The 57,671-nt window shown below is 49.5% G+C and carries 48 protein-coding genes (1 of these 48 cut by a window edge); 41 read left to right on the plus strand and 7 right to left on the minus strand.

Going from position 1 to position 57,671, the window contains the following annotated elements; all coding sequences use genetic code 11:
- Nucleotides 1-47: 47 nt before the first annotated feature.
- Entirely contained in the window at nucleotides 48-3,320 is a 3,273-nt protein-coding gene (locus HMPREF0980_RS09765) for a DUF5107 domain-containing protein (protein ID WP_049728875.1), read from the minus strand.
- A gap of 203 nt (nucleotides 3,321-3,523) precedes the next feature.
- Here HMPREF0980_RS09765 and HMPREF0980_RS09770 point away from each other — a divergent pair, with 203 nt between their 5' ends.
- From HMPREF0980_RS09770 to HMPREF0980_RS09840, 15 genes are all read left to right on the plus strand, one after another.
- Nucleotides 3,524-4,411: an AraC family transcriptional regulator gene (locus HMPREF0980_RS09770; protein ID WP_049728876.1), complete on the plus strand. Its 888-nt coding sequence runs from the start codon at nucleotides 3,524-3,526 to the stop codon at nucleotides 4,409-4,411.
- A gap of 20 nt (nucleotides 4,412-4,431) precedes the next feature.
- Nucleotides 4,432-5,106, plus strand: a complete 675-nt coding sequence (locus HMPREF0980_RS09775; RefSeq protein WP_049728877.1) for a response regulator transcription factor — start codon at nucleotides 4,432-4,434, stop codon at nucleotides 5,104-5,106.
- A complete protein-coding gene (locus tag HMPREF0980_RS09780) occupies nucleotides 5,103-6,377 on the plus strand; it encodes a sensor histidine kinase (protein WP_198146224.1) in 1,275 nt (424 codons plus the stop codon). The genes HMPREF0980_RS09775 and HMPREF0980_RS09780 overlap by 4 nt, the downstream gene beginning before the upstream one ends.
- A gap of 144 nt (nucleotides 6,378-6,521) precedes the next feature.
- Complete coding sequence (locus tag HMPREF0980_RS09785; protein ID WP_049728879.1) at nucleotides 6,522-7,277, plus strand: ABC transporter ATP-binding protein; 756 nt, start codon at nucleotides 6,522-6,524, stop codon at nucleotides 7,275-7,277.
- 2 nt (nucleotides 7,278-7,279) lie between these two features.
- On the plus strand, nucleotides 7,280-9,661 hold the full coding sequence (locus HMPREF0980_RS09790; RefSeq protein ID WP_049728880.1) for an ABC transporter permease: 2,382 nt from the start codon (nucleotides 7,280-7,282) through the stop codon (nucleotides 9,659-9,661).
- A 157-nt stretch (nucleotides 9,662-9,818) separates the two neighbouring features.
- Complete coding sequence (locus HMPREF0980_RS09795; protein WP_049728881.1) at nucleotides 9,819-10,883, plus strand: zinc-dependent alcohol dehydrogenase family protein; 1,065 nt, start codon at nucleotides 9,819-9,821, stop codon at nucleotides 10,881-10,883.
- Nucleotides 10,859-11,971, plus strand: coding sequence for a M24 family metallopeptidase (locus tag HMPREF0980_RS09800; protein ID WP_242847375.1), 1,113 nt, complete (start codon nucleotides 10,859-10,861; stop codon nucleotides 11,969-11,971). Before HMPREF0980_RS09795 ends, HMPREF0980_RS09800 begins: the two co-directional genes overlap by 25 nt.
- A gap of 181 nt (nucleotides 11,972-12,152) precedes the next feature.
- Complete coding sequence (locus HMPREF0980_RS09805) at nucleotides 12,153-13,328, plus strand: ROK family transcriptional regulator (protein ID WP_242847376.1); 1,176 nt, start codon at nucleotides 12,153-12,155, stop codon at nucleotides 13,326-13,328.
- 23 nt (nucleotides 13,329-13,351) lie between these two features.
- On the plus strand, nucleotides 13,352-14,401 hold the full coding sequence (locus HMPREF0980_RS09810) for an NAD(P)-dependent alcohol dehydrogenase (protein ID WP_049728883.1): 1,050 nt from the start codon (nucleotides 13,352-13,354) through the stop codon (nucleotides 14,399-14,401).
- Nucleotides 14,402-14,721: 320 nt separating this feature from the next.
- The gene (locus tag HMPREF0980_RS09815) at nucleotides 14,722-15,498 is read left to right on the plus strand and encodes an SDR family oxidoreductase (protein WP_049728884.1); all 777 of its coding nucleotides are present in this window, start codon (nucleotides 14,722-14,724) and stop codon (nucleotides 15,496-15,498) included.
- 69 nt (nucleotides 15,499-15,567) lie between these two features.
- Nucleotides 15,568-16,590: a sugar ABC transporter substrate-binding protein gene (locus tag HMPREF0980_RS09820; RefSeq protein ID WP_049728885.1), complete on the plus strand. Its 1,023-nt coding sequence runs from the start codon at nucleotides 15,568-15,570 to the stop codon at nucleotides 16,588-16,590.
- A gap of 86 nt (nucleotides 16,591-16,676) precedes the next feature.
- Nucleotides 16,677-18,194, plus strand: coding sequence for a sugar ABC transporter ATP-binding protein (locus HMPREF0980_RS09825; protein WP_049728886.1), 1,518 nt, complete (start codon nucleotides 16,677-16,679; stop codon nucleotides 18,192-18,194).
- On the plus strand, nucleotides 18,191-19,138 hold the full coding sequence (locus HMPREF0980_RS09830; protein ID WP_049728887.1) for an ABC transporter permease: 948 nt from the start codon (nucleotides 18,191-18,193) through the stop codon (nucleotides 19,136-19,138). The genes HMPREF0980_RS09825 and HMPREF0980_RS09830 overlap by 4 nt, the downstream gene beginning before the upstream one ends.
- A gap of 180 nt (nucleotides 19,139-19,318) precedes the next feature.
- Nucleotides 19,319-20,419 (plus strand): ROK family protein, encoded by a 1,101-nt coding sequence (locus HMPREF0980_RS09835; protein ID WP_049728888.1) that lies wholly within the window; start codon nucleotides 19,319-19,321, stop codon nucleotides 20,417-20,419.
- Between the two features lie 28 nt (nucleotides 20,420-20,447).
- Nucleotides 20,448-21,467: a zinc-dependent alcohol dehydrogenase family protein gene (locus tag HMPREF0980_RS09840; RefSeq protein ID WP_049728889.1), complete on the plus strand. Its 1,020-nt coding sequence runs from the start codon at nucleotides 20,448-20,450 to the stop codon at nucleotides 21,465-21,467.
- Nucleotides 21,468-21,738: 271 nt separating this feature from the next.
- Here the strand turns inward: HMPREF0980_RS09840 and fic are convergent, their stop codons facing one another.
- Nucleotides 21,739-22,350 carry a protein adenylyltransferase Fic gene (gene fic / locus HMPREF0980_RS09845; RefSeq protein ID WP_049728890.1) on the minus strand — a complete coding sequence of 204 codons (612 nt, stop codon included), beginning with the start codon at nucleotides 22,348-22,350 and terminating at the stop codon, nucleotides 21,739-21,741.
- Nucleotides 22,351-22,557: 207 nt separating this feature from the next.
- Between fic and xylB (HMPREF0980_RS09850) the strand changes: the two genes are divergently transcribed.
- Genes xylB (HMPREF0980_RS09850) through HMPREF0980_RS09865 form a run of 4 tightly spaced genes read left to right on the plus strand, consistent with a single transcriptional unit; the run spans nucleotide 22,558 to nucleotide 28,443 of the window.
- Nucleotides 22,558-24,042: a xylulokinase gene (gene xylB / locus HMPREF0980_RS09850; protein WP_049728891.1), complete on the plus strand. Its 1,485-nt coding sequence runs from the start codon at nucleotides 22,558-22,560 to the stop codon at nucleotides 24,040-24,042.
- Between the two features lie 24 nt (nucleotides 24,043-24,066).
- Nucleotides 24,067-24,933, plus strand: coding sequence for a glycyl-radical enzyme activating protein (locus tag HMPREF0980_RS09855; RefSeq protein ID WP_049728892.1), 867 nt, complete (start codon nucleotides 24,067-24,069; stop codon nucleotides 24,931-24,933).
- 57 nt (nucleotides 24,934-24,990) lie between these two features.
- Nucleotides 24,991-27,375: a pyruvate formate lyase family protein gene (locus tag HMPREF0980_RS09860; protein WP_049728893.1), complete on the plus strand. Its 2,385-nt coding sequence runs from the start codon at nucleotides 24,991-24,993 to the stop codon at nucleotides 27,373-27,375.
- 12 nt (nucleotides 27,376-27,387) lie between these two features.
- Nucleotides 27,388-28,443 (plus strand): GntR family transcriptional regulator, encoded by a 1,056-nt coding sequence (locus tag HMPREF0980_RS09865; RefSeq protein WP_049728894.1) that lies wholly within the window; start codon nucleotides 27,388-27,390, stop codon nucleotides 28,441-28,443.
- Between the two features lie 69 nt (nucleotides 28,444-28,512).
- On the opposite strand, the gene HMPREF0980_RS09870 is transcribed toward HMPREF0980_RS09865, so the two are convergent.
- The 3 genes from HMPREF0980_RS09870 to HMPREF0980_RS09880 form a co-directional block, all read right to left on the minus strand.
- Nucleotides 28,513-28,872, minus strand: coding sequence for a hypothetical protein (locus tag HMPREF0980_RS09870; protein WP_049728895.1), 360 nt, complete (start codon nucleotides 28,870-28,872; stop codon nucleotides 28,513-28,515).
- 80 nt (nucleotides 28,873-28,952) lie between these two features.
- The gene (locus HMPREF0980_RS09875; protein WP_049728896.1) at nucleotides 28,953-29,630 is read right to left on the minus strand and encodes a fructose-6-phosphate aldolase; all 678 of its coding nucleotides are present in this window, start codon (nucleotides 29,628-29,630) and stop codon (nucleotides 28,953-28,955) included.
- A 53-nt stretch (nucleotides 29,631-29,683) separates the two neighbouring features.
- A complete protein-coding gene (locus tag HMPREF0980_RS09880; protein WP_049728897.1) occupies nucleotides 29,684-30,430 on the minus strand; it encodes a DeoR/GlpR family DNA-binding transcription regulator in 747 nt (248 codons plus the stop codon).
- Between the two features lie 192 nt (nucleotides 30,431-30,622).
- Here HMPREF0980_RS09880 and HMPREF0980_RS09885 point away from each other — a divergent pair, with 192 nt between their 5' ends.
- The 19 genes from HMPREF0980_RS09885 (at nucleotide 30,623) to HMPREF0980_RS09975 (ending at nucleotide 52,119) form a co-directional block, all read left to right on the plus strand.
- Nucleotides 30,623-32,170 carry a xylulokinase gene (locus tag HMPREF0980_RS09885; RefSeq protein WP_242847377.1) on the plus strand — a complete coding sequence of 516 codons (1,548 nt, stop codon included), beginning with the start codon at nucleotides 30,623-30,625 and terminating at the stop codon, nucleotides 32,168-32,170.
- Nucleotides 32,171-32,199: 29 nt separating this feature from the next.
- Complete coding sequence (locus HMPREF0980_RS09890) at nucleotides 32,200-33,612, plus strand: rhamnulokinase (protein WP_049728898.1); 1,413 nt, start codon at nucleotides 32,200-32,202, stop codon at nucleotides 33,610-33,612.
- Between the two features lie 49 nt (nucleotides 33,613-33,661).
- Complete coding sequence (locus HMPREF0980_RS09895) at nucleotides 33,662-34,546, plus strand: D-psicose 3-epimerase (RefSeq protein WP_049728899.1); 885 nt, start codon at nucleotides 33,662-33,664, stop codon at nucleotides 34,544-34,546.
- A gap of 140 nt (nucleotides 34,547-34,686) precedes the next feature.
- Nucleotides 34,687-35,700: an aldo/keto reductase gene (locus HMPREF0980_RS09900; RefSeq protein WP_330375890.1), complete on the plus strand. Its 1,014-nt coding sequence runs from the start codon at nucleotides 34,687-34,689 to the stop codon at nucleotides 35,698-35,700.
- A 53-nt stretch (nucleotides 35,701-35,753) separates the two neighbouring features.
- Complete coding sequence (locus HMPREF0980_RS09905) at nucleotides 35,754-37,295, plus strand: FGGY-family carbohydrate kinase (protein ID WP_049728901.1); 1,542 nt, start codon at nucleotides 35,754-35,756, stop codon at nucleotides 37,293-37,295.
- A gap of 208 nt (nucleotides 37,296-37,503) precedes the next feature.
- Complete coding sequence (locus tag HMPREF0980_RS09910) at nucleotides 37,504-38,190, plus strand: class II aldolase/adducin family protein (protein WP_049728902.1); 687 nt, start codon at nucleotides 37,504-37,506, stop codon at nucleotides 38,188-38,190.
- Nucleotides 38,191-38,214: 24 nt separating this feature from the next.
- Entirely contained in the window at nucleotides 38,215-39,012 is a 798-nt protein-coding gene (locus HMPREF0980_RS09915; RefSeq protein WP_049728903.1) for a DeoR/GlpR family DNA-binding transcription regulator, read from the plus strand.
- Nucleotides 39,012-39,863 carry a class II fructose-bisphosphate aldolase gene (locus HMPREF0980_RS09920; protein ID WP_049728904.1) on the plus strand — a complete coding sequence of 284 codons (852 nt, stop codon included), beginning with the start codon at nucleotides 39,012-39,014 and terminating at the stop codon, nucleotides 39,861-39,863. The genes HMPREF0980_RS09915 and HMPREF0980_RS09920 overlap by 1 nt, the downstream gene beginning before the upstream one ends.
- A 23-nt stretch (nucleotides 39,864-39,886) precedes the next feature.
- Nucleotides 39,887-41,401: a xylulokinase gene (gene xylB / locus HMPREF0980_RS09925; protein WP_049728905.1), complete on the plus strand. Its 1,515-nt coding sequence runs from the start codon at nucleotides 39,887-39,889 to the stop codon at nucleotides 41,399-41,401.
- Between the two features lie 2 nt (nucleotides 41,402-41,403).
- Nucleotides 41,404-42,453 (plus strand): galactitol-1-phosphate 5-dehydrogenase, encoded by a 1,050-nt coding sequence (locus tag HMPREF0980_RS09930; RefSeq protein WP_049728906.1) that lies wholly within the window; start codon nucleotides 41,404-41,406, stop codon nucleotides 42,451-42,453.
- Nucleotides 42,454-42,462: 9 nt separating this feature from the next.
- The gene (gene pfkB / locus HMPREF0980_RS09935; RefSeq protein ID WP_049728907.1) at nucleotides 42,463-43,392 is read left to right on the plus strand and encodes a 1-phosphofructokinase; all 930 of its coding nucleotides are present in this window, start codon (nucleotides 42,463-42,465) and stop codon (nucleotides 43,390-43,392) included.
- 467 nt (nucleotides 43,393-43,859) lie between these two features.
- Nucleotides 43,860-44,735: a MurR/RpiR family transcriptional regulator gene (locus tag HMPREF0980_RS09940; RefSeq protein ID WP_049728908.1), complete on the plus strand. Its 876-nt coding sequence runs from the start codon at nucleotides 43,860-43,862 to the stop codon at nucleotides 44,733-44,735.
- A 100-nt stretch (nucleotides 44,736-44,835) separates the two neighbouring features.
- Nucleotides 44,836-45,834, plus strand: coding sequence for a sugar ABC transporter substrate-binding protein (locus tag HMPREF0980_RS09945; RefSeq protein ID WP_049728909.1), 999 nt, complete (start codon nucleotides 44,836-44,838; stop codon nucleotides 45,832-45,834).
- 104 nt (nucleotides 45,835-45,938) lie between these two features.
- On the plus strand, nucleotides 45,939-47,447 hold the full coding sequence (locus tag HMPREF0980_RS09950) for a sugar ABC transporter ATP-binding protein (protein WP_442855432.1): 1,509 nt from the start codon (nucleotides 45,939-45,941) through the stop codon (nucleotides 47,445-47,447).
- Nucleotides 47,431-48,405, plus strand: coding sequence for an ABC transporter permease (locus HMPREF0980_RS09955; RefSeq protein ID WP_049728911.1), 975 nt, complete (start codon nucleotides 47,431-47,433; stop codon nucleotides 48,403-48,405). The genes HMPREF0980_RS09950 and HMPREF0980_RS09955 overlap by 17 nt, the downstream gene beginning before the upstream one ends.
- Nucleotides 48,406-48,442: 37 nt before the next feature.
- The gene (locus tag HMPREF0980_RS09960; RefSeq protein WP_049728912.1) at nucleotides 48,443-49,318 is read left to right on the plus strand and encodes a class II fructose-bisphosphate aldolase; all 876 of its coding nucleotides are present in this window, start codon (nucleotides 48,443-48,445) and stop codon (nucleotides 49,316-49,318) included.
- An 11-nt stretch (nucleotides 49,319-49,329) separates the two neighbouring features.
- A complete protein-coding gene (locus tag HMPREF0980_RS09965; protein ID WP_049728913.1) occupies nucleotides 49,330-50,841 on the plus strand; it encodes an FGGY-family carbohydrate kinase in 1,512 nt (503 codons plus the stop codon).
- A 169-nt stretch (nucleotides 50,842-51,010) separates the two neighbouring features.
- Nucleotides 51,011-51,772 (plus strand): N-acetylmuramoyl-L-alanine amidase, encoded by a 762-nt coding sequence (locus HMPREF0980_RS09970; protein ID WP_049728914.1) that lies wholly within the window; start codon nucleotides 51,011-51,013, stop codon nucleotides 51,770-51,772.
- Between the two features lie 104 nt (nucleotides 51,773-51,876).
- Nucleotides 51,877-52,119, plus strand: coding sequence for a hypothetical protein (locus tag HMPREF0980_RS09975; protein ID WP_049728915.1), 243 nt, complete (start codon nucleotides 51,877-51,879; stop codon nucleotides 52,117-52,119).
- Nucleotides 52,120-52,198: 79 nt separating this feature from the next.
- Here the strand turns inward: HMPREF0980_RS09975 and HMPREF0980_RS09980 are convergent, their stop codons facing one another.
- Nucleotides 52,199-54,202, minus strand: coding sequence for a DUF5107 domain-containing protein (locus tag HMPREF0980_RS09980; protein ID WP_049728916.1), 2,004 nt, complete (start codon nucleotides 54,200-54,202; stop codon nucleotides 52,199-52,201).
- Nucleotides 54,203-54,387: 185 nt separating this feature from the next.
- Here HMPREF0980_RS09980 and HMPREF0980_RS09985 point away from each other — a divergent pair, with 185 nt between their 5' ends.
- Nucleotides 54,388-55,089, plus strand: a complete 702-nt coding sequence (locus HMPREF0980_RS09985; protein WP_049728917.1) for an RNA polymerase sigma factor region1.1 domain-containing protein — start codon at nucleotides 54,388-54,390, stop codon at nucleotides 55,087-55,089.
- Between the two features lie 36 nt (nucleotides 55,090-55,125).
- On the opposite strand, the gene HMPREF0980_RS09990 is transcribed toward HMPREF0980_RS09985, so the two are convergent.
- Nucleotides 55,126-56,412, minus strand: a complete 1,287-nt coding sequence (locus HMPREF0980_RS09990; protein ID WP_049728918.1) for an HlyC/CorC family transporter — start codon at nucleotides 56,410-56,412, stop codon at nucleotides 55,126-55,128.
- A 193-nt stretch (nucleotides 56,413-56,605) separates the two neighbouring features.
- Between HMPREF0980_RS09990 and murB the strand changes: the two genes are divergently transcribed.
- Nucleotides 56,606-57,517 (plus strand): UDP-N-acetylmuramate dehydrogenase, encoded by a 912-nt coding sequence (murB, locus tag HMPREF0980_RS09995; protein WP_049728919.1) that lies wholly within the window; start codon nucleotides 56,606-56,608, stop codon nucleotides 57,515-57,517.
- 1 nt (nucleotide 57,518) lies between these two features.
- Nucleotides 57,519-57,671: the 5' end (the start) of an RNase adapter RapZ gene (gene rapZ / locus HMPREF0980_RS10000; RefSeq protein WP_049728920.1), read on the plus strand. It continues 729 nt past the right edge of the window; the window shows 153 of its 882 coding nt (coding positions 1-153); it begins with the start codon at nucleotides 57,519-57,521; the stop codon falls past the right edge of the window.

The raw sequence follows: 57,671 nt of genomic DNA on the forward strand, positions 1-57,671 counted from the left end.
TTTGAAAAAAACCCCGTCCCCAATTCGTTTTTGGGTGTCCCCTGTCTTTATTCCGCCATAGTCAGATGGCATACGGCTCCTTGATAATCTGGTTTCACAGCCAGTATTTCGTGAAGAATTTCTGCTGCTCTTTCTTTTTCTCCCAGGCCGATTTTCCCAAGTGCCATGAGATACTGGCAGTATATATCATTGCGTTCTTTGATATTTTCCGGGAACACTTCTATTTCTGGAAGCGATACGGCGAAATAATCATAAGTAACATGGTCGAAAATATGCTTTTCACCGAATGCCAGGAGCTGATGATAGCATTTCCTGGCGGCGGCCCTGTTTCCTAGTTCTTCATTTGCCAGGCCCTGATAGAGGATCGTGTCGGAGGGCTGGTCGTTATAGTACAGGACGCTGGAAGGCTCCTCAAGGCCTGTGGCCGCTTTCTCAAAATATGACCGGGCGGTCTTGCCGTCATTCTTTGCTTTATATGCTTTTCCGAGATAGTAATCCGCTATGTTATCCTGGACGTTCGGAAGCTTTCCTTCTCCTAAGTTCTCAGGATACGCTTTCGTCGCCTCGAGCAGGCGGATTGCCTCATCATAGGAAGCATCCGCCAGAAGCTTAAGTGCCTTCTGTGTCAGTGCGTAGCGGTACTGGGCGCTGACCTTGCCTTCGCCGCCTTCCCACGGATGGAACCGGTGTCCGTTCAGGCAGTCCAGTGCCAGATCGTACTGGCCCGTATTATTTAACAGTGTAATGTATTCCACATAGAGCGCGTCACGGTATTCCACAAGCTCAAGATGGGCGCAAAGGAGCGTAAGCCTGTCTTCGGCGGATACACCGGCTCTTGCACGGAGCTGGTCATATTCCAGAAGGAAGCGGGAGCTGGAAGCATCAAGTGAAAATGCTTTCGCCATACATTCCAGCGCTTTCGGAATATCTTTCTGCTTGTTGTAATATGCAATTGCAAGGTTCCGCCAGTTCATGCCGAAGCAGGGCGCCTTATCGGCAGCGGTTTCCCAATGGAAGACTGCCTTCTCATACTGCTTCTTGTCATACAGGAGACATCCAAGGTAATAGTGGGCAAAAGGTGCGTCATCAAGCAGCCGGACAGCACTTTCCAGAATAAGCACTTCCTCAGGGCGGTTCGGGAAGCAGTAGCTGGAATCGGCAGCTTCGCCGAGCTGATGCATCCTTGCGGCCTCGCCCCTCTCCCCCTTGAGCTCATAGATGTACCCTTTATAATAATGGAGCAACGGAGAGCTGTCGGCACAGGAGGCCAGTATGGCCAGCGCATCCTCATAGAGACCGGCTTTCATATAATCAAGTGCCAGTTCCAGATAGTTATGAGCAGGCTCTCGCATCTTGGACTTCCATTCCGCAAAGTCATTGCATTGCATTGCACTCTCGTACAGGGTTCCCATGTCCAGCGGGTCGATAGACCGGCTCTCGGCAATGAGAGCTTCATTGTCTGCAGAGAGCATACGAAGAATCGCAGCCTTCAGTGTACGGGCTTTCATATTGTGCCAGCCGCGGATGAGAGAATTATCTATAAATGCAAGCGCCTGACGGTAATCGCCCTGGCGGCAGGAGAGACAGGCCAGCCAGTAGTAACCGGCTCCCTGTGTCTCATAGCTCCATGTAGATTTATAGAAAGCATCATAAGCCGCCTGTATATCACCGGTCATGACGAGCGCCAGACCAAGGTTGAAATAGCTCTCGCCATAGTACGGATTCGGGTTCTTCCACGTCTGCTTCTCAATCGCCTTCTTAAAATGACCGATACTCGCCGTAAAGTTCCCGCGCCTGTACTGGAGAAGCCCATATCCATTGTTCAGACGAATATCAGACGGATCACGTCTTAGTCCCTCTACATAGTAAGCTTCCGGGTCAAGCGTGGCATGGCGGTACTGTTCGAGATGAAGTGCGCCCAGATATAGCTCCTCTGTGGTCTTAAGCTCTTCAGGAGGAAGAAGAGGCTCCGCCGGCTCCGGCGTCGGTTCCAGTTCCTGCGCTTCGTGCGTATAGGAGACAAGCCCATAGCCTTCTGCGTCGGATAGTGTGACCGTTACCCCATCGAGGCTTTTGAGAGCGGTGTCAAAGGCGGCGTCATAATACTGTGCCGGGGTGAGATCCGACCGGTCGGTGAAGAGTGTCTCGTCTCCTTTCTTTACAGAGACTAAGGCGTTCTCAAACGTTCCGGAAGTGTATGCTTTCAGCAGACACTTGCCGTCGGCAAGATCGATGCTGACCGCCGCATCTTTTGTGGCATTCTTAACGCGCCCCACATGCTTGTAAGGCATAAAATACTGGGTAAATGTCTTCTCTTCATATGGCTTCAGCCATGTAAAATCAGGCTGGTTGTCTGCGTAGACACCTGTCATCAATTCTATATAAGGTCCGTCTGTCTCTGTCAGGCTGCGGTCCCAGGCCTGGCCAAAGTCGCTGTTGCCCCATGTCCACTGCTTCTTGCCCGGGGATATGTGATGGTCGGCTACGTGAAGCAGTCCGGCATCCACCTGTTCGTCGAAGTTTCCGATAAAATCATAGTCAGAATGTGCCGCCATATAAGAAGTGGGGACCTTTATATTGCGGTAGCATGAGATATCGATTCCCTCGGAATAGTCGTATTTATAGTATTCACCTGTCGCGACAGGAAAGGTTGACACCGCACGCTTGCCATGGTCCATGACAGCATGGACATCCGGCGGAAATACAGAGTATGTATAGTCATTTACAGGTACAGCGGGATTGGCCCACCAGAGAAAGGTCTGAGGCATATCTGTCCGGTTGTACAGGCGTCCCTTGATCTCAATATAAGCCTTGCCGGGACGGAGCGTAAAAGCGGCCATTCCCTTTGTCCCGTACATTTTGTCGATCTCACTTACATATACCGTAGCAGAACCGTCGGTATGTTCTTCCCAGTGGCAGTCTGTAGGAGAATAGGTGGTAGGGCGGTGGTGCTGCGGCCAGTTGAACTCGATGCCTCCTGATATCCATGGTCCGGTAAGACCCACAAGAGCTGGTTTGATCACATGGTTATAATAAACGAAGTCATAGTTGTTCGTCTTGTCCAGAGCGCGCTGGATACGGCCTCCAAGCTCGGGGAGTACCATGACGAGCAGATAGTCATTTTCCAGATAGACAGCGCGGTATGACACATCCTCTTTTTCATCAGATATCTTTTCCGTCACCGGGAGCGGATAGACCTTTCCCGTACTTCCCTGGTAGGCGCGGTTCTCAATAAATAATGGACTTTTCTCCGCCGGGGATACTTTGTAGGTGGGAATTGTTACCGTCTCTTCCCACACGTGGACCTTGTCAAACTTCATTTTATATTCTCCTTTCATATATATGAGTAGATGAGCCGCGGGCGGCATGTTCCTGATGTCTCTCTGCATCCAGAGTATCATAGCGTGCCGTGTGTTAAAATGGCATAAATGATAAAAAGATGGACAATATTGTGCAAAGAGAATATAATGAGGCCAGAGAACACATCAAAAGCTGCGTGTAAAGAAGGGGGCTGCAGTACAGGATGAATGATATATCAGGTAAAGCAGATGGATTTAAAGATGAAAAATATATCATAATTCCAACCGAATCTTTTGCGGACTATGCGGAGCATCCGCTCGTGCGCACGATATATCCGACAGATGTTGGATTCTTTCCAAGGGCGCGTGCCCACTACCGGGAACGCGAGGAAGGGGCGGACCAGTATATCCTGATCTATTGTACAGAAGGAAAAGGGAGGATAGAGGTAGAAGACGAGGTGTACCACATCGGCCATTCGGATGCGTTCTGCATCCCAAAGGGCAGACGGCACAGATATTATGCGGATCAGGGAGATCCGTGGAGCATACTGTGGGCCCATTTCAAGGGGGAAGACACGGGATATTATCCGCTGGAGGAATGCCGAACCGTACATATGAATTCCAGACAGAGCGACAACCGCATGATGGTTCTGTTCAGGCTGCTGTTCCGTGTACTGGAGCGCAATTATACGATTGGCAACTTTATCTATATCTCACAAGTGCTCTCCCTCATATTGTCCGAGATATATTTCAGGGAAAAGACGGATGAGAGTACGGTGCAGGACCGGCACGTGACGATGGTAATCCGATTCATGTACCAGAATCTGAGGAGGAGCCTGACGCTGGAAGAGATATCTGAAGAAGTCCAGTTGTCCAAAAGTTATCTGAATACGATATTCAAGACGCAGACAGGACGTTCGCCGGTGGAATTCTTCATCCATCTGAAGATGCAGGAGGCGTGTAAGCTGCTGAAGGCAACAGACATGTATATCTACGAGGTGAGTTCAGAACTCGGATATGAAGACCAGTATTATTTTTCCAGGATATTTAAAAAAGTGGTGGGAATGTCGCCCAGAGATTATAAAAATGGAGATTACTTCTATTGTGAATAGTGCCGGAAAGGAAAAGCAACATGCATTATAATTGTTTGATTGTAGATGATGAGACAGAACTGGCTCAGATGACATGTGAATATTTTAAAATGTTTGATGTCACATGTACATATGTGGAAAACGCTGCCCAGTGCCACAGGTTCCTGAAGGAGCATGAAGCAGATATGCTGCTTATGGACATTAACCTGGAAGATGAGAGCGGGTTCGAAATATGTAAAAAAATCCGCCAGAGTTCTGACATCCCTATCTTGTTCATAAGTGCCAGGCAAAGTGATGATGATGTACTCATCGCACTTAATATCGGGGGAGATGATTATATCAAGAAGCCGTATTCGCTGAGTATCCTTCTGGCAAAGGTGAAGGTGACGCTTAAGCGCATGGCTAAGGAACGTGCGGGCAGCAGGGAGGGATACGGGGACGTATCGATTGATGAGGCCACGATGCGCGTCTATAAAGGCGGAAAGGAAATCCAGCTGAAAGCCAAAGAGTTCAGGCTGTTTCAATATCTGTTCCGCAACCGAAATAAAATCGTAACGAAAGAGGAATTATTTGAGGAAGTGTGGGGAGATTCTTATTTCAGCGACGGAACCTTGAATGTCCATATAAGGAAGCTGAGAGAGAAGATTGAGGAGAATCCGAATGAGCCTCAGATGATAAAGACGATATGGGGAACGGGGTATATGCTGGAATTATGAAACTTCGATATATAACGATAGTATTCACCGCTGCCATACTGCTCGTGCTGGCAGCGAACTTAAAAGAGACAGAGGCTCCAAAGTACCAGGCCGCGGACACCGTCTCCCTGAACATGGAATATGCGCGTATCGCAGAAGGTCTTGCGCAGGGAAAAAAGCGGGAGGATATAGAAAAAGACTCCGGCTGCCAGATACTGCTCGCATCGGATGCAGACTATGAGAGCCGGGTCATGGAGGCAGTGAAAAAAGGAGATACTCTGCTGGATTATAACGCAGATGGGGAAGAAGCAGGATATCCTGCAGGAAAAATCGTCTTTCCGGGTGCCCGTGAGCGGCTGGGAGAACTGGAAAAAGATGTACAGAGCCGTATGACCGCCATGTGCCTTCTCGTGCTGCTGATAGGATATGGACTGATCGCGCTCATTTATGTTTATTTCATCCGGCCATTTGGAAGGCTGAAACAGTTTGCCGCCGATGTAGCAAAAGGGAATCTGGATGCACCGCTTCGGATGACGAAGGGAAATTATTTTGGCATCTTTACGGAAAGCTTCGACTTGATGCGCGAGGAGCTGAAGAAAGCGAAAGAAAAAGAATATCTGGCCAATATGAGCAAAAAGGAGCTTGCCGCAGGACTGTCGCACGATATGAAGACACCTGTGGCGGTCATCAAAGCGACAAGCGAGCTTATGAAAGCAAAAGCAGAACAAAGCGGGGGACTGAATCTGGCGGAAGTACAGGAGAAGGCCGGCGTCATAGGGCAGAAGGCAGATATGCTGGGGCAGCTTACGGACAATATGTTCCATGCAACACTGGAAGAGCTGGAAAGCCTGGCGGTGAATCCGCTTGAAGTGCCTTCCACCGTCATATCCCACGTACTGGATAAGCTGCGTGTACATGAGGACGTCCGTATCCATTCTGAAGTGCCGGAATGCCTTGTCCATATGGATGTGCTGCGCTTTGAACAGGTGCTGGACAATATCCTGAACAATTCGGATAAATATGCCGGCACAGGAATCGATATCACGTTCAGAGAACAGCCGGAAGGGATTGTCGTCATGCTGAGGGATTACGGGGAAGGCGTGCCGGAAGATGAGCTTCCGCTCGTGAAGGAGAAGTATTACCGGGGCAGCAATGCAAAAGGAAAGGAAGGCGCGGGACTCGGGCTTTATCTGGCCGGATACTTTATGAAACATATGAAAGGGGACTTTGACTGCTATAACGACGGAGGATTTGTCGTGAATCTGTTCTTGAGGAAAGCAGGGCTGATGTAAGAAGAAAATGTATGAGAAAGTTTAAGAATCAGTTAAGAAACAGGCAGGAATCAGATTAAGACTTGCGAAGCCGCATAAGGTACAATAAAGCCGTGGAAGAAAAACCGCGGCTTTTTTATGTCCGCCAGAGAAAGGATTATAACTATGGGAGTAATATTAAAAGCGAAAGACCTGTGCAAGACATTTTCTAATGAAAGTGTCCAACAGCACGTATTGAAGAATCTTAACATTGAGATAGACGAGGGAGAATTTGCCGTCATCATGGGCAGTTCAGGATCCGGGAAAAGTACACTGCTCTATACGCTGTCCGGGATGGAGCGTCCCACACTCGGAAACATAGCAATCAGAGGAGAAGAGATATCAGGATACTCAAATGACAGGCTGGCAGTGTTCCGGAGGAAGAACTGCGGCTTTGTCTTCCAGCAGAATTATCTCAATGACACGATGACGGCACTGGATAACATCATGGTGAGCGGGCTGCTCCTCAGCAGGGAAAAAAAGAAGATAGCAGAAAAGACAGCCGGGCTGTTTGAAAAAGTCGGGCTTTCCCGGGATACGCTTCACAAGTATCCCGCACAGCTGTCAGGCGGGGAGGCGCAGAGAGTGGCATTCGTAAGAGGAATCATCAACACTCCGTCGGTCCTGTTTGCAGACGAACCGACAGGGGCGCTGAATTCTAAGAGCGCCTCTCAGGTGCTCGACATTTTTACAGAACTGAATACGCAGGGACAGACCATACTCATGGTGACCCATGATATGAAAGCGGCGATAAGAGGCAGCAGAATCCTGTATCTCCAGGACGGGGTCATCCTCGATGAACTGAGACTTGGGGCGTACAGCCCGGATGATGATAAGAGGCCGGAGCAGCTCCGTGGATTCCTGAGAGAGATGGGGTGGTAGTAATGGGACTTTTGCTGATTGCCAGAGATAACATCAGGAGAAAGAAAGGCAACACGTTCCTGTTCTTTCTGCTTGTGGCGCTATCCGTACTGCTGCTCTATGTCGGAATATCCGTGGTCACCAATATCGACAATGTCATAGACAGCAGGAATGCACATGTTAATGGCGCAGACTATCTTCTGTTCACCGGCAGCAGCCACACGCAGGAGATAGCAGAGATATTAAAGGAGCAGAAAGAAACCGCGTATATGGAGCGGGAGAAGGCGCTCTACGCTACTGGCGCCAAATTTTATAAGGAGGGAGAGAAAGCAGCGGACGCAGATCAGCTGGAATTTTTCTTCTTTGAAAAAGACGCCGCGCGTAAACTGTCCGTCATACAGATTATAGATGAGGGCAAAGAATGGAACGATAACTCCGTCTTGCTCCCATATTATATGAAGACCGGTATGGGTTATGAGACAGGGGATGTGCTCTGTGTGGACTATAAGAATCAGGTATATCAATTCCAGGTGTATGGGTTTACAGAAGATGTTATGTTTGCCACCCCAAATAACCTGCCGGCAGTAAAATGCTTTATATCTGCCGATGCATTTGCCGCATATTCAGACGCGTGGGATAAGGATATGGCGTACCGTGTCAAACTGGATAAGGGATATGACACGGCAGAATTCTCAGATAAGATGCAGGATGTGCTGAGCGCCGATATAGCAGATTACCAGCAGGTACTCAACTGGACGCTGGACTATAGCACGATGCGGACAGGAACCGGCGTCGCCGCAAATATATTTATGGGGATACTGACTGCATTTGCAGTGCTGCTCGTACTTATATCGCTCGTAATCGTAAGGTTTAATATCCGTAATGCAATCGAAATGAATATAAGGAATATCGGGATGCTGAAAGCGTGCGGGTACACGGGAAGCCAGCTCAGAAGGGCCTCCATGCTGGAATATCTCCTGACAGGTCTGCTTGGCATAGGCGCAGGGCTGGCTATTGCGCAATCCGCTTCCGGAATCGTCGGAAATATCATATCTGCTTCCCTTGGACTTCAGTGGGATATGGGAGCAGATATACGGAGCGCCGCCATCAGTACTGCGGCCGTAATGGTACTGATTCTTGCGGCGGTATATATAAGCTGCCGGAAATATAAGAAGATTACCCCGCTGGACGCCATGAGAAATGGAATGCACAGCCATAATTTTAAGAGGAACCACGTACCGCTTTCCACGACGCATCTGCCTCTTCATGCTGCGGTCGGGATGAAGCATGTGCTGCTGGACAGAAGGCGGACACTTGCATTTGGCGGCATTGTCGCACTGCTTTCCTTCTGCGCCCAGATGTCTTTTGGCATCTACGACAATTACGCCGTACAGGACAGGAAACTGATAGAAGTGACCGGATTTGAGACTCCCGATATTACAACGGCCGTAAAAGAGGCAGATCCTAAGAAGGCGGAAGTATTACAGGCAGAGCTGGAAGATAAACTGTACGCTGTAGATGGAATCTCTCATATCGTCGCGTACACTGCAGACGATGTGACCTGTACTTACAAAGGCGGCAAAGAAGGTGTCAACTGTGACGCTTATGACGACACGGAACATCTGCGTATCGACAATGTGGTAGAAGGCAGAAGGCCTAAGCTGGACAATGAAGTGATGCTCTCCACCGTGATTGCCGACAGGCTCGGAGCCGGTACGGGAGACGTCGTATACCTTAAGCTGGGGGGCAGCAGGCAGGATTACCTCGTCACGGGGCTGAGCCAGGGCATGAACCATCTCGGGAAAAAAGCGATGGTCACGAAGGAGGGATTTGCACGGATCAAACCAGATATCGTTCCGGAGCTGTATATCTATCTCGACGAAGATAAGGATGTACCGTCCATGGTAAATGAAATCAAAGGAATTGTAAAAGGAAAAGATGTGACAGTCACGAATTTCCTGGATTATATATCAGTTTCGCTCGGCTCTATAAAATCAGTCATGAAGGTACTCTGTATCGTTATGTTTGGCGCGGTCAACCTTGTCATTGCACTCATACTCATACTGCTCGTCAAGACGCAGATCGTGCGAGAACAGCGGCAGCTGGGCATATATAAGGCGCTCGGTTGTACGACGAGGCAGCTCATACTGCAGACGACCATGAGTTATATTCCGGTTGTGCTGTCTGGCGCACTGTTTGGAAGCGCTGCGGCCTGGTTCGGAACAGAACCGTCGCTCATTCTCTGTTTTTCAGCTTTTGGTATCAAAAAGTGCGGGCTTGATATGAACATTGGCGCAATGGCCGCAATCGTGGCCGCAATTGTTCTGTGGGCATGGCTGGCAGCAGTGGTCTGGTCCATGAGAATCAGAAAAATAGAACCTTGCAGAATGATTGAGGAAGTGTAATATAGTCCATCAAAAGATAACATATGGAATTTTGCTTGCTGCACAATGATGTTATAATCCGTATAAGAACTTAAGCTTATTGAACTGCCCATGTTCAATGAGGTATAAACGTGAAGAACATGATTTCAGTCTATTCAAAAGACAGGAGGATATGAAGATGAGTGAGAAGATTCCAGAAAAAATGTCAGGGATGAAGCTTCCGGGCGGAGCCAAAGTACAGCCGGTCACGTGTGATGTGCCAAAGCCGGGACCGGGGCAGGTGCTTCTGAAGATGAAGGCTGCCAGCTTGTGCGGAAGTGATCTGAAGTATATCTATTTTGAACACACGGATAAGACCGGCGGGGCCAGATACGATGACGTCATCGCCGGACATGAACCGAGCGGGCAGGTCGTGGCCGTCGGGGACAAAGTAGATGATTTTAAAGAAGGGGACCGTGTCGTCGTATACCATATCCAGGGCTGCGGATACTGTGACGAATGCCGCAAAGGATTCTATATCAACTGCCAGCAGCCGGAGAGAAGAGCGTACGGATGGCAGAGGGACGGTGCACTGGCGGAATATATGGTTGCAGACGCGGATACATGCATCCACCTCCCGGATTTCCTGACTTATGAAGACGGGGCCATGATAGCATGCGGATTTGGCACTGCCTATCAGGGGCTCTTAAGAGCCAATGTCTCCGGTAATGACAGGGTGCTCGTCATGGGGCTTGGGCCGGTAGGACAGGCAGCCCTCATCCTGGCCAAAGCGCTTGGAGCCCAGACAGTTGGCGTAGATATCTCGGAAGAAAGAATGGAGATGGCCAGGAAAATCGGTGCGGATGAGGTTCTTGCCGGTGATGACAGTGTGGTAGAGAATGTTATGAAACTCACCGGAGGCAAAGGGGTGGAGGTGGCCGTAGACTGTTCCGGCAGCAGCGTAGGACGGCACAGATGCCTGGAGGCGGCCAGAATGTGGGGCAACGTCGTATTTCTTGGAGAACAGGGAACCGTGACGTTTGAGCCGAGCCCGCTTCTGCTGCATAAGAATCTTACGCTCCACGGTTCCTGGGTGACATCCGTAGGCAATATGGAGAAGCTCGTAGAACTGCTCGACAGGAAGAAGATACATCCGAGCCAGATTATTACGCACCGCTTCCCTCTGAAGGAGACGGACAAAGCGTTCGAAGTGTTTGCGACCGGCAAAACAGGCAAAGTATGCATCAATCACGAGATGGAATAGAAGAGGGGGAGATTATGGAGGCGGTAGAACGGATCAGGAAGTGGCTTGAAGAAAATAACTATGACGGTGTGCTTCTGAACCGGAGGGATAACTATACCTGGGTCAGCAAAGGTGCCAAAAGCAATGTAGTGTCCAACAGCGAAAATGGTGCAGCGTACTATGCCATAAGGCGGGACGGTATCGACCTGCTGGCGGACAGCAGCGATCTTCACCGCATGGACACGGAACAGAACCCGCTCGGGGCAGATCCGGTGCTTCTCCCATGGTATGTATCCAAGGATGCACAGATAAAAGACTATATAGGGGGAAGACGGTTTGCTTCAGACACAGGGACAGCAGGTACTGCAAATGTACAGGAAGAGCTGGCTGAGCTGCGTCTGAGGCTTACGGAAGAGGAAGTGGCGCGCTATGAAAAGGCTGGAGAACTGTGTGCGGATATCGTCGAAGGGGTCTGTGCGGAGGCGAGGCCGGGGATGACGGAAAACGATATCGCACATATGCTCAGTTGCCGCTGCATCCAGAACGGGGTAAGCCCCGATTGCGTACTTGCAGGCGCTGATGGGCGTATCCTGTCATACCGTCATCCGGTTCCGGCCGGAAAGAAAATAGAAAAAAGCCTGATGGTTGTCCTCGGCGGAGAGCAATACGGCTTGTACACGAGTCTGACGAGAATGGTATATTTTGCCCGGGTGCCGGAAGAGATCAAAGAGCGGTACGAAAAGACGCAGTATATCTTTGCGTGTATGCAGACGATGATGCGGGACGGGATGACCTATAAAGAATACTTTGAAAAAGTAAAGGCACTATACGCGGAGGCGGGGTATGACGGCGAATGGAAGATGCATCACCAGGGAGGGCCGACCGGATATGCATGCAGGGAATTTATCCCGGCTCCAGGCGACGAGCGGACAATCCGCGAAGGCCAGGCTTACGCGTGGAATCCTACGATTCTCGGTACAAAGTGCGAGGAGACTACCTATCTCGGGGCCGATGGGGTAAGGATACTGTCCATGTCTTCTAACTGGCCCCGACGAATCATTGATACGCCACATGGGATGATAGAAGTGGCGGAAATTCTGAAACGATAGCCCGGTGACATGCCGGGCTATCTGGCAAATTCACCAAATTCTTTAGCTGTGTCGAAAATTATATGTTGACTTTTTCCCATAAAATGGTAATATTATACTTAATTAAGGACTTTATTAAATACTTTATTAAAGTTTTGGCGAAAAGTGCGCGTATCATAGAATATAGTGAAAGGAGGGGTGGATGGTGATACAGAGAACGAACAATTCAGAGGTGAAGAAGCTGAACCGGAACCGCGTTTTTCGTTATATAAACAGTAAGAACAGAACTTCTATGCCGGATATCGCTGCCGCGCTTGATATGAGCGGACCTACAGTGCTGCAGATAGTAAAAGAACTAAAAGAAGCGCATGTCGTCTGCGACGCCGGGGAATTTGAATCTACAGGCGGCAGGAAGGCAAAGGCGCTTGCAGCAGTAAAGGATGCCAGATATGCGGTGGGAATCGAGATAACCCGGAACCATATCGGAATGGTTCTGACGGATATGACGGAGACCGTGCTGAAACATGTGCGTATGCGGAGAGCCTTTACATATGAGGACGAGTACTTTGTTCAGCTTGGTGAGGCGCTGGCGGACTTCATCGGGGAGGATAAGGCAGTTAGTGAAAAGGTTGCAGGTGTGGGAATATCTGTCCCCTCTATCGTGGACAGCAATGAGAACCATATCACATATTCGAGGGCGCTGGATCTGTATGATATAGATGGGGAGGTGTTTTCCCGCCATATTCCGTATCCATGCGTATTGATTAACGATGCCAACGCCGCGGCCGCCACAGAGTGCATCGCGGACAGGCAGCTGGAGAGCATGATATACCTGTCCCTGAGCAATACGGTGGGCGGTGCGGTCGTGTTCCGGCAGGAGACCGGACAGGAGGAAGCGGGGAGCCCGCTGGTCAGCGTGTTTGAGAATATGTATATCGGGAGGCACTGGCACAGCGGTGAATTCGGGCATATGGTCATACATCCTGGTGGCAAGACATGCTACTGCGGCAAAAAAGGATGTGTAGATGCGTACTGTTCCGCGCTTTGCCTGGCGGAATACACGGACGGTTATCTGGAACGCTTTTTTGACAGAATGGAGGATGGGGATCTTGAACTTGTGAACGTATGGGAGGACTATCTGGACGACCTGGCTATCACGGTTGATAACCTGAGAATGTGTTTTGACTGCGATATAGTGCTCGGAGGCTATGTCGGGAGCTGTATCGGTCCCTATATCAAGGAGCTGCAGAAAAGGGTGGCGGAAAAGAACATCTTTGAAGGGGGAGGGACTTATGTCCGTGCCTGCAGATACCAGAAAGCCGCATCGGCTTTAGGGGCCGCGGTCTATTATATTGAAAACTTTATAAATTCTATATAGAGAAGTGAAAGGAGCAGAAGAAGATGGATGGGATGATGAAGGTTGCAGTAATGAATGGAATTGGGGAGATGGGCTATACCGAGCGCCCGATACCGCAGGTTAAAGATGATGAAGTACTTGTGAAGCTGGAGTATGTTGGAATCTGCGGCAGCGACATGCATTATTACGAGATGGGAAGAATCGGGGACTATATCGTAGAGCCGCCGTTTGTTCTCGGACATGAACCAGGCGGAACCGTCGTTGAAGTGGGGAAGAACGTGACCCATCTGAAACGAGGCGACCGTGTGGCGCTGGAGCCGGGGAAGACATGCGGCAAATGCAGGTTCTGCAGAGAAGGGAAGTACAACCTCTGCCCTGACGTGGTGTTCTTCGCGACCCCTCCCGTTGATGGCGTATTCCAGGAATATGTGGCACATCCGGAAGATTTGTGCTTTAAGCTGCCGGAGAATGTCAGCACGCTGGAAGGTGCGCTGATTGAACCGCTGGCGGTAGGCTTCCATGCGGCAAAGCAGGGAGATGCCCATGCAGGACAGACGGCGGTCGTATTCGGAGCAGGCTGTATCGGCCTCGTGTCCATGATGGCATTAAAGGCATGCGGAGTGTCCAGGGTGTATGTGGTGGATGTCATGCAGAAGCGTCTGGACAAGGCGCTGGAACTCGGGGCCGACGGCGTTATCAACGGGAAGGAAGATGACGTGCTTGCAATGGCAAAGGAACTGACGGACGGAGAAGGCTTTGATCTGGCAATTGAGACCGCGGGTACAGAGATTACGACAAACCAGGCAATCCAGGCAGTACGAAAAGGATCCAACATCGTCCTTGTCGGCTATGGCAAGACAGGTATGATGAATATGATGATGAGCCTTGCCCTTGACAAGGAAGTTACATTTAAAACAGTATTCCGCTACCGCCATATCTATCCGATGGCCATTGATGCGGTGGCTCAGGGAAAGGTGGATTTAAAGGGAATAGCCACGCACATCTTCCGCTTTGACGACATACAGACGGCGATGGACAGAAGCGTGAACGAAAAGAGCGAGATAGTGAAAGCAGTCGTAAAAATTGCAGAATAGCCGTAAGTTTGCCAAATAAATAACATTATGCAAATTACATGAATTTATAAAAAAAATATTGTGTAACATTGCATATTGCACAGTCATGTGCTTTTGATATATAATTATATAAATTGAATTTATAAAATAGATTTATAAAAGTGGTATGTGTAAGAAAGCTATACTTTTCTGTTCACCGGCAAAATCACAGAAATGGGCATGAAAAAAACGCCTGATTAAGGCGTTTTCAATAAAAAACAAGACTGTTCATAAAAGTATACTTTATGAACAGCGGCAAAGCAATATTAAGCAGAACGGCTAGCAACCGGGAGGAGGACGAAATGGGAATTATCGAAAGTATGAGACTGGACGGCAAAGCAATCTATGTAACAGGTGCTGCAAGCGGGATTGGCAAATGCGCTGCTACGGCATTTGCGGAAGCCGGTGCGGACGTGGCCATCGTGGATATCAATCTGGAAGGCGCTGAAGAAGCTGCAAAGGAGATTAAAGAAGCTACAGGTTCCAAGACAATCGCAATCCAGTGCGATGTTACGAAAAAGGACCAGGTAGAAGCAATGGTTGCAAAAGTTGTAGATACATATGGAAAGCTGGATGCCTGCTACAATAACGCTGGTATCGCGGTGAACGCTCCCGCGGAGGAGATGACATTCGAACAGTGGCAGAAAGTAATCGATATTAACCTTACAGGTGTATTTCTCTGTGCTACAGCGGCCGGAAGGGTGATGCTGAAACAGGGACATGGATCCATCATAAATACCGCTTCCATGTCAGGGCATATCGTGAATGTACCGCAGCCACAGTGCGCATACAATGCTTCGAAGGCCGGTGTAAGCCAGCTGACCAAATCACTTGCGGTAGAGTGGGCCAAGAAGGGCGTACGGGTCAACTGCATAAGCCCCGGATATATAGGAACTGAACTGATTATGAATGCAGAACACCTGAAACCATTGATTACACAGTGGAATGCAATGGCACCGATGGGAAGACTTGGAAAGCCTGAGGAGCTTCAGTCGATTCTCGTATACCTTGCAGGGGACACCAGTACGTTTACAACAGGATCCGATATCATCGTAGACGGAGCATTTACCTGCTTCTAAAGGGATCCCAAACAGGATAGCTGATAGCAAAAGCTATAAAATAATATATTTCAAGGAGGAAAACGTATTATGAGGAAAAAAGTGGTAAGCGTGATTCTTTGCGTGGCAATGATTGCGGCAATGGTTGTTGGATGTACAACCAAGTCACCGACTTCTGGCGGAGACGACAAGAAGGATAACGAGAAGAAAGACAGCTACAAGGTCGGTATCTCCATCCAGTCTCTGAAGAATGATTACTGGGCAGGCGTTATGGGTAAGCTTGAAGAACTTTTGAAAGACAAAGGATGGGACTACACATTGCAGGATTGCTCTAACAATTCATCAGAGCAGATCAGCCAGGTTGAGAACTTTATCACATCAGGCTGTGACTTGATTATGGTTCACCCGGCTGACGCAGACGCTCTTGAGACTGTATGCCAGCAGGCGCTTGATGAAGGAATCAAGGTTATGTGCTGGGACGACCCGATGGAGAATACGACTGCAAACTGGATTCTTGACAACACGGCACTTGGAAATGACATCGGCAAGACGGCGGCAGCTTTCATCAATGAAAACTATACAGCAGATAAGCCGGCTGAGGTCTGCGTTATCGGCAAGCCGTCTACAAAGGTTCTGTTAGAGAGAGCGAACGGTATCAAAGAAGGATTGGAAGAGAACTGTGACAAAGGCAACTATAAAATAGTAGCAGAGGTTGACGGACTGGAAGCAAATGAAGCACAGTCAAATGTAGAGACTGTTCTTCAGGCAAATCCTGACTGTTCTGTATTTGTAGGTGTTGGAGCAGGCGCTATGATCGGTTCTAACGAAGCATTGCTCCAGAAGTTCGGCGGAGCCGGCAAAATTCCGGAGAACTATGGTGTCATCACTACAGACGTTACTCCACAGCAGTTAGAGTCTCTTAAGGCAGGAGATGAGGCTGTAAGAGCTATCATCGGCTTTGAAGGTTCCAGCACAGATACAGCGGAAGCTTGTTTGAAGATGTATGAGAGAATCCTTGACGGCGAAGACTTCTCAGGTGACAATCACAATGTTCAGAGACCGACGATGGAAATCAATCTGGACAATATCGATGATATCATGAAGGGAATGTAACATCATAATAAAGCTAGCGAGACGATAAGATAGAGGCGGGTTGCTCCGCCTCTATGTAATATCCGCTTGACTCAGGGGGAATGAATATGAGCGAAGAATATGTACTGCAGTTAGAGCATATAAGAAAAGAATACCCGGGTGTTGTTGCACTGAAAGATGTTACGTTAGAATTAAAGAAAGGCGAGATTCTTGCACTGATAGGAGAGAACGGGGCCGGGAAATCTACGCTGATCAAATGCTGTTCGGGAGCGGTTATCCCGACTTCCGGCAAGATTATCGTAAACGGCAGAGAATTCACCAGCATGACACCTCAGCTCGCGGCTGAGAATGGAATTGCAATCATTTATCAGGAATTCAACAATGTTAAGGAACTGTCTGCAGCGGAAAACCTGTTTTTGGGAAGACCTATCAGAAAAGGGCCTGTCATTGATAAGAAGGCGATGGAGAGAGAGGCGGCAAAAGCTTTCGAGCAGCTCCAGATTAAGATTGACCCGAAGACTCTGATGAAGAACCTGACGGTCGGCTATCAGCAGATGGTTGAGATTGCCAAGGCAATCCAGCAGGATGCAAAGATATTGATTATGGATGAACCTTCTGCACCTCTGACGAGCGCGGAAGTTGAAAGTATGTTCCGGGTAGTAGAAAGACTGCGCAAGGAAGGGATTTCTATTGTCTACATATCTCATAGATTGGATGAAATCTATCGGCTTTCAGATAGAATCCTCGTATTACGTGACGGAGAATATGTAAAAACATTGATTACAAAAGACAGCGAAGTCCAGGAACTCATCAAGCTTATGGTAGGCCGGGAACTGACGGAGACCTATCCGCCGCGGGGGGACTGTATCGATACAGATGAAGTGGTATTGGAACTGAAAGGAGTCACCGGCAACGGAGATAATGATATCAGCCTGAAAGTGCATAAAGGTGAGATAGTAGGCCTTGGCGGGCTGGTTGGAGCGGGCCGTACCGAGCTTGCGGAAGTTATCTTTGGAGCCGCGCAAAAGACGTCCGGGCAGGTCATATTTAAGGGACAGGAAGTAAATCCAAAGAGTCCCCGGGAAGCCATTGACCTTGGAATCGCACTCGTGCCGGAAGACCGGAAACGCCACGGGGCTATGCTCGGCATATCGATTAAGAATAATATCAATATGCCTATCTATGAGAGAAACTCCCGTCTTAGCGTAATCAATTCCAAGCTGGAGCTGGAGACTGCTGAGAAATATCAGAAGAGCATGGCGATTAAGACACCGACGCTGCACCAGCTCGTGAAGAACTTGAGCGGCGGGAATCAGCAGAAGGTGATTCTGGCAAGATGGCTTGCGGCGGATTCCGAGCTGATTATATTTGATGAACCGACAAGAGGTATCGATGTCGGCGCAAAATATGAGATCTACAAGCTGATGAATGATCTAGTTGAAAAAGAAGGAAAGGCAATTCTGATGATTTCTTCTGAGATGGAGGAACTGATGGGTATGTCGGACAGAATTGTTGTGCTGTCGGAAGGTGAGATGACCGGAGAGCTGGAAAAGAGCGAGTTCAATCAGGAAACCATCATGGCGTATGCATCCGCAGCAAGAATGGAGGAGGGTCAGACAGTATGAAAAATAAAGTAGTATACCAATTAAAAGATAAAGCGATATGGGTCGTGTTTTTGATTCTCGTTGTTGCGTTTACCATCGCGAATCCGCGCTTTATAAACCCGAGCAACATATTCTCGCTGCTCCGCCAGGTATCCATGTTCGGTATTGCTTCTATCGGTATGACATTTGTTATCTTACTTGGGGATATCGACCTGGCAACGGGTTCAATCATGTCATTTGTTAACATTGTATGTGCTTATCTGATGGTCAACATGGGAGTAAATATGTGGCTTGCCATACTTCTTACGCTTGCGGTGTCTACCCTGATTGGCGTATTGAATGGTTTCATGGTATCCACGATCGGCATCCCGGCCTTGATTGCAACCTTTGCAACTCAGACAGCGTTCTCAGGCCTTGCCTACATTCTGAGCGGCGGTCTCCCGATTAACGGATTTACAGACAATTTCCGCATTATCGGACAGGGATATGTCAGCGTCGTTCCAGTGCCGGTTATTCTCATGATCATCTGCTTCGCGATTGGATCGTTCATTCTGAACAAGACTTATTTCGGACGTTACTTCTATGCAGTGGGCGGTAACGTGGAAGCGGCGAGGCTGTCAGGCATACGGGTCGGAAGAATCAAATATCTTGTATTTGCTATCTCGGGATTCTTTGCAGGCCTTGCTGGTATTGTTATGCTGTCACGTACAAATTCAGGCATGCCTAACGCTGGTGACGGATATGAATTTAAGGTAATCACCTGTGTCGTTTTAGGCGGTGTATCCGTAACCGGCGGCTACGGTAAGATATCAGGTGTCGTTGCAGGTACATTTATCATCGGCGCGCTGACGAACGGCATGATTTTGTTAAACATTAATTCCTATATCCAGGATGTCGTCATGGGTGTCGTACTTGCACTTGCGGTTGGTTTCGACTGTATCCAGAAGAAGAGACAGCAGAATTAATATCAGTACATATATACGAATACAATGAAGTCTAAAAATCCCGGTAAATGTCTGTTTACTGGGATTTTAGAGAATATAAAGGGTTCTGGAAGGCGATTGGGGGACTGTTTGTTGACATATGATGCAATCGTAAGTAAAATAATGAGTATATAATTATAAGACAAGTGAAGGTAACTAACATTGAATAAAAGTCAACAGATATATCATTATATACGGACACACCAGTCAGTTTCCAAACAGGACATCGTTTTAGGACTTAAGTTCAGTCTTCCGACGATTACGCAGAAGCTCCAGTATCTGGAGCAGAGGAATCTCATAGATACGTCCAGGAAGATACAGAATACAGGTGGACGCAATGCCACGGCATATTCCTATGTGAAAAAGGCGAGGGCGGCAATCGGCGTCTATCTGACCGGACACCATATCAACTGCGTGGCGGTAGATTTGTCGGGCGATGTCATTGATATGACAAAGGAGCGCATTACATTTAATTTAGAAGATGAAGCATATTTAAAAAAAATCGGTGAAGTGGTAGAGCGCATTAAGAATGAGGCGGAAATCAGCGATGAAGCGCTGCTTGGAGTCGGAATCGCGGTGCAGGGTCTCGTGTCTGAAGACGGGGAGGTCGTAACTTATGGTCTTACGCTTAACTTTACCGGAAAGACAAGGGAAGAAATCGCAAGATATATACCGTACAACAGCCGGCTGTTCCATGATTCCAGCGCGGCAGGCTATGCAGAGGTATGGATTGACCATGACATATGCAATGCATTTTACATCAGCCTGAGCAACAGTGTCGGCGGTGCGGTCCTGGTTGACAATAACATATATGAAGGCAATACGCAGAAAAGCGGCGAGATTGGCCATATGACGGTCGTACCGGAGGATGGTGAGCAGTGCTACTGCGGAAGATTCGGCTGCTTTGACACGGTCTGCCGTTCGACCAATCTGGACCAGTACACAGATGGGAATTTGGAACTGTTTTTTGCGCTTCTGCAGTCCAGAGACAGAGAAGCGGAAAGACTCTGGGATAAATATCTGGATGACTTGTCGCTCGGCATCCACAATATCCGTATGCTGTTCGACTCTGACATAATTCTTGGAGGCTATGTAGGGGCATATATAGAGTCATATATGGAGGAACTGTGCAGGCGGGTGGACGAGAGGACTTCCTTCAGCGACTGTGCGAGAGACTTTCTCTTCCCTTGCAAGTATAAAGTGGAATCTGCCGCGGCAGGTGCGGCAATCTGCTTTATCGATGAGTTTTTTGATACTATTTGACTGTTGGCATTAATGGAGGGTTATAGATATGAAAGCTGCGGTATATTATGGAAAGCAGGATTTGAGAGTAGAAGAGGTGCCGGAGAAGGAATTAAAAGATAATGAAGTCATGATCAAGGTGAAATACTGTGGCGTGTGTGGAACGGATATCCACATATTCAATGGTGACGGAGGCTCTTTTGCAGTTACGCCTCCGCTCATTCCAGGACATGAGTTCTCCGGAGTGGTGGCGAAAGTCGGTGCCGGTGTCACATCAGTGAAGGTCGGTGACCGTGTAAGCGGCGATCCGAACGATATGTGCGGTGAATGTTATTTCTGCAAGAATGCGATGCAGCATTTCTGTACGAACAATATCGGGCTTGGAACGACGGTAGACGGCGGCTTTGCCGAGTATGTCGTCATCAGAGAGAAGCAGGTGTACAAATTTTCGGACGAGCTGAGCTTTATAGAAGCCGCTATGGCAGAACCGATATCCTGCTGTCTGCACGGAATAGACCTGTGTCATATCAAGTCGGGAGACACCGTGCTTGTGATGGGCGGCGGCCCGATTGGTATGATTATGATGCAGCTGGCTAAAAACGCGGGGGCATCCAAAGTAATCATGTCGGAGCCTGTAGAGGAAAAGAGAGAGCTGGCAGTGAAGCTCGGCGCGACAAAGACAATCAACCCGATAGAAGAGGACGTGCAGGCTGTGCTGGCAGATTATTGTGCCAACGTGGATGCTGTCATCGAATGTGTCGGCAATATACATACGCAGGAAGACGCCATCAAGTTCGCCGGAAAAGGAGCGACGGTTATGTACTTCGGCCTGGCAGCGCCGGAGGAAAGCCTTCCTCTTAAACCAGATGACGTGTTCAAGAAAGAGCTGAAAATCACTTCTTCGTTCATCAATCCATATACATTTGAACGTGCGATTCAGGTGTTGGAGTCCAAGGCGATTGATTTGGAAAGCCTGATTACGAATATCGTACCACTGGATGATATCGCGGATGTATTTACGAAACCGGAATATAGAAGGACCGGGAAGGTTATGATTCAGGTTTCATAGTAGCGGGGGTAAGTAAACCAGGCGGCGGGCAGGGAGCCGGATGGCATCTGCTCCGATGCGTCCGAGACTCCGGCTATTTCACGTATCCCTAACCCTGCGGAATGCGCGCCGACAGCAGCTTGCATCCCGCAGGATGAGGGCTCCGGATAGGATTCTCCGCCTCTTCCGCTTACACCTGCGCATCTCCCACCCGGCTCCCCGCCCGCTATCTACCTTACTGGCATGGGCGAGGGTGGATGTGTGACGTTACTGGTCAGCGGCGTCCACTTTACTAAACTCCTAATTCTTCCGCCTTGAATATCATATATCCTTCATAGTAGTAGCTGTGGTCAATTCCTTTCATGTATACTTCGCGGCTGTTTATCTTGTCTGTAAGTGCTGCTTTCAGAATATGCTTAATTTCAATATCCTTGATTGGGCTTCGCTCCATTGCCATTAGGTAATCTTCTTTATCTATTTTGCTCCAGTCGATGACCTGGCCAATTTCTGCTTTCAGAATCAAATCAAGCCAGATACGGGTGCATCGCCCGTTGCCTTCTCTGAAGGGGTGCGCGATATTCATCTCTACATATTTTTCAATAATTTCATCAAAGGTAGACTGTGGCATCTTGTCTATATTTTCTAGAGAGGCCTTTAGATACATCAACGGCGCGAATCGAAAATTCCCTTTTGATATATTCACGGTTCTGATAGTACCGGCAAAGTCGTAGATATCTTCAAACAGGTATTTATGAATCGCTTGAAGTGCGGAAAATTTACCTGCATCAAGCGTCCCCAGTATCCCCTCTTCAAATAGCTCGATGGCTTTCCTTTTGCTGATACGTTCTTCTTCACGCGCAAGAGCGACAGAATCATCAATCCCTAATTTATTTTCAAGTGCCATGGTACACCTCCAATGTAATATTTTCCGCCTGTCATTACCCTGGGTCTGGATAATTGAGTATTCCTAATATATTATAACATTGTTTGTATGAAAGAACACAGTTTATTGCAGTTATTTCAATGGTTAATTTAGAAACAATCGGTCCATAAAGTATTGACGCAGAATTGGTATTGTAATACAATACCAATATAAGGAGGTGCACGGCATATGAATTATTTTTTAGGAGTGGACATCGGTACGTCCAGCGTGAAATCGCTGCTTATGGATACGAAAGGGCATGTGGTCGGGACTTCACAGGTTGGATACGACATAATAAAAAGCAGACCGGAATATGCGGAGCAGGATATGGAGGTATTGTGGGAGGCTTCGCGGCGGACGATTGCAGACGTGGTGAAAAAGTACCCGGAAGAGGCAGCACGTATTCAGGGAATCAGCTATTCCGGGCAGATGCATGGTCTTGTCATGACAGACGCGCAAGGCTGCCTCATACGTAATGCGATCATATGGGCTGACCAGCGTTCGGAAGATGAGATTCACAGGATATACGATATCGTGGGGGAAAATTCCTACCGCAGCGTCACTTTGAATTCTCTCAGCACAGGATTTCTTATCTCTTCCCTTATGTGGGTGAAAGAACATGAGCCGGACAATTATGAGAAGATACGCTATGTCATGTTCCCGAAGGATTACATAAGATTTCGGATGTGTGGGGAATTTGGCACGGATATGACAGATGCCTCAAGCGGCGCAATATTTGATACGAAGCAGCGCCAATGGGCCTGGGAGCTGATAGACAGGCTTGGCATAGACAGGGATATGTTCCCGGAGCGCCACGAGTCCTGTGATGTGGTCGGAACAGTGACGAGGGAATGCGCAGAAGTGACGGGACTGAAGCCCGGCATAAAGATTGCCTGCGGCGGCGGCGATACCTTGATGCAGGGTGTGGGCAACGGCATCATCGGACCTGGGTCACTGGCAGCTAATATTGGGACGGCATGTCAGATATCGGGCGCATTTAACGAACCGCTGCATGATGAAAAGTACCGCACGAACACGTTCTGCCATGTAAAGGAAGACTTGTGGATGCTGATGGGAGCCCATTTGAGCGGCGGTGTCGCGATGAAATGGCTTATGAACGAGATTCTGTATATGGATACGTTCGATGAGATGACGGCCATGGCGGCGGCCGCTCCGGCGGGCAGCGAAGGGCTCGTATTCCTTCCGTATCTGAGCGGGGAGAGGACGCCATACAATGACCCGGGTGCCAAAGGGATTTATTTTGGCATGACGCTCCGGCATGGAAGAGAGCATATGATCAGAAGCACGATGGAGGGAATCGTATTCGGCCTGCGCACATCCATCGAGATATTCAAAGGGCTCGGCATCGAGTACAGTAAGGTTATCGCGTCCGGAGGGGGTGCGAGGGGACGGCTGTTCCTTGAGATGCAGGCGGACATATTCGACTGTGACATCTATACGAATGCCGGAAACGAACAGGCAGGAATAGGAGCGGCGATAACAGCGGCAGTTGCATGTGGAGAATATGCGGATTACGAAGAAGCATGTGCCAGACTTGTACATATGAAGGACACGGTTGTGACGCCGAACCGCGAGAATCAGAAATATTATGAAGAACAGTTCGCGGTATACAGAGAACTGTACGGACATAACAAAGACCTGTTCCATATGTAAGGGAAGAAGCGGTGAGCATATAGGATGAAGATATTTCAAAAAGGCTTTAACTATTCACAGGACGGGAACGGCAACCGGCTCGTCTACCATCTGCAGGGCTGTAATATGAAGTGCCCTTGGTGTGCCAATCCGGAAGGGATGGAGCCGGATGGCGTAATTGTGGCGGACAGTGAGTGGATACTGGAATCTGTCTGCCCGCATGGCGCGGTAAAGGGGACGCATGTAGACAGAGATATGTGCCGCACGTGCACAAAGAAAGAGTGCATCACAGAGCATAATACAAAAGGCATGTATCTATCCTACGAGGAAAAGACGCCGGAAGAAGTATTCCGTGAGGCATGTGCCAGTGAAATGATGTTTTATGACGGTGGAGGGGTGACTTTTACCGGTGGAGAGGCAACCGTGCAGTTCAAGGAACTGAAGGAAGTACTTCTCAGATTGAAAGACCACGGCATCCATACCGCCATCGAGACGAACGGGACGCATCACAGGCTGCCGGAACTGTTTCCGCTTATTGATGAACTTATCATGGACTGCAAGCACTGCATTGCAGAAAAGCATGAACGGTATACAGGTGTTCCTTGCGGCGGCATCCTGCATAACATAAGAGAAGCGGCGGCAAGCCACCCGAAGCTTCATGTGCGCGTACCACTGATCGGAGGAATCAACGACGGCCCGGACGACCTGAAAGAGTTCCTTGCTTTTTTCGGTGAGATCAAAGGAGAGAATGTGACATTCGAGGTGCTGGCATATCATGAATTCGGCAGAAAAAAATGGGAAGAATGCGGATGGGAATATAAGATGACTGAGGGGGCATATGTGAAGGATGAAGTGCTCGGGCAATTCCGGGGAGCAGTCACCCGTCTGGGCTGCCATTACAGAAGAACGTAATCAGACCTTCACAGATGCGTGGAACATGATGTAATCCATATAAGGAGAGTAGCGGATATGAAGATTGAAACAATATTAAACGCCGGTGAGATTACAGATCTGGCGAAGAAAAGATTCCAGGAAGAGCGGGCGGTGGACCATCTGGAAGGCTGGTTTCTCGCGAAGGAGATTATGCGGGAGTGTGACGGTGCATATAAAGATGAGCCAGACTGCATACGGATTGCCAGGACGCTCGTCACGGCTGCAGAAAAGATTCCCCTCCGGCTTGGCGACTACCATGTGTTTGCCGGCACACAGGACGATGCGTTTGCCAGGTCATATGCACTTATCAACCCTGCATTCTCCGTAGACTCTTTCACCGGCTACTGTGACCCGGTGGCTGTATTCGGTGATATCGAGCCCATTGGCGATATCACGCAGGAACGCATAGACGATCTGAAAGACTATAACACGAATACAGAATTTTCCAGGGCACTTTTCGGTGCATACGATATGGCAGGAGAGGATACGAGCGAAGCCATATTTTTTATCGAACAGGTGACGGGCCATCTCATACCGGATATGCGTCCTGTACTGCGCATGGGAGTCGAAGGGCTTAAAAGGCAGATAGAGGAGCAGAGGGGGAAGGAGACGTGTGAAAAGAAGCGGGTTTATTATGAGGCAATGGACACTGCGCTTGACGCTGTGACCGTGATTGCAGGCAGATATGCCCGGCTGGCGCAGGAGAAAGCAGCCGCCGCAGCGGGCAGAGACAAAGAACGGTATGCAATTATGGCGGAGACGCTCAGAAAAGTACCGGCACATGGAGCCGACAACCTCTATGAGGCTATCCAGTCCTTTATCCTTATGTGGCAGGTGATGTGCCTGGAGCAGACGCCAAATCCATATGCATTTTCCGTAGGGAATGCAGACCGTATATTTGAACCGTACCGGCTGACCGAAGATACAGGGCGGGAAATGACGGCGGCGCTGCTGAAGCATCTTCTCGTATTCTACAATGTGGCCGACAGAAGCTGGGCCATCTCGCAGAACCTGATAATCGGCGGACGGTCATTGGCGGGAGAGGATTTGACGAACCTTACATCCTACGCGCTTCTGGATGCATACTATGACATGAACCTGCCCCAGCCGATTCTGTCTGTAAAGCTGCATAAGAATACGCCGGATGAACTGTACGAGAGCCTTGGAAGATTCTTGTTTACACCGGGCTGTCTGACTCCGTCTTTCTTTAATGATGATTCAGTATTCGAAATATTAAAAGACAGGAACAAGGTGGATCCGGATGACCTGGAGGACTATTCCGTGGCAGGCTGCCAGGAACCGCTCATAATGGGAAAAGATAACGGCAACACGACAAACAGCTGGCTGAATATGGCAAAGGTGCTGGAACTGTCCTTGAACGGAGGCGTCTCAACAATCTCCGGAAAGAAATTTGGCAGAAGCAGCGAGGAAAACGGATATAGTACGGAGCTGGACCTGTTACGGAATATCCACACCGTCTTCTACAAGAATCTGGAAGGGTATGTAGATAAGATGACTTCGTGTGCCAATGCTGCTTCAGAAGCAGTCTCGCTGCTGCAGGTACCATTTCTGTCTTCTCTCATGGGCGGGATTGAAAGCGGCGTTGATGTGAGAGATACGAAGGTACAGGGGACGAAATATAATGGCAGCGGATGCCTGATTCACGGACTATCTGTTGTCGCAGACTCTTTTGCAGCCATCGACACCCTTCTCGATGAGAGGCCTGAAGACGCAGGCAGGCTGCTGGAAGCGCTCAGGGATGATTTCAGACATGACCCGGAGATGCGGCAGTATCTGCTCAAGGCAGAGAAATACGGCAACAATAGCGCAAAGGTGGATGATGAAGCGGCAGAAATAGCAGGGAGAGTCAGCGACATTGTAGCTTCCAGAAAGAATTATCTCGGAAATCCTTTCCGGGCAGACTGGGCTTCTCCGTCTACGCATCTGCTGTATGGATACTGGGTGGGAGCCACACCTGACGGGCGTAAAGCCAGAGAACAGCTTGGCTATGGTATCGACCCGCTGTATGGCGAAGCACATTCAGGTCTCGGATTCAGGATGCTGTCCAATATGAGGCTGCCGTTTGAAAAGATGAATGGAGGCTGCGCTTCCCACCTCGGTGTGAATCCGAATTACTTCAGGTCGGAGACGTTCGAGGAAAAAGGAATCGAGTTCAAGAACAAGATCATAGCACCGCTATTTTATAACCCGAAGAAGGAAGGGATAGCGCCGTTCTATCTGTATGTAAATGTCACAACACCCGAGATGCTCAGAAAAGTGCTTGAGAATCCGAAGAAATATGCACCGGGCGGTGTCTATATCATGAGGATCCACGGTACATTTGTCAACTTCCTGGACTTGTCTCCGGATATTCAGGAGGATATTATTAAACGTCTGGACATGGAATCCACGAGCATGTAAGATAGGAATAATATGGTGAATGAAAATCTATATGAAATTGTAAAAGATAAGATATGTGACGAGATATTTGAGGGGCATTTTGAAGATGGCGACCGGATACCGCCTGAGCGGGAGCTGGAAGAAATGCTCCATGTAAGCCGTGTCACCGTACGCAGGTCGCTTGAGGTTCTCGAGGAGGACGGCCTGGTTGTACGCGAAGTGGGAAGAGGAACGAGAGTTACGCTTCGTAATGTGGGGAATAAAGGTGAACTGGATATGGTTGTGCTCATAGCCCCTGCCCGTAATCCATTCTTTTCCGAATTTATAGCCCGGTTCCAGAATTATGCTCAGGAAAAGGGAGCGCTCCTGCTCTATGTGGAAAAGCCCCGTAAGGAGGAGCTGGAACGCTGCCTGTACCGGCTGTATAAAAGAGGGCTGCGCAATGTAGTCGTCTGGCTGGAGGATATGACGGTAGATTCAGATAAGCTGAAGAGGCTGCGTGCCCTCGGCATGAATCTGGTATTTTTTGATTCGGACAAAGGACTCCCTTATGCGGATTGCGTAGCGCTGGATAACAGTCTGGCAGTACAGGCACTGTATGAGGAACTCGAGCGGCGCGGATATAAAAATGTCGTTTACATTGGATGGAATCTGCAGGACGCGTACAGTATACGTATGCGCGAACAGACTTACAGGAAGAAGGCCGGTCCGGCAGCCCGGCTTCTCACCCTGCCATGGAAGGACGCAGAAACAGGTGCTGCCATGCTGAATGAGCTGTACGGGCCTGGACATGAGGGGATGGTGGATGCTGTCATCTGCAGTGACAGGGAGAGCGGAGAACTGACGGTGGAGACATTTAAGAGATTAGGTCCGCCTGTCAAAATTGCTGCAGTGGATGAGCTGTCAAAAAATGACAGTGCAGGAATCATCATGTATAAACAGAATCTGAATGCGGCTGTGGAGCAGATATTCACCTCGCTCCAGAACCAGTGCGGTATGGCGGGCCGCTGGAAAGCAGAACTTTACCTCCTGGAAGGTACGCTGGAAGAAGGTCGCATGGCGTCAGATGAGAATGGAAGCGTGGGATAAGCAGAGAGCGGGGCTGCTGCCCCGCTCTACATCCTGTGTCCATATGTTAGTCCGCATCGGCATTTTTCATTACTGCAGAAGCATGTCCCTCTTTTCAAGAATCTCTGCCACTATTACGCAGGCGGGGCAATCGCAGTATGCCGCTCCGGCGGATTTGATTTCTCTGGCATGCGCCGCAACGTCTTTTGCTTTGTCGGCTCCGAATACGTGGGCCCCGCCCTCGGATTCTGCAAAACGAATCAAAGTATCAATCGGCATGATATCTTCTTCCAATTCGGCGACATAGCTTTTAGTCACTTCCGCCTCCTTTTCCGTACCGACAGCATTGAGCCATGCCTCGGCTGCCTCTTTCGTCTCTTTGCTGCATGTCGGTGCATTCATTAGTTCGTGGGATTTTTCCACAACAAAGTCTAATACGTTTTTATCCATTATCGACACCCCTTTTCTTATAATTAGCTATATTTTACTATATCTGGAGCATTTTTACAATCCGTTATTGCAATGGGTTTTTACAGTTCTGATATCGTCTTATCTCCAAATACAGATTTCCAGTCTGCGTCAAATGTATCGACTGCATTCATAATATGCGGCTGTGTCAATGCGGATTCCAGGATGGCCGGATCCATGGTGGCGGTGTGGGCGCCCGCAAGGAAGGCCCGGTCAACCTGGCCGGCATTCTTGAAGCTGGCCGCCAGAATCTGAGCCGGATAACTGTAACGGTCAATCATTTCCGCCATAGACGCGATGACATCCGCTGCATCCAGCCCCATATGTTCCATCCGGTTGTAATAAGGGGCGATATAATCCGTACCGGCTTCCATAGCCAGGAACCCCTGCTGTCTGCTGTATACCGCGGTGGCGGTCGTGCGGATACTGCGGGCTTTCATAAGCCGGATAGCTTTGATTCCCTCCATCGTGACCGGAATCTTGACATATACGTCCGGGTCTACTTTTTCAAGGATGGCATCTGCGTCCCTGAGCATGCCCGCCGCGTCAAGCGCCGTTACTTGTATATGAAGCGGCTTTTCTCTGCCGATGATAGAACGGATTGCTCCCATATGTGAAAAGAAGTCGATCTGGCCCTCTTTTTTTACAATTGACGGGTTGGATGTGACGCCGGATATCGGGAATATCTCGCAATAATGTGCGATATCCTTAAGGCTGGCCGTGTCTAATAGATATTTCATTATAACCTCCTGTTTGGCGGCGTGTAGGCTCCTTTGGGCCGGAGTACGCCGTATTATGCAATTGTGACGATGATTCCGTGTTGTTCCAGATAAGCGCATTCTTCTTTTGGAATCTCACCGTCGGTAATTACTTCATATACATCTTTTAAGTCCAGAAATGCGACAGAGCCGGGACGGCCGAATTTTTCCGAGCCGGCAAGCACGTACGTATGATCAGCGGAACCGGTCATAGCGCTCAAAGTGTCGGAACGTATGAGATCGTCCCCGGTAAAGCCGGCTGTACGGGAATAACCGTCTGTCCCCACGAAAATCTTACCGACGTGGAAAGCGCTCACGGCACTTTTCGTCAGGGGACCTACAAGTGACTGGCCGTGGGGCTGGAGCGTCCCTCCCAGTACGATAAGCTGTATGTTCGTGTAACCTTTCAGGTAATTGGCCAGGTAGAAAGAGTTTGTGATAATCGTTACATTTTTCTTGGACTTTGCCAGTTCATCTGCAAACAGCGCACAGGTAGAGCCGGACTCGATGATAAGCGTCTCGCCGTCCTGCACGCAGGATGCCGCCCGGCGGGCAATCCTCTGCTTGTTATTATAATGAAGTGCCATTCGGTAATTAATGTCACCCGGATCGTTCGGTACGGCATAGCCGCGTTCCCGTTTCAGCATCCCACGTTCGGCCAGGTAATCCAGATCCTTGCGAATCGTAACCTTTGATGTGTGGAGATATGCGGCTAGCGTATTCACTTCTGTCCTTCCGTGCCGTATGACATATTCCAGAAGCTCGGTGTGCCGTTCTTTCATTGATACCCCTCCTGACTACATTCATGTTCTTTTGTGAATCACTAGTATACTAGCATAGAATATACTTTATGTCAAGAATGATGGTTTCGTACGAAAGTAAATATATTTCTTAAGTTTACTTTTTGCATATCGTATGGTATAATAATCGCAATGGGCCGGGCAGACGGAAGGTCAGGCCAGAGAAGGCGGAAAATGACAGAGAGAGGGAGAAGAGGATTGGATAAATACCTGATTGCCCATGATATGGGAACATCAAGCAATAAAGCGTCTTTGTTTACGACAGATGGCAGGCTGATAAAGAGCTGCACGGTGTCTTATGATGTACATTTTTTCCAGAAGAATTGTGCGGAACAGGATCCCCTTGACTGGTGGAATGCGGTGTGCACGGCTACAAGGAAGATTGTGGAAGGAATATGCCCCGCAGATATACTCGGCATCTCATTTTCTTCCCAGATGCAGGCATGTGTTATCGTGGACCCGAAGGGCAATGTACTGCGCCCGGCTATGATATGGGCAGACTTAAGGGCGGAAGTACAGGCCCGGCAGCTTGTAGAGCGCGTCGGTGAAGAGCGGATGTATGAACTGAACGGGCACAGGGCGAGCGCCAGCTATAGTATCGAGAAGCTGATGTGGATACGGGACAATGAGCCGGAACTATACGGACAGACTTATAAGATGCTGCTGGCGAAGGATTATATCATCTGCAGGCTGACGGGTAGATTTGTGACGGATTATTCAGAAGCGTCTGGTACGGATGCTTTTGACCTCAGAAGACTGGAGTGGTCGCGGGAGATTCTTGACGCGGCGGAGATAGAGGAGGAAAAGATGCCGGAGCTGCATGCGTCTACAGATGTCATCGGCCAGATGCTCCCGGAAGCTGCTGCGGCGCTTGGCATTGCTCCGGAGACGAAGGTCGTATGCGGAGGCGGTGACGGACCGTGCTCAGCGCTTGGAGCAGGAAGCATAGAGAAAGGCCAGATGTTTCTTTCTTTTGGTACGTCCGCCTGGATAGCAGGGACATCGGATGAGGTATTTCTGGACAAAGATAAGACGCTGATCTGCTTTGGCCACGTCATTCCGGGGAAATATATGCCATGTGGCACGATGCAGGCGGCGGGGAGCTCTTATTCCTATATCAAGAAGGCATTGTGCCGGGAGGAGGAGCGGCGTGCAGAGAAGGAAGGCACATCGGTATATGATATATTGAACAGGCTCGTCATGCGTTCGCCTGCCGGGGCAAAGGGCCTTGTGTTTCTGCCATATATGCTCGGGGAGCGGAGTCCGAGATGGAATCCGGATACTTCCGGAAGCTTTCTCGGAATCAAGATGGAGCATGAGAAATGCGATTATGTCAGGGCGGTTCTGGAAGGCGTGGCGATGAATCTGGACTTGATACTGAGCGCACATAGAGAACATGCACACGTAGAGGAACTGATGCTGACGGGAGGAGGGGCTAAGGGAAACGTTGTCGCTCAGATTCTCTCAGACGTTCTAGGGGTTACGCTGCACCGGCTGGATCATGTGGAGACGGCTACTTCTGTTGCTGCGGCGGTGATTGCGGGGGTTGGTGTCGGAGCATTCAGAGACTTTTCTGTGATACGCCAGTTTGTTAAGCCTGAGCTTACCTTTCATCCCGACACTCATAACAGAGAAGCATATGTTAGGCAAAAGACGCTATTTGAAGAAGGATACAGATGCCTCAGGGCATATTATGAGCTGGAGTCACGTTTTGGACTATGAAAACATCTAATCAGAGAGGAGGAAAGGCGATGCCGGTTTACTATTTGGCGGTGGATATCGGAGCGTCCAGCGGACGCCATATTCTTGGAAGTATAGAAGATGGAAGGATAGTTTTGGAAGAGGTATACCGTTTTCAGAATGGAATGATAAAAAAAGAGGGACATCTCTGCTGGGACTACAGGAAGCTGTTTGAACATATTAAGAGTGGTATTAAAAAATGCAAAGATATAGGTAAGATTCCGGTCAGCATGGGCATAGACACATGGGGAGTGGATTATGTCCTTCTCGATGAAAATGACGAAGTGCTCGGCGATATGGTGGGCTATAGAGACAGACGCACGGACGGCATGGACGAAGAGGTATACAGAATCATTCCGGAGAAAGAGCTGTATGAAAGGACCGGAATTGAAAAGATGATGTTCAATACGATATTCCAGCTCATGTCAGAGAAGAAACATAGTCCCGGATATCTGGACCGGGCAAAGGCGCTGCTGTTTGTGCCTGATTTTTTCCACTTTCTGCTGACCGGGGTGAAGGTAAACGAATATACGGAAGCGACTACTTCTCAGCTTATCGATGCCCGAAGGAGAAACTGGGATTATGAGCTTATAGACAGGCTTGAGCTTCCCAGAGAGATGTTTCAGCGCATCGCGATGCCGGGGGAAAAGCTTGGGAAGCTGCGCCCGGAACTCGTGGAGGAATTTGGATTTGACATGGATATCGTGCTGCCCTGTACCCATGACACTGGGTCTGCAATTCTGGCGGTCCCGGCTAACGATGACGATTATGCCTTCATCAGTTCCGGCACATGGTCTCTGCTCGGGGTGGAGAGGGACACGCCGGACTGCACGGAATTGAGCCGTGCCAATGATTTTACGAATGAGGGAGGATACGATTCGAAAATCTGTTATCTGCGCAATATTATGGGCCTATGGATGATTCAGTCCGTAAGGCATAATCTGGACGACAGATACAGCTTCGCAGAGATATGTGCCATGGCGGCGGAAGCGGACAGTTTTCCGTCCAGAGTTGATGTGACAGATAACTGCTTTATGGCTCCAGACAACATGATAGAAGAGATAAAGGATTACTGCAGGAGGACGGGACAGCAGGTGCCTGAGACACTGGGTGAGACTGCCACATGCGTATACGCAAGTCTCGCAGAATGTTATGACAGGACGATTAAGGGAATCGAAGCGTCTACCGGAAGAACATACCGGAGAATACATATCGTCGGAGGGGGCGGCAACGCGGAATATCTGAACAAGCTGACAGCCAGAGCGACAGGAAAAGAGGTCCATGTCGGCCCGACGGAAGGGACGGCCATCGGCAACATCGCGGCACAGATGATCTACCGTGGAGAATTTTCCGGTAAGGATGAGGCAAGGAGCATGATTCATAGATCATTTGACATTAAAGTGTATCACTATCCTGCACGGTAATACGGGCGGGACTGGTAATAAAAATTATATCCTGAAGGAGGAGACAAAAATGAAACATGGTATTTATTACGCATATTGGGAACAAGAGTGGGCGGCAGACTATAAACGCTATATCGAGAAGGTGGCGAAGCTGGGATTTGATCTGCTGGAAATTGGAGCCGCGCCGCTGCCGGACTACTCGCAGCAGGATGTTATGGATTTGAAGAAGTGCGCAGATGACAACGGGATTATGCTGACAGCCGGGTATGGCCCGACCGTCAACCACAACATAGGTTCTTCAGATGCCAAGATAAGGGAAGAGGCGCTTGAGTGGTATAAGAAGCTGTTTGCAGTGATGGCGGCCCTGGACATCCGCCTCATAGGAGGAGCACTCTACTCCTACTGGCCTGTGGACTTCGCTTCGGCCGATAAGGCAGAGGACTGGAAGCGGAGCGTGGAGGGAATGCAGAATCTGGCTCCGATAGCAGGACAGTATGGCATCAATATGGGCATGGAAGTCCTGAACCGCTTTGAAAGCCATATCCTGAACACTTCAGAAGAAGGTGTGAAGTTTGTGGAAGAAGTGGGCATGGACAACGTAAAGGTTATGCTGGATACGTTCCACATGAATATCGAAGAATCCAGTATCGGAGATGCGATACGCCGTGCAGGAAAGCTGCTTGGACACTTCCATACAGGCGAATGTAACCGTATGGTTCCCGGAAAAGGGCGCACGCCGTGGCGTGAGATAGGGGATGCCCTCCGCGATATCGGATACGACGGAACGGTAGTGATGGAACCTTTCGTACGCATGGGAGGCCAGGTCGGATCTGACATCAAGGTGTGGAGAGATATCAGCCGTGGGGCAGATGAGGAGAGACTGGATGAAGATGCCAGACGTGCGGTAGAATTTCAAAGGTATATGCTGGAATGGAATTCGTGCAATTTGGATTGACAGAGGATTGACAATGGTTTAATATATAAATAGGTTTTATAAAACTAGTTTACTTAATATTGCAATCAAAGAATCCGGGCGGATACAGGGTGGCGGTATCCTGTCATCCGTCTGTCCGGCAGAGGATGAGGAGGATGCGTATGGAGAGTGTGAATCCGGCGGCAGTTCCCCAGAGAAGGCTGAGCAACGGGATGGTTATCCCCGGCATCGGCATGGGGACATTCGGCAATGACCGATATGCCCCGCAGGAAGTGGCTGATGCGGTATACGGAGCGATAAAGGCCGGATACCGCCTTTTAGACTGTGCGGCAGCTTACGGCAACGAGAGGGATATCGGCACGGTGCTGGCCCGTTCCTTTGCGGAAGGAATCGTACAGAGGCAGGAACTGACCGTTATGACAAAGCTTTGGAATGACATGCACGGACAAGGGGATGTTCTTGTGGCATGTGCCAGGAGCCTCCGGGATCTTGGCCTTGATTATGTGGACGTGTATATGGTGCACTGGCCGTTCCCGAACTACCATGCTCCGGGGGCCGTGCTGGATGGCAGGAACCCGGATGCGGTTCCGTATTCGGCAGAGGAGTATATGTCCGTATGGAGGCAGATGGAACGTCTGGTTGACATGGGGCTTGTCAGAAGTCTTGGCATGTCTAATATGACAATCACGAAGCTTAAGCAGGTGCTCCCGCTTTGCAGGATCAAGCCTGTTGTCCTGGAAGTGGAGATGAATCCTGCCTTCCAGCAGCCCAAGCTCTTTGAATACTGCATCAGACATGATATCCTGCCGGTTGCTTTCAGCCCGATGGGATCTCCGTGCAGGCCAAAGCGTGATACGGAAGAAGGGGATGTAGTTACATTCGAGATGGACGAACTTCGGGAGATTGCCCGGGCGCATCACTGCCATCCCGCAGAGATATGTGTGAAATGGGCGGTACAGAGGGGACATGTACCGATTCCATTTTCAGTATATCCGGCAGAATACGCAGGCAACTTAAGATGTGCGACGGAAGATTTTCTTACAGAGGCCGAGATGGAGACGCTGCGAAAAGCCGACAGGAACGCCCGCCTTATCAAAGGAAAGGTATTCCTCTGGGAAGGAGCCGAAAGCTGGAGGGACATCTGGGATGGCGAGGATGAGTGGAATAAGCGTTAAGGGACATCTGGGACTGTAGAATAAATTGGAGATTATGATTAGGAGGATATGCAATGGAATATTTATTGGGAACGGACATTGGAACATCAGGAACTAAGACGATTCTTATGGATACGAAGGGGAAGCTGATTGCACAGGATCTGGAAGAATATGACGTGCTTACGCCGAGACCGCTCTGGGCAGAGCAGTGGCCGGATGTCTGGTATGAGGCTTCCAAAGAATCTATCCGCAAGACCGTGGAGAAAGCGGCGAAAGAATCCGGCGTCAAAAGGGAAGAGATCAAGGGGATTGCCATCAGCGGATTGTATGGAGGTTCCGGGATACCGCTTGACGAGGAGATGAAGCCTGTAAGACCTTGTATGATATGGATGGACAGACGTGCACAGAAGGAGACGCAGTGGGCGCTTGACCACATCGGCGAGGAGAAGCTGCTCCAGATTACACATAACGGTGCGGATCCTTATTATGGATACACGAAGATTCTCTGGATGAAGAATAACGAGCCTGAGAACTGGGCCCGGACCAAGTTGTTCCTCCCTCCGAATGATTATGTGATTTACAAGCTGACGGGAGAAGTCGCCATCGATTATTCTTCCGCGGGAAATATCGGCGGCATCTTTGATATGAACGACCGCGTATGGTCCGAAGAACTGCTTGACGCTATGGATATCCCGCTTTCCATGATGCCGCAGCGCATAGTGGAATCTACGGATATCGTCGGAGGCCTCAAAAAGGATATGGCGGAAGAGGTTGGCCTGTGGGAAGGGCTTCCTGTCATAGCAGGAGGTATCGACTGCGGCGCTGCCAACATCGGGCTCGGTGTATTTGAAGCAGGCGTGTACGCGGCGGCGATAGGGACTTCCATGTGCGCCGCGCTCATTTCCGACAGGCCGGTAAAAGGGAAGGGGCTAATTATATGGCCGTACCTGTATGATGCGAAGAACCTTTCATACTATTTCGCCGGTGGCAACACGGCAGGTGCTATTATCAAGTGGTTCCGGAATACGCTCTGCCAGTGGGAGGCAGAGAACCAGAAGAACGGCGGCCCAAGCGTATACGATGTGCTGAACGCCCAGGCGGAAGATATTCCGGCCGGCAGCGAGGGCCTGGTCGTATTGCCGTACTTTATGGGGGAGAGAAGCCCGGTGTGGGATTCTGACGCGAAGGGTACGATAGTAGGACTGTCTCTTACACATACGAAGGGACATATCTACCGCGCCTTCCTGGAGGCGGTTGCATACTGTCTGCGCGATGCTATGGAGGCGACGGGAGAGGATCTGGGAGAATATATCCTTATCGCCGGAGGTGTCACGAAGTCCAAAGTATGGCGGCAGATATTTGCAGATGTGACAGGATATCCGGTCGTCTGCCCTATCTATGATGTAGAAGCGAACATGGGAGATGTCATGCTGGCAGGAATCGGGACAGGGATTCTTACATATGAGGAAGTGAAGAAGTGGCAGGTGCTGGATAAGAAGATCATGCCGGACGAAGAAAACCACAAAAAATATAACGAGTATTTCAGGCTCTATAAAAATATCTACAGTCATCTGAAGGAGGACATGAAAGAGCTTACCAAAGTGCAGCAGCTGTAGACCGGATATGGAGGGCAGGAGGCTGTTTCCCGTGGACAGGGAGGCGGCCTCCTGCCTTTTGCATGTCTTTAGACTGTGAACAAATATAAAAACAACATAAAACCACAAATGTTTTAGTTGAATTACATGGAATTGTATGATAGTATCAACTTAGAAACAACGAAAAACAAAGGCAATCCAACCATGTCAGAATAAGGAGGATATGTACATGCAGAGCGAACTTGATATCAAAAAAGAGATGTGCGAGATAGGAAAAAGAGTATACAGCCGAGGAATGGTCGCGGCGAATGACGGTAACTTTTCGGTCAAATTAAATGACGGCGAATTCTTATGTACCCCGACGGGAGTCAGCAAAGGCTTTATGACACCGGAGTACATATGCAAAGTGGATGCAAAAGGAAATGTTATCGAAGCGAATGAAGGATTCAAGCCATCTTCTGAGATAAAGATGCATATGCGCGTGTATAAGGAAAGAGAAGATGTAAGGTCGGTGGTACATGCACATCCTATGTATGCAACTACATTCGCCGTATCCGGCATGGCGCTGACACAGCCTATCATGCCGGAGGCGGTCATAGCACTTGGCACGGTGCCGCTCGCAAGATATGGGACGCCGTCCACGGAAGAGATACCGGATGCAATCGCAGAGTACCTTCCATATTATGACGCGGTTCTTCTTGAGAACCACGGTGCGCTCACATATGGAGACTCGCTCCTTGGCGCCTATCATAAGATGGAATCGCTGGAATTCTACGCGCGGCTGTTATACCAGGCCATGCAGGTGGGAGGGCCGCAGGTGCTTGATGAAGAGCAGGTCAAAAGGCTTTACGGCATGAGGAAGCAGTATGGGCTTACAGGAAGGCATCCTGCTGACATGGATAAGACGGAGAAGTAGAACACGGAATTCGGAGGTGTTAGAATGCTTGCAATAGAAAGACGGAATGACATACTGGAACGTCTGCAGAAGGAGAAAAGAGTCGTCGTCAGTGAGTTGAGCCAGGCATACCAAGTGTCTGAGGAGACGATCCGCAGAGACCTGGAAAAGCTGGAAAACGACGGGCTCGTCATAAAGAGTTATGGAGGTGCGGTGCTGAACGAGCATAGCATCTTCGACCTGCCCTTCAATATAAGAAAGAATCAGAAGATTGTTGAAAAGCAGAAGATGGCAGACCTGATAGTCGGGATGGTCCGGGACGGAGAAGCCATCATGCTGGACGCCAGTTCCACAGATGTGTATATAGCCAAAGCGCTCAAAGAAAAGAAGAAGCTTACCGTGATTACCAATTCCGTTGAGATTATCGTGGAACTGTTTGATATGCCCGAATGGAGCGTTATCTCGACGGGCGGCGTATCGCGGGAGAAGTCGTTTGCCCTTGTCGGTCCGCATACTGACCGTATGATTCAGTCCTACCATGTGGACAAGGCAGTCATTTCCTGCAAAGGGCTCAGCCTGGAGGCAGGCATCACAGATTCAGATGAGCAGGACGCGAACAGTAAGAAGATGATGCTCAGGTCGGCAAAGGAGAGGATACTCGTAGCGGACAGCTCTAAGTTTGGCGAGATTGCGTTTACAAAAGTTGCCGAGTGGACTGATCTGACGAAGATCGTGACGGACAGGAAGCCGGGCGGACAGTGGCTTCAGGAGTTTGAAAAGAACAGAATTGAATGTATCTATCCAGGTAAAGAGAAAGAGTCAAAGGAAAAGGAGATAAAATAATGCCATTAGTAACATCAGAACAAATGTTATTGGATGCCCAGAAGGGCGGATATGCCGTAGGCGCGTTTAATGTAGAGAATATGGAGATGGTCAAGGCCGTCATAGGTGCGGCGGAGGAGGTCAAGGCACCGGTCATGCTGCAGACGACACCATCTACAGTAAAATATGGTTCGCTTGATACGTATTATGGGATGGCCGCGGCGGAAGCAGGGAAGGCCACCGTTCCCGTCTGCCTTCATCTGGACCACGGCAGCAGCTTTGAACTTGCGGTTCAGGCAATGAAAGCAGGCTATACCTCTGTCATGATTGACGGTTCACATGAAGACTTTGAAGAGAACATCGCACTTACGAAAAAGGTGGCTGATGTGGCAAAGGCCTGTGGTATCCCTGTCGAGGCAGAGCTTGGCAAGGTGGGCGGCAAGGAGGATGACCTTGAGGCTGACGCAGATACGAATACCGACCCTGCGGAGGCAAAAGAGTTTGCCGAAAGGACAGGAGTATCCTCTCTGGCAATCGCCATCGGAACAGCCCACGGATTCTATGCGGGTACGCCGGTGCTGGATAAGGAGCGGGTGAGCGAGATTAAGGAAGTCGTACCGGTGCCTCTCGTACTCCATGGCGCATCAGGCCTTCGTGATGAAGATGTGAGGGAATGTGTCAGAAGAGGAATGTGCAAAGTGAATTTCGCGACGGAGCTGCGTGTTGCATATACGGAGGCATGCAAGAAGCTTCTGGAAGAGAAGCCGGAGACATTTGACCCGAAGAAGCTTGGGAATGTCGGTATGGAAGCTGTGAAAGAGCTTGTCAAGGGCCGTATGAAGGTATGTGGATGTGACGGCAAGGCATATTAGAAGCGGAAAGAATGAGTGGTGCTATGGAACAGTATTTATTAGGAATCGATATTGGAACGAGTGCATGCAAGGTTGCGGTATTTGATGGAAACGGCCAGGTAAAGGCCAGTGCCAGCGGGAGCTACCATGTATATTATCCCCATCCGGGATGGGCAGAACAGAATCCGGAGGAGTGGTGGCAGGCGGTTTGCGCTGCAGTCAAAACAGTGATAGCGAAGGGCGGGATACGGCCGTCTGACATCGCGGGCATCGGTATTGACGGGCAGAGCTGGTCGGCCATACCAATCGACGGGGATGGAAATGTACTGGCCAACACGCCAATCTGGATGGATACGAGAGCGGCTCATATCTGTGAGGAGACGGGCCGCCGGATTGGCGTGAACAGAATATTTGACGTGTGCGGCAATCCATTCAAGCCTTCTTATACTACGCCAAAGGTGCTCTGGTATAAGGAGCAGATGCCGGAAGTGTACAGGAACACAGACAAGATCTTGCAGTCCAACAGCTATATTGCATTTAAGCTGACGAAAGAGGTAACGCAGGAACTCACACAGGGGTACGGGCACCATTGCTTCAGCATGAGGCACGGTACGTGGGATAAGGATATGTGCCGTGAGCTGGGGATGGACCCCGGGATGCTGCCGGAGATCTGCGCGAGCCATGAGGTCATCGGTACCGTGACTGCCAGGGCAGCAAAGGAGTGTGGCCTGGCAGAAGGGATCCCTGTCGTGGCAGGGGCGCTCGACGCTGCATGCGGAACGCTTGGAGCCGGCGCCATACATCCTGGCGAGACGCAGGAACAGGGCGGGCAAGCCGGAGGCATGAGCATCTGTATGGATACATACAAGGCGGATGAGCGGCTCATCTTAAGCTGCCATGCCGTTCCGGGGCAGTGGATCCTTCAGGGCGGGACAGTCGGAGGAGGAGGCGTCATGCGCTGGCTGGAACATGAATTCGCAGACTATGAGCGCTTGAAGGGGAAAGAGGCCGGAAAGAGTTCGCTGGAACTTTTTAATGAGCTGGCAGAAACAGTTCCGGCGGGAAGCGACGGCGTAGTGTTCCTTCCTTATATGTCCGGGGAGCGTTCGCCCATCTGGGATCCAGATGCAAAGGGCGTCTATTACGGACTGGATTTCAGCAAGACGAAAGGACATTTTATCAGAGCGGCGATGGAGGGGGTGGCCCTGTCGCTGAGACACAATCTGGATGTGGCCGAACAGGCGGGAGCATCGGTCAGTGAGCTTCGTTCCATGGGCGGATCTGCCAATTCCCTGCTTTGGACGCAGATAAAGTCCGATGTAACCGGTAAGAGGATTGTCGTCCCGTCCTCCGATACAGCCACGACGCTGGGGGCTGTCATCCTTGCGGGTGTCGGGGTTGGCATGTACGGAAGCTTTGAGGAGGCTGTCAAGAAGACGGTCGTAGAGAAGCGGTACCACGAGCCCGACATCGGGAAGAAGGAAGTGTATGATAGAAATTATAACGTATATCTGAAGCTGTATGAGAATCTCAAAGCAGTCATGAAAGGAGAAGGATAACGATGAAAGCAGCAGTTGTATGTGCAAATGAGGATGTGCAGTATCTGGAATATGAGGAGCCGATGGCAGAACCCGGAATGATAAAGGTGAAGGTAAAGGCATCTGGCATATGTGGCTCCGATATTCCAAGGGTACTTCACAATGGAGTACATTTTTATCCGATTGTCCTCGGACACGAGTTTTCCGGAGATGTTGTGGAAACCGGAGAAGGGGTCACTAAGGTAAAGGTCGGGGACAGAGTGTCAGGCGCGCCTCTTCTGCCGTGCATGAAATGCGACGACTGCCAGAACGGCAATTTCTCTCTCTGCAAGAAATACAGCTTTATCGGTTCCAGACAGCAGGGAAGCAATGCAGATTACGTCATAATCCCGGAACAGAATGCGGTTGTATTTGACAAGTCTGTCTCCTATGAGCAGGGTGCGATGTTTGAACCGTCTACCGTCGCGCTCCACGGCGTGTTCCAGAATGATTACAAGGGGGGCGGATACGTAGCTGTACTTGGCGGAGGAACGATTGGCATGTTTACGATGCAGTGGGCAAAGATATTCGGTTCCAAGAAAGTCGTCGTGTTTGATATAAGCAAAGAGCGTCTGAAACTTGCGAAGAAGCTTGGCGCTGACGAGGCCGTGAATACGTCCGAAGAGAATTATATGGAAAAAGCGATGGATATTACCGGCGGCAAGGGCTACAGCTATGTGTTTGAAACGGCAGGGCAGGTGCCGACGATGCAGATGGCGTTTGAACTGGCAGCCAACAAGGCACATGTATGCTTCATCGGGACGCCCCACGTTGACCTGACATTTACCCCGGGGATGTGGGAGAACATGAACCGGAAGGAATTCAAGCTGACAGGTTCCTGGATGTCGTACAGCGCCCCGTTCCCAGGAAAAGAGTGGGAGCTGACCGCACATTATTTTGCAACAGGGCAGCTGAAATTTGATCCGGGCTTCATCTATAAGAAGATGCCTATGAATCAGGCACAGGAGGCGTTTCAGATGTTTAAGACACCGGGGCTCGTCAAAGGAAAAGTGCTGCTCGTCAACGAAGATTAGGAGGTTGCCATGATACTGACAGTTACATTGAATGCGTCAATTGATAAGCGGTATGTGCTGGAAGAATTTAAGGTAGGTGAAGTCAACCGGCTGAAGCACTGCCAGTATACGCCCGGAGGGAAAGGACTGAATGTGTCCAGGGTGATCCGGATTGCGGGGGGACAGACCACAGCGACTGGTTTTGTAGGCGGACATGCAGGAAAGTATATTGAGGAAGCGCTCGGGGACTTTGGAGTAACGTGTGCGTTCTGCCATGTAGACGAGGAAAGCCGTTCCTGCGTGAACATCTGGGATGAGAAGAACTGCATCCAGACGGAACTGCTCGAACCAGGATTGACGGTGAGAGAAGCAGATTTCGCGCGGTTTATAGACCAATACCGGGAGCTTGCCGGACGTGCGGATGTAGTGGCCGTCTCGGGAAGTATTCCCCGGGGGCTTGACGGCACGGCTTACCAGCGTCTGATCGCCATAGCGAAAGAGGCAGGCAGAAAGGTCATACTCGATACGAGCGGTACGCTTCTCGACCAGGGAATAGAAGCAAGGCCGTCTCTCATCAAGCCCAATATCGATGAAATACGAATGCTCACAGGGAAGGACTGCGGCAGGATGGACGATATCATTGAAGCGGCGCAAGTTATCCACGAAGCCGGCGTAGAGAATGTGGCAGTATCCCTTGGGGCCGACGGCTCTCTCGTCGTGTGCGGGGAAGGCATCTACCGTGCCGTGGTGCCAAAGCTTGACACGGTAAATACGGTGGGCTGCGGCGATTCTATGATTGCCGGATTTGCCCTCGGGCTGGAGGAAGGCTGCGGAATGGAAGAGACGCTTCGGAAGGCCGGCGCCATCTCTGCCGCCGCGGCGCTGCAGGATGAGACCGGAATCTTTGATGTGGAAGACATGAAGAGGATATATGACAAGGTCGAGATTCAAAGATTATAAAGTGTTATCGTAAAATGTATAGTATATTTAATATCTTGCTGATTGTATGGAACGGCTGTAGACAATATCTGTCTGCCGCCGTTTTCGTTTCCAGAATCAAAAATAAAATGTGTAAAAAATTCAGGAAATGCAAATATTTGATTGCACTGCGCTGATTTGAATTTATAATAACAGTAAGGTGTTTCTGTCTGAAAATGATTTTCAAGGAAATTCTAGGAGACAGGCATGTCAATGTAGGGTAAATCGAAGGAGGTGCATAAATATAAAATGCCTTATTGAACGTTAGCAGTTCAATAAGAATAGGTTATTTGTGAATATTGTATAAAAAGTCCTTGCTGATAAAAAAGAAATAATAGTTGTTGACAAAAAAGATAATCATTGATATTATTATGTTGAAAATAGTTTTCATGAAAATATAAAACATAAATATAGTATTCATAAAAATTATTTCTATACCAGGAGGATGAATGAAAAAACTCAGTAATACCGCAACACCAGAAATACTTATCAATATTAAACGTAATATGCATCATATGAGCCCGGCCATGAACAAGCTTGCCAAATATATATTGGAAAATTTCGAGAAGCTCGACGGCATACAGATTCATCAGCTTGCAAAGGAAAGCGGGGTCAGTGAAGCTACAATTACGAGGTTCGTAAAAGAGATAGGGTTTCAGAATTACCAGGCCTTTGTGCTTCAGATGGCCAAAGTTAATACAAAAAGAGAACAGTCTGCGCTCAGTTATGGGAGTATCCAGGAGGATGACGATGTGTCTACAATCTGTAACAAGGTGTTCTCCATGAACATCCAGACGATAACGGACACGCTCAGCATTCTGGATACAGATAAGATTGTACATGCCGTTGAAGCAATTGCAGATGCGAGGCGGATTATGATATTTGCCCAGGGCCGTTCCCAGGTTACTGCAAAAAGCATTCGCCAGAGACTCAGCAGGCTTGGCATGAGCCCTTGCCTTTACACGGATGCACATGACGGCGCGATTGCTTCATCATTGGCAGAAAAAGAGGATGTTGTAATTGGAATCAGCACATACGGACGGTCAAGAATGGTTGTGGCTAATATGGAGCGGGCAAGAAAAAAAGGTGCCGTTACAATAGCAGTCACAAGTTATGACAATACTCCGCTGGAACAATTTGCAGACATCGTCCTGAAGACTGTGAACAATGAAAATCTTAATTTTGGCTATGAGCCGTCCTGCGCGACGGTAACCCAGATGATTATGCTGGACTGCCTGTATATACTGCTGTATCTGAAAGACAAGGAAATATCAGATAAATATATCAATACTTCGATAGAAGCAGTGGAAGAAGAGAAGATGTAACGTCAAGGACTTTTTATACAATATGAAAAAGGTGATTTGCCTGGTACCGGGCAGAGAATACACTTCACGACAAACAATCTATTTTAAGGAGGAAAAGGCTATGAAGAAACGAATCATGGTTGCGATGCTGTCAGCAGTAATGGTCATGAGTATGGCACTGACGGCATGCGGCAGTAAAGAGGAAAGTCCGAAAGAGGACGCCAAAAGCGGAGCAGCTGAAGACAGTGAAGACAAAGGCGGAGGGCATAAGTACGGTTTTACATGTATGACTATGAACAATCCGTTCTTTACCACAATTGAAGGTTCCATCCGTAAAGAAGTAGAAGCCAATGGTGACGAGCTGATTACACTCGATACAAAGCAGGACATCGCTACGCAGATACAGCAGATCGAGGACATGATCAACCAGGGCATTGAAGTCTTGTTCTTATGCCCGGTGGATTCAGAAGGCATTGCACCGGCACTTGACATGCTGAAGGATGCCGACATTCCGGTTGTCAACTTTGATACGGATGTTACAGATAAAGATAAAGTAGATACCATCCTGGTCTCTAATAATGAATACGCGGGACAGGTGGTCGGCGAGGCTATGGCAGAAAGATATCCGGACGGCGGCAAGATCGCGATACTGGATGCGCCATATGCCGCAGCTTGCGTGCAGCGTGTAGAAGGGTTTATGAAAGGTCTTGGAGATGCAAAAGACAAATTTGAGATTGTTTCACAGCAGAATGGAAAAGGCGATACGGCAGAATCACTGCCCATTGCAGAGAACATTATACAAGCTAATTCGGATCTGATTGGATTCTTCTGCATCAATGACCCTTCCGCCTTAGGCGCGTATTCGGCGGTAGAGTCAGCGGGCCTCACGGACCAGATTGCAGTATTCGGATGTGACGGTTCACCAGATGCCAAGAAATCTATAGAAGAAGGCGGCATGGCTGGTACCGGGGCACAGTCTCCGATTAATATTGGCAAGCAGTGTGTAGAAGCGGCCAATAAGATCATGGCGGGAGAGAAAGTAGATAAAGAAATCAAAGTAGATACTTTCTTAATCACAAAAGAGAATGTGAAAGATTACGGGACAGATGGTTGGCAGTAAGACAGTGCAGATAATTGCCGTCAGCATAGTGCTGGCGGCTTTTTACATCATAAAAGAGACGAATGCTGTTCTTTATAAGCAAAAAAGCAGGGAGTAGGTGAGCGTTGTTGAGTGAATTAGCGTTGCAGATGATTAATATACATAAGAAGTTTCCCGGTGTATATGCATTGAAAAACGTAGGTCTGGAGGTCAGAAAAGGAGAAGTCCACGCATTGCTCGGCGAAAACGGTGCCGGCAAATCCACACTGATAAAAGTCCTTGGTGGAATCTACCACCCTGAGGAGGGAGACATCTATATAGACGGGCACAAGGTGGCGATGAACTCGGTCAGAGATGCAAAAGAACATGGAATCAGCATTATCCATCAGGAGCTTTTACTCGTCCCCCAGATGACGGTTGCGGATAATATGTTTTTGGATGAGGCCCCTGATAAATATGGCTACATTGACCGTAAAAGATCAAGAAGAGAAGCGCAGCAGGCGCTGGAAGAGATGGGAGTGGACATCGATGCCGGTGCAAAGGTATCCAGCCTTAGTGTTGCCCAGCAGCAGATTGTTGAAATTGTAAAAGCTGTGAGACAGCGGTCAAAGATTATCGTGATGGATGAGCCTACATCCTCTCTTTCTGACAATGAGATACGGATGCTGTTTGAGATTGTGAGAAACCTCAGAAAAAAGGGCACCGCAATCATATTTATCTCCCACAAGCTGGAAGAATTGTTTGAGATAACGGACCGCATCACGATTATGCGGGACGGGGAACTGATTCAAACTGTAGCCACAAAAGATACGGACAGTGAAGAACTGATTTCCCTTATGGTTGGCAGAGCGCTGGACAACTATTACATACGGGATACCTTTGAGAAGGGCGAAGTAGTCCTGGAGGCTGAGCATCTTGAACAGGAGGGAACACTTCATGATATAAATTTTGAGCTGCATAAAGGAGAGATACTGGGATTTGCAGGGCTGGTCGGTGCAGGAAGAACGGAGCTGATGCAGGCGCTCTTTGGTATCACAAGGTTACAGGGCGGCAACATCTATGTAAAAGGGAGACGGGTGAATATCAATGACCCTCTGTCTGCGATGAGAGCCGGAATTGCGCTTGTACCGGAGGATAGAAAGCTCCAGGGGCTGATACTGAAAAATACGGTCGGCTTTAACATGACGCTTACCGTCCTGAAGGAGTTTATCAAAGGGATACGGGTAAACAAGAAAAAAGAAAAAGACATGCTGGATACGTATCAGAAGCTGCTGGGAATCAAGACACCGTCCTACAGCCAGAGGGCAGGCAACTTAAGCGGGGGCAACCAGCAGAAGATCGTCATTACGAAATGGCTGGCGGTAAAGCCGGATGTGCTCATCCTGGATGAACCTACAAGGGGAATCGATGTGGGGGCAAAGGCCGAGATATACTCCATTATGAATGAGCTGACGAAGAAAGGGATGTCCATCATTATGGTTTCGTCTGAGATGCCGGAAGTAATGGGGATGAGTGACAGAATCTGCGTGATGAGTGAAGGCAGGCTCACGGGGACTGTCAGCAGGGAAGAATTTTCACAGGAGAGAATATTATCATACGCATTGGAGGGAAGAACTGATGAAGGCGGAAAATAGAGAAAGAAGAGTGGCAGCGGGAAACAAGTCGTTTCTTAAAGATAATGTTGCGATAATCAGCGGTCTTGTCATATTATGTCTGTTTTTGACATTCATGTCCGATTCCTTTTTGACGCAGAGCAATCTGATGAGCCTGCTCCGTCAGATGACCAATAATGTCTTTCTGACATTAGGGGTTATGATGTGTATCATCATAGGCGGCATTGATATATCCGTAGGTTCCGTATTCGCACTGGGGGGGACGGTCGCGGCAGGTATGATTGCCCACTATCATGTGCCCATACCTGCCGCAATCATGCTGGGACTTCTGGCAGGAGCCGCATGTGGTGCATTCAACGGCTTCTTCGTTTCCATGGTTAGAGTGCCGGCATTCATCGCAACGATGGCCATGCTGAATATTGCAAGAGGGATTGCTTACCTTATGACAAATGCGGAACCCATCCGGTGCACAGAGAAAGCATTTACCAATCTGGGAACAGGGAGGCTCGGCATCATTCCGCTTCCGGTCATCTATGCGGTAGTATGGGTTATCTTGATATGGCTGTTCCTGAATAAAACAAGGATGGGGAGATATGTGTATGCCGTAGGTGGAAATGTGGAAGCCGCCAGGTTTTCCGGAATCAATATCAAAGTCGTGCAGTTTACCGTGCATACGCTGTCCGGCTTTCTGGCGGCATGGGCCGGAATTGTCATGGCGGCCAGGATGTATTCGGGACAGCCCGCTGTCGCGGTCGGCTGGGAGATGGATGCAGTGGCGGCCAGCGCTCTCGGAGGAGTCAGCCTGATGGGCGGTTCCGGCAGTGTGGTAAGTGCCATGATTGGCGTCCTGATCATAGGAGTCCTTAAGAATGGGCTGAACCTGATGAATGTCAATTCATTCTGGCAATTGATCGTACAGGGCCTTGTGGTACTGGCGGCAGTTTCCATGGACATGATAAAGCAGAGAAAGCAGAGATAAGCAGCAGAATACGAGAACACATAAGGAGGAAGAGACAATGTTAGTAAGTTTACAGGAAATGTTACAGGAGGCGGAGAAAAATAATTTTGCGATCGCATCGATCAATACCCCGAATCAGATATCATTAAGGGCCGTAATCGAGGCTGCAGAGGATACAGGAATGCCGGTTACGATTAACCACGCACAGACAGAGGAAAGTGTTGTCCCGATAGAGATTGCGGTACCGCTGATGCTGGATTATGCAAAGAAATCAACAGCGGCAATCTCGGTCCATGTGGATCATGGTTTTGATTTCAACCACTGTATGAAAGCGGTAAGACTGGGCTGTACTTCAATTATGTATGACTGTTCCCGGTTTCCGCTGGAGAAGAATATCGAGGAGGTCAGGCGGTTCGTTGATATCGTGAAGCCTCTTGGAATAGGGGTGGAAGCGGAGCTTGGCGCCATGCCCAATAACATGCCAAGTGATGTACATGGACAGGAGACGAGCGACCTGTCAGACTTAAGCGTATACTTTACCGATCCGAAAGAGGCAGAGGTATTCTGCGAGAGGTCGGGCTGTGATGTGCTGACGACATCCTTTGGAACTGTCCATGGCGTATACGCAGGGGAGCCGAATCTGGATATAGAACGGATTAAAAAGATCAAGCATCTTGCAGGGGATGTGCATCTAGGCATGCACGGCGGTTCAGGGACACCATTTGACCAGATTCAGGCAGCTATAACGGCAGGAATCAAAAAAATCAATTATTTTACCGCCATTGATACGGCGCCTGCCCCATACCTGATGAAGACGATACAGGAATCGAAAAATCCGGTAAACTTCTGCAATCTGGCCAATCAGGCGATGGAGATTATATACGAGAGAACGGTAGAGGTATTGAACGCATTTAAAAATGCGTCGCATACATAAGAGGAGCGGCCATGTTTTTAGGAATTGATATCGGAACATCCGGCATTAAGGCGACCATTATAGATGAGAGGGGAAATATGTGCGCCAGGGCTTACCGGCCGCTGCGGGCTTATGGGGCTGTAGAGAGGAAACGGGAACTCTCTCCTGTCCAGGTAAAGGAAGAGACGCTTCAGGCGGTGGCGGAGGTACTGCATACATCCCCGACAGAGAAAATCAGGCTGATTACGGTTGCCTCCCTGGGGGAGGCGGTCGTTCCGGTAGGTGCTGACGGGTGTGTTTTGATGAATAGTATTGTCGGATCTGATTCCAGGGGGAGTGAAGAGCTTAAAGAAGTGGCCTGCCGGTTTGGAGAGGAAAAACTCACGGAGATAACAGGGCTGAATCTAAGCTACATATATTCTTTGAACAAGATGCTTTATATCCGGAAACACTATCCGGAGATACACAGAAAAGTATGGAAATATATGTGCTTTACTGACTATATAGGCTTTGTCCTGACAGGGGAGGCCGTCATAGACTATTCCATGGCGTCAAGGACGATGGCTTTTGACATTAGAAAAAAACGGTGGTCAGATGAAATCCTTAATGCGGTACAGATCAGTAAGGAACTTCTGTCTCATCCGGTTCCGGGCGGAACGGTGGCCGGGACTCTCAGGAAGGAGATAAAAGAGGAGCTTGGCATCTTTTATGATATACCGGTTCTGGTGGGAAGCCACGACCACATATTTAACGCAATCGGTGCAGGTGCGGTAAAGCCGGGAATCTGCTCGAATACAGTCGGGACGACGGAAGGGATAACAACGGTGCTCGGCAGCAGAATAGACAGCAGAAGCATCCGGGAGAATCTCATCTCCTGTGAACCCTTTGTCCGGCCGCATCTATATAATACCGTCGCATGGCATAATGCGGCCGGGGCAGGTGTAAACTGGTTTCTTGACCATTTTTTCGGAAGGTCTGAGGAACCAAAGGATCTAATTCTTGCCGGCCTGAATAGACAGCAGAGCCATCCTCCGTCTCATCTGCTTGTAGTGCCACATTTTGCCGGGGCAACGGCGGGGCATATGGATGAAAAGGCGAAGGCGGCAGTAATCGGGATTACGATGGCCACAAGCAGGGAAGAAATATACAAAGCGATACTAGAAGGGACCGCATTCGAGTGCAGGGTCATTCTTGACAGCATCCGCCATGCCGGGATTCCCGTCAAAAAGGTGGTTGTAAGCGGCGGCGGAAGCAAATCATCTCTTTGGATGCAGATCAGGTCCAGTATCCTGGGAAGAGAGCTGTATTGTTCGGCGTGCGCAGACACCGGCGCTTTAGGAGGCGCCGTTCTTGGAGCGGTGGTGCTCGGCCTTTATCGTTCCCTTAAGGACGCGGCAGGCCAGATGGTACGGCCAGGAACCGTAGTGGAGCCGGAAGCAGAGGCGGCAAGAATATATGAGGAGCGTTATGAACTGTATCGGCAGATGTATGGAAGGTTAAGAGATATTAATGAAAGACTGTCTGACGGAGTATCATATGTTTGAAGTAGGATATAACTTTGGTAAAAAGTATTGGGGACGGGTGCAGACTTGTATTCAGATAAAGCGGCATGTCCATAAAAGATACTGCCTTGTCTATTGTTGGATACCGTAGGTTCCCAATTGCCCTGCCCCTGCATATTCTATTATAGAATGTTGTGAAAGGGGATTTTTTATGCCATATTCAGTCATGGTGGATGCGGGCCACGGCGGCCGTGATCCAGGCGCTGTCTACAACGGCAGACAGGAAAAAGACGACACGTTACGTCTTGCCCTGGCAGTGGGTGAGATATTGCAGGACAATGGAATAGATGTGTCCTACACGAGGACGACAGATGTATATGAGACACCATTTGAGAAAGCGACGAAAGCGAATAATGCGGGGGTGGATTTCTTCTTATCCATACACAGGAATTCTTTCCCGACGGATAATCAGGTATCGGGGGTGGAAAGTCTCGTATATGACCTGTCAGGATTAAAATACCAGGTGGCCCAGGACATCAATGCACAGCTGGAAGCCGTAGGGTTTGTGAACCTCGGCGTAAAAGCCAGGCCGAACCTTGTCGTGCTGAGAAGGACAAAGATGCCCGCGGTACTGGTGGAAGTTGGATTTATCAATTCGGATACGGACAACATGCTCTTTGATAATAATTTTGATGCCATCGCACAGGCAATAGCGTCAGGTTTTCTTGACGCACTCAACTCAGAAGGGGTCATTGAAGAGAACTATTACAGAGTACAGGTCGGCCTGTTCAGGAACTGGAATTATGCGGAACGCCTGCGCAATGAACTGCTGGAGCAGGATTACCCCGCATTTATCGACGATTCAGGCCCGTACTTAAGCGTTCAGGTAGGAGGATATGACAATCTCAGCGATGCGGTCGAAATGGAAAGAAGACTGAAGATGGACGGCTATCAGACCCTGATTATCAGCTGACATTTAACGTAGATTTATCACCAGTCCACGGGTTCCCTTAACAATACTAAATTATAATAAAGGCAGCAAAGAGATAGGAATGAATTTAGCGAGGAGGTATTGTGATGAAAAGATTGTGGGAACTGACGAATAGAGTATTTCAAAACGACTCCGCGACAGGTGTATTTCTTGCGGTCAATATTATATGCTGGTCCGCGGCGGCCCTCATAATGGGATTGATTTTCTGCATCGCGTCAGGTGCATCCGTGTGGATGTATGCGACAAGCATCATGTGCGCCGCGATTTATGTCGGGATAATCTTCGGGCTGTTTGGAGGCATAATATTTCTGATGAGAAACCGGGCATAGGGACAGGGCAAAATGAATTGGGGACGGAGTTTTTCTAGAAAAACTCCGTCCCCAATTCATTTTGCCCTGTCCCCGTTCATCAGAACATCCTTAAGTCCAGATTATCAGGGAGCTTGCTGAAATCGATGTGATGTGCTCTGGCGTATGCAAACCAGATATCGGTTATCTTCGTCTCTCCTTCCCGGATGGAGGCATATTCTTTTTGGAATGCTTCTTCAAGAAAGCCCCACTGTTCTAAATGAAGAGCAGCTTCGCATTTGAGCAGGTATATCCGTTCCTCGGCCTTCAGGTGTCCGGGCAGTTTTTGGTACAGGTGGTCTATCGTTTTCCACTGTCCGTCTTTGGCGAGAAGCTGGAAGTATTCCTGGAGGTAGGCATAATCGGCTTCCAGATATGTATGGAAGGGAATCTGCTCCATATGCCAGACGGCTTTGGACACGTTCCCTTCCTGATATGCCGCGCAGGCCAGATTGCGGTGCAGGATGGGGAGCGGCTTCTCATGCAGGCATCGTTCCCATAAGGAGACGGCATCGTCGTAGCTGCCGTTTTCGTACAGGCATACGCCAAGGAGAAGCTGCCCGGTAACACTGCCTGGATGGCTGTTCAGGTAACGTTCAAGATACGGTATATAATTGACGTCTGTCATCCACGAGGCAGGAAGACGAACGCCGTCTGTTTCAGGGAGCGTATGGCCTTCCATCAGACGGAGCCATAGCTCCTGCTCTTTACCCAGGCTTTCTTCCGGGAAGGACAGGCAGGAAGGCAGGGGAGCCTTATGCTCCAGGTGCCGGCGTCTGTTCTCCAGTGCGCCCCACCCGTGTCCGCAGTGCAGGATTGTTTTGCAGGGACGAGAGGCGAGCCTGCGGCAGTCAGCATCCATCCGGGCAACTTCCGATGCGGGGATAGACTGTTCTACGGCCTGCCTCACGAGTGACTGGGCCTGTCTGTATGAGTCCAGGCTGCCGTCCCCAGGCTGCACGGCCGCGGTACCGAATATCTGGGTAAACTCGATGCGGCTTCTGGCTTCCATATCCATGCCGTGCAGCTGTGTCGGCGCAAGCCCGGCCTGGATCTCAATATAGTCTCCCTGTCCCGGGACAGACAAGTAGTCGCACCAGTTACGTCCACCGCTGTGACTGCCCCAGCAGAACATCTTGCGGATCCGAAGGGGCTGCGTGGAACGCTCGCAGAATACCGAGCCGTCCGTGTAAGAGACAGCTTCCCACGGAGCCGGGTCAGACACAGGATTCTGGAAAAAGTATTCGCTGGCAAAGTCAAAGCACAGGGAATAGGACGCGTCCTTTCCCGGCAGTACAGGAAGATGGGGAAGCTGTCCGCGTCCGAAGCAGTGTTCGGAACCTTCCGCCTGTGACTGGGGTTCTATGTACAGGACGTCTTCGGTGCCCGAAAAGACACGGCTGCCCGCCTTCTCAGGTACGGCAATGTTCGTCCACCAGTACATAGGTACGCTGTAATCCTGGTCATTCATAATGGTGACATGGGCGGCGAGGCTGCGGGCCCCCCGCGGCAGATGGAAGTCAATCTGCCAGACGAGTCCTCGCGTCCTCTCGTAGTCATACATGCGGAGAAATTCTTCCTCCCTGCCGCCACTGGAGCGCCCGGTTCCGACGGTGGCGAAAAATACGTCATCACAGGTAGAAAACGTGTGCCCGAGCTGTGCAATATTCCATTCGATTCCGCCGGAAAACCAGGCATCGCGGATTGCAAGATTGGCCGGCTGCATGACGGGATTGCGGTAGAGCAGCTCACGGCCCGAACCTTTCTCTTTCAGCGAATAGAGCCGGCCGCCATATTCAGGAAGAAACTCTGCGCGCAGATGTTCGTTCTCCAATACGACAGTAGCAAGCGACAGCTCCGTCTTCTCCCTCGTATAGCGGTCCTGCATCTTATACGGAAGTACGCGGAACGCTGATTCATACCCAAAATACTCCAGTTCCTCCTGAAGCATCGTCCCATTGCTCTTGGGGGATTTATTTTTCCTGCGGTCTCTGAACTGAGGAAGGGGGTTGGAGCCCTCCAGCCTTGCTCCATTTATTTTAAGATTCCCTTTTGCTATTGACATGGTACATACTCCTTCTCGACGGCAGCAGCCGTTTCTATTCATTTTACCCACGTTATCGTATCACTTTCATTCATGATTTACAATGGAATTTTCAGTCAGAGTGTGCTAATATATTCTGTAAACCGGCAAGCCCCTTGTTACATCGGGCTTGAGGGCATAAGGCCGGAAGTTGGAGGACATATTATATGGCAGACAGATTGGAATTCAGAAGCAAGCTGGGCAGCATCCAGGAACTCGCCGCCGGGCAGGGGAACCGGCTTACGGTGGAGGAGATAGAGAAGTTCTTCGAAGAGGACGGCCTTTCCCGGGAACAGACAGAGCTGGTCTGTGACTACCTGCTCTCGCAGAAGGTATCCGTAACGGGATATAAGAGGCAGCCGGGGAAAATTATAGAGGCAGAGGAAGAGCCTGCAGACCTGGACAGTGAAGAGCAGGATTATCTTGCGGAATATATGCAGGATATAGAGAGCATGAAGGGCGGTACTATAGAGGAAGCCCGCATGGCCTATTATCTTCCCCTCGTAGCAGACACTGCGCTGCAGATGCACCAGAAAGAGGTGTTTATCGGCGATACGATCCAGGAAGGGAATATCAGCCTTGTGACAGCGCTCAGCCGCTGCGAGGCGGGAACCGACGACGAGGATACCGTGATGGAAGAAGTGCGTGCGGGCATACGGGCGTTCATAGAATCCCAGACGGAGACGAAGCGGCAGGACAAAAAGATGGTTAACCAGGTTGCCGAGCTGGATGAGACAATCCGCCATATGAGCGAAGATATGGGAAGGAAAGTATCTGTTGATGAAGTGGCACAGCAGCTCGGCACGACGGAGGAACAGATTGAGGCTATACTCAAGCTGGCAGGGGAAGAAGCACGGGAAGACAAATGAAAAGACGCTGGAATGCAGTTTCCAGCGTCCAATTTATTATATCTGCCTGTTATCTGTATCTTCTTCCGCCGCAGGTTCCGGCAGATACATATGCACCGTCTCAATCCGGTTTTTATCCAGAGTCTCTACTACCATACGTATCCCTTCCTCTGTCGTAACCGTATCACCTGCTTCGGGAAGCCGGTCCAGCCGTTCGATGATAAAGCCGCCGACGGAATCATAATCCTCCGATTCAAAGTTTAAGTCGAGGCGGTCATTCAAATCGTCCAGATTGGTAGAACCTTCCACTATAAATTCCCGTTCCCCGATTTCCTGGATAAAATCCTCTTCATTTTCATCATATTCATCATGAATCTCACCGACGATTTCTTCTAATATATCTTCTAAAGTAATAAGTCCGGCAGTTTCGCCATATTCATCTAATACGATGGCAATGTTGAAAGATGCCTGCCGCATCTCCACAAGAAGTTCAGATATATTTTTATATTCATAGGTAAAGTATGCTTCGCGCAGTATATCGCGTATATGAAATTCCTTCGTGTTGTCATAGAGAAGAAGATCCTTCATATTGATGGTACCGATGACGTTGTCCGTAGTCTCCTCGAAGACCGGCAGCCTGGTAAATTTGTCCTCCCGGAATATCTCGAGCAGCTCCACGTAGGTGCTTTCCACATCGGCAAACGTCACATGGACGCGAGGGACCATGACATCTTTTGCTTTGGCATCCCCCAGGTCGAACACGTTATATATCATTTCGCGTTCGTCGGATTCTATGACACCGTCCTCGTGACTGACATCTACGATAGTACGGAGCTCCGTCTCGGTCATGGTATCGTTTTTCGCATTGGGGTCCACACGCAGAAGAAGGAGCACGCCCATAGACAAACCATTGATAAGGAAGATGACAGGTGTCATGATCTTCATAAACAGGCTGATGACAGGTGCATAGATCAGAGCCATCTTCTCAGCATGGATGGTCGCCATCGTCTTCGGCGTTATCTCTCCGAAGAGAAGTATCAATACAGTCAGTATACCACTGGCTATCGCCACCATCGAGCCGCCGAAGCTGTATGCAAGGCTTGTGGTAAGAGAAGCGGCAGATAAGTTGACGATATTGTTGCCGATAAGTATAGCGCTCAGCATCTTTCCAGAATTGTCTGTTATTTTTAATAATGTTTTAGCCCGTTTATTACCGTCCTCGGCCAGGCTGCGGATTCGAATCTTGTTGGCCGTCGTAAGAGATGTCTCCGCAGATGAGAAAAATGCAGACAGTCCCAGCAGAACAACCAGTATGATAAGCTGTATGACGTCACTCGAGTCCAATGATAAGTTCACTCCTTTTTCAAAATAGATTATATGGGACTAATATAACGCATTTCCCCTGTTTTTGCAAGTCTGCGTTGAATTTGGGAGGTAGATAGTGTATGATGTACTGGGAAATTAATATGATGATGCCAGGGCCAGATAGCTTTTGCCCGACATCTGGTCAAAACAAATATATAAGATGGAGACAGATATGAATCAGGATTTTTATAAAGCATTGGCACATATTTTGACGGAGGAAAGAGTGCTCACCGATGAGCCGATGAAGAACCATACGACCTTCCGTGTCGGCGGAAAGGCAGACTATTACGCCATCCCGGAGACAAAGGAAGAGATAAGGGACACCGTCCGGGTCTGCAGGGAATGGTCCGTCCCATTTTACATTATAGGCAATGGGAGCAACCTGCTCGTATCGGATAAAGGCTACCGGGGAGTCATGATACAGATCTGCAGGGGTATGAACGAGATAACGATAGAAGGGCGTACGCTTACGGCACAGGCCGGGGCACTTCTGTCGTCGATTGCAGGCCGGGCGCTGGAGGCCGGACTGACAGGATTTGAGTTTGCGGCAGGAATCCCGGGCACGCTCGGAGGTGCCTGTGTGATGAACGCAGGCGCGTACGGAGGAGAGATGAAGGATGTGCTGAGATACGTCACGGTCCTCACAAAAGACGGAGAGTTCCTTACGCTTGGCAAAGACGAGCTGGAATTAGGGTACCGGACGAGCATTATAGCCAGGGAAGGCTACATTGCCCTGGAAGCCGTGATTGATCTGAAAGAAGGCTGTACCGATGAGATTAAGGCCAGGATGGATGAACTGAAGGAGAGGAGAGTCTCCAAGCAGCCACTGGAATATCCAAGTGCCGGAAGTACATTCAAGAGGCCGGAAGGGTATTTTGCGGGCAAGCTGATTGAAGAAGCAGGACTTCGCGGGTACAGCGTAGGAGGTGCCCAGGTATCTGAAAAGCATTGCGGGTTCGTCATCAACAAGGGCGGCGCCACGGCATCGGACATCATGGCACTGATTACAGAGGTGGCCGACCGGGTAGAGCGCCAGTCCGGCGTGCGGATGGAACCGGAAGTGAAAAGATTAGGAGAGTTCTAGGATGAGATTCGTTATAGTTACAGGAATGTCGGGTGCCGGAAAGAGTACGGCGCTTAAAATGCTGGAAGATGTAGGTTATTTCTGCGTAGATAACCTGCCGGTGCCGCTGATTCCGAAGATGGCAGATCTGCTCCGCGTACCGGGGACAGAGATA

This window comes from Dorea sp. D27 (assembly GCF_001185345.1).
Taxonomy (GTDB): Bacteria; Bacillota; Clostridia; order Lachnospirales; family Lachnospiraceae; genus Extibacter.

Coding starts and splice junctions, on each gene's coding strand:
- HMPREF0980_RS09765 (WP_049728875.1), bottom strand. CDS start 3,320: ATGAAGTTTGACAAGGTCCACGTGTGGGAAGAGACGGTAACAATTCCC.
- HMPREF0980_RS09770 (WP_049728876.1), top strand. CDS start 3,524: ATGAATGATATATCAGGTAAAGCAGATGGATTTAAAGATGAAAAATAT.
- HMPREF0980_RS09775 (WP_049728877.1), top strand. CDS start 4,432: ATGCATTATAATTGTTTGATTGTAGATGATGAGACAGAACTGGCTCAG.
- HMPREF0980_RS09780 (WP_198146224.1), top strand. CDS start 5,103: ATGAAACTTCGATATATAACGATAGTATTCACCGCTGCCATACTGCTC.
- HMPREF0980_RS09785 (WP_049728879.1), top strand. CDS start 6,522: ATGGGAGTAATATTAAAAGCGAAAGACCTGTGCAAGACATTTTCTAAT.
- HMPREF0980_RS09790 (WP_049728880.1), top strand. CDS start 7,280: ATGGGACTTTTGCTGATTGCCAGAGATAACATCAGGAGAAAGAAAGGC.
- HMPREF0980_RS09795 (WP_049728881.1), top strand. CDS start 9,819: ATGAGTGAGAAGATTCCAGAAAAAATGTCAGGGATGAAGCTTCCGGGC.
- HMPREF0980_RS09800 (WP_242847375.1), top strand. CDS start 10,859: ATGCATCAATCACGAGATGGAATAGAAGAGGGGGAGATTATGGAGGCG.
- HMPREF0980_RS09805 (WP_242847376.1), top strand. CDS start 12,153: ATGGTGATACAGAGAACGAACAATTCAGAGGTGAAGAAGCTGAACCGG.
- HMPREF0980_RS09810 (WP_049728883.1), top strand. CDS start 13,352: ATGGATGGGATGATGAAGGTTGCAGTAATGAATGGAATTGGGGAGATG.
- HMPREF0980_RS09815 (WP_049728884.1), top strand. CDS start 14,722: ATGGGAATTATCGAAAGTATGAGACTGGACGGCAAAGCAATCTATGTA.
- HMPREF0980_RS09820 (WP_049728885.1), top strand. CDS start 15,568: ATGAGGAAAAAAGTGGTAAGCGTGATTCTTTGCGTGGCAATGATTGCG.
- HMPREF0980_RS09825 (WP_049728886.1), top strand. CDS start 16,677: ATGAGCGAAGAATATGTACTGCAGTTAGAGCATATAAGAAAAGAATAC.
- HMPREF0980_RS09830 (WP_049728887.1), top strand. CDS start 18,191: ATGAAAAATAAAGTAGTATACCAATTAAAAGATAAAGCGATATGGGTC.
- HMPREF0980_RS09840 (WP_049728889.1), top strand. CDS start 20,448: ATGAAAGCTGCGGTATATTATGGAAAGCAGGATTTGAGAGTAGAAGAG.
- fic (WP_049728890.1), bottom strand. CDS start 22,350: ATGGCACTTGAAAATAAATTAGGGATTGATGATTCTGTCGCTCTTGCG.
- xylB (WP_049728891.1), top strand. CDS start 22,558: ATGAATTATTTTTTAGGAGTGGACATCGGTACGTCCAGCGTGAAATCG.
- HMPREF0980_RS09855 (WP_049728892.1), top strand. CDS start 24,067: ATGAAGATATTTCAAAAAGGCTTTAACTATTCACAGGACGGGAACGGC.
- HMPREF0980_RS09860 (WP_049728893.1), top strand. CDS start 24,991: ATGAAGATTGAAACAATATTAAACGCCGGTGAGATTACAGATCTGGCG.
- HMPREF0980_RS09865 (WP_049728894.1), top strand. CDS start 27,388: ATGGTGAATGAAAATCTATATGAAATTGTAAAAGATAAGATATGTGAC.
- HMPREF0980_RS09870 (WP_049728895.1), bottom strand. CDS start 28,872: ATGGATAAAAACGTATTAGACTTTGTTGTGGAAAAATCCCACGAACTA.
- HMPREF0980_RS09875 (WP_049728896.1), bottom strand. CDS start 29,630: ATGAAATATCTATTAGACACGGCCAGCCTTAAGGATATCGCACATTAT.
- HMPREF0980_RS09880 (WP_049728897.1), bottom strand. CDS start 30,430: ATGAAAGAACGGCACACCGAGCTTCTGGAATATGTCATACGGCACGGA.
- HMPREF0980_RS09885 (WP_242847377.1), top strand. CDS start 30,623: ATGACAGAGAGAGGGAGAAGAGGATTGGATAAATACCTGATTGCCCAT.
- HMPREF0980_RS09890 (WP_049728898.1), top strand. CDS start 32,200: ATGCCGGTTTACTATTTGGCGGTGGATATCGGAGCGTCCAGCGGACGC.
- HMPREF0980_RS09895 (WP_049728899.1), top strand. CDS start 33,662: ATGAAACATGGTATTTATTACGCATATTGGGAACAAGAGTGGGCGGCA.
- HMPREF0980_RS09900 (WP_330375890.1), top strand. CDS start 34,687: ATGGAGAGTGTGAATCCGGCGGCAGTTCCCCAGAGAAGGCTGAGCAAC.
- HMPREF0980_RS09905 (WP_049728901.1), top strand. CDS start 35,754: ATGGAATATTTATTGGGAACGGACATTGGAACATCAGGAACTAAGACG.
- HMPREF0980_RS09910 (WP_049728902.1), top strand. CDS start 37,504: ATGCAGAGCGAACTTGATATCAAAAAAGAGATGTGCGAGATAGGAAAA.
- HMPREF0980_RS09915 (WP_049728903.1), top strand. CDS start 38,215: ATGCTTGCAATAGAAAGACGGAATGACATACTGGAACGTCTGCAGAAG.
- HMPREF0980_RS09920 (WP_049728904.1), top strand. CDS start 39,012: ATGCCATTAGTAACATCAGAACAAATGTTATTGGATGCCCAGAAGGGC.
- xylB (WP_049728905.1), top strand. CDS start 39,887: ATGGAACAGTATTTATTAGGAATCGATATTGGAACGAGTGCATGCAAG.
- HMPREF0980_RS09930 (WP_049728906.1), top strand. CDS start 41,404: ATGAAAGCAGCAGTTGTATGTGCAAATGAGGATGTGCAGTATCTGGAA.
- pfkB (WP_049728907.1), top strand. CDS start 42,463: ATGATACTGACAGTTACATTGAATGCGTCAATTGATAAGCGGTATGTG.
- HMPREF0980_RS09940 (WP_049728908.1), top strand. CDS start 43,860: ATGAAAAAACTCAGTAATACCGCAACACCAGAAATACTTATCAATATT.
- HMPREF0980_RS09945 (WP_049728909.1), top strand. CDS start 44,836: ATGAAGAAACGAATCATGGTTGCGATGCTGTCAGCAGTAATGGTCATG.
- HMPREF0980_RS09955 (WP_049728911.1), top strand. CDS start 47,431: ATGAAGGCGGAAAATAGAGAAAGAAGAGTGGCAGCGGGAAACAAGTCG.
- HMPREF0980_RS09960 (WP_049728912.1), top strand. CDS start 48,443: ATGTTAGTAAGTTTACAGGAAATGTTACAGGAGGCGGAGAAAAATAAT.
- HMPREF0980_RS09965 (WP_049728913.1), top strand. CDS start 49,330: ATGTTTTTAGGAATTGATATCGGAACATCCGGCATTAAGGCGACCATT.
- HMPREF0980_RS09970 (WP_049728914.1), top strand. CDS start 51,011: ATGCCATATTCAGTCATGGTGGATGCGGGCCACGGCGGCCGTGATCCA.
- HMPREF0980_RS09975 (WP_049728915.1), top strand. CDS start 51,877: ATGAAAAGATTGTGGGAACTGACGAATAGAGTATTTCAAAACGACTCC.
- HMPREF0980_RS09980 (WP_049728916.1), bottom strand. CDS start 54,202: ATGTCAATAGCAAAAGGGAATCTTAAAATAAATGGAGCAAGGCTGGAG.
- HMPREF0980_RS09985 (WP_049728917.1), top strand. CDS start 54,388: ATGGCAGACAGATTGGAATTCAGAAGCAAGCTGGGCAGCATCCAGGAA.
- murB (WP_049728919.1), top strand. CDS start 56,606: ATGAATCAGGATTTTTATAAAGCATTGGCACATATTTTGACGGAGGAA.